General features: G+C 36.9%; 62 protein-coding genes and 1 tRNA gene (2 of these 63 cut by a window edge). 17 read left to right on the top strand and 46 right to left on the bottom strand.

Going from position 1 to position 57671, the window contains the following annotated elements; all coding sequences use genetic code 11:
• From AC3RVF_RS11105 to AC3RVF_RS11080, 6 genes are all read right to left on the bottom strand, one after another.
• Positions 1–407, bottom strand: the beginning of a protein-coding gene (locus tag AC3RVF_RS11105) for a hemolysin family protein (protein WP_489692062.1). The gene continues 847 nt to the left of window position 1, outside the view; 407 of the gene's 1254 nt are visible here — the first part of the coding sequence; its start codon is at positions 405–407; the stop codon falls past the left edge of the window.
• A 67-nt stretch (positions 408–474) separates the two neighbouring features.
• Positions 475–672, bottom strand: coding sequence for a hypothetical protein (locus tag AC3RVF_RS11100; protein ID WP_489692061.1), 198 nt, complete (start codon positions 670–672; stop codon positions 475–477).
• Positions 662–1240, bottom strand: a complete 579-nt coding sequence (gene lptC / locus AC3RVF_RS11095) for an LPS export ABC transporter periplasmic protein LptC (RefSeq protein ID WP_489692060.1) — start codon at positions 1238–1240, stop codon at positions 662–664. Before lptC ends, AC3RVF_RS11100 begins: the two co-directional genes overlap by 11 nt.
• Before the next feature lie 2 nt (positions 1241–1242).
• A complete protein-coding gene (locus AC3RVF_RS11090) occupies positions 1243–2607 on the bottom strand; it encodes a tetratricopeptide repeat protein (protein WP_489692059.1) in 1365 nt (454 codons plus the stop codon).
• Positions 2608–2626: 19 nt separating this feature from the next.
• Positions 2627–3871, bottom strand: coding sequence for a BamG family beta-barrel-assembly machinery protein (gene bamG / locus AC3RVF_RS11085; protein ID WP_489692058.1), 1245 nt, complete (start codon positions 3869–3871; stop codon positions 2627–2629).
• On the bottom strand, positions 3871–4599 hold the full coding sequence (locus tag AC3RVF_RS11080) for a type III pantothenate kinase (RefSeq protein WP_489693390.1): 729 nt from the start codon (positions 4597–4599) through the stop codon (positions 3871–3873). The genes bamG and AC3RVF_RS11080 overlap by 1 nt, the downstream gene beginning before the upstream one ends.
• A 144-nt stretch (positions 4600–4743) precedes the next feature.
• Between AC3RVF_RS11080 and AC3RVF_RS11075 the strand changes: the two genes are divergently transcribed.
• Positions 4744–4816: transfer RNA gene (locus tag AC3RVF_RS11075), tRNA-Phe, on the top strand.
• Positions 4817–4962: 146 nt separating this feature from the next.
• Here the strand turns inward: AC3RVF_RS11075 and AC3RVF_RS11070 are convergent.
• The 12 genes from AC3RVF_RS11070 to AC3RVF_RS11015 form a co-directional block, all read right to left on the bottom strand.
• Entirely contained in the window at positions 4963–5436 is a 474-nt protein-coding gene (locus AC3RVF_RS11070) for a hypothetical protein (protein WP_489692056.1), read from the bottom strand.
• Positions 5433–6338 carry a GYDIA family GHMP kinase gene (locus AC3RVF_RS11065; RefSeq protein WP_489693389.1) on the bottom strand — a complete coding sequence of 302 codons (906 nt, stop codon included), beginning with the start codon at positions 6336–6338 and terminating at the stop codon, positions 5433–5435. The genes AC3RVF_RS11070 and AC3RVF_RS11065 overlap by 4 nt, the downstream gene beginning before the upstream one ends.
• Positions 6339–6356: 18 nt before the next feature.
• On the bottom strand, positions 6357–6596 hold the full coding sequence (locus tag AC3RVF_RS11060; protein WP_489692054.1) for a hypothetical protein: 240 nt from the start codon (positions 6594–6596) through the stop codon (positions 6357–6359).
• 43 nt (positions 6597–6639) lie between these two features.
• Positions 6640–7953, bottom strand: coding sequence for a hydroxymethylglutaryl-CoA reductase, degradative (locus AC3RVF_RS11055; RefSeq protein ID WP_489692053.1), 1314 nt, complete (start codon positions 7951–7953; stop codon positions 6640–6642).
• A gap of 142 nt (positions 7954–8095) precedes the next feature.
• Complete coding sequence (locus tag AC3RVF_RS11050) at positions 8096–8227, bottom strand: 30S ribosomal protein THX (protein WP_489692052.1); 132 nt, start codon at positions 8225–8227, stop codon at positions 8096–8098.
• Positions 8228–8309: 82 nt separating this feature from the next.
• A complete protein-coding gene (trpA, locus tag AC3RVF_RS11045; RefSeq protein WP_489692051.1) occupies positions 8310–9071 on the bottom strand; it encodes a tryptophan synthase subunit alpha in 762 nt (253 codons plus the stop codon).
• A 47-nt stretch (positions 9072–9118) separates the two neighbouring features.
• The gene (gene trpB, locus AC3RVF_RS11040) at positions 9119–10300 is read right to left on the bottom strand and encodes a tryptophan synthase subunit beta (protein WP_489692050.1); all 1182 of its coding nucleotides are present in this window, start codon (positions 10298–10300) and stop codon (positions 9119–9121) included.
• Positions 10290–10919, bottom strand: a complete 630-nt coding sequence (locus tag AC3RVF_RS11035; protein ID WP_489693388.1) for a phosphoribosylanthranilate isomerase — start codon at positions 10917–10919, stop codon at positions 10290–10292. The genes trpB and AC3RVF_RS11035 overlap by 11 nt, the downstream gene beginning before the upstream one ends.
• Positions 10916–11698 (bottom strand): indole-3-glycerol phosphate synthase TrpC, encoded by a 783-nt coding sequence (gene trpC / locus AC3RVF_RS11030; protein WP_489692048.1) that lies wholly within the window; start codon positions 11696–11698, stop codon positions 10916–10918. Before trpC ends, AC3RVF_RS11035 begins: the two co-directional genes overlap by 4 nt.
• Positions 11699–11776: 78 nt before the next feature.
• Complete coding sequence (gene trpD, locus AC3RVF_RS11025) at positions 11777–12775, bottom strand: anthranilate phosphoribosyltransferase (protein ID WP_489692047.1); 999 nt, start codon at positions 12773–12775, stop codon at positions 11777–11779.
• A 71-nt stretch (positions 12776–12846) separates the two neighbouring features.
• On the bottom strand, positions 12847–13416 hold the full coding sequence (locus tag AC3RVF_RS11020; protein ID WP_489692046.1) for an anthranilate synthase component II: 570 nt from the start codon (positions 13414–13416) through the stop codon (positions 12847–12849).
• Positions 13417–13418: 2 nt separating this feature from the next.
• Positions 13419–14816, bottom strand: coding sequence for an anthranilate synthase component I family protein (locus tag AC3RVF_RS11015; protein WP_489692045.1), 1398 nt, complete (start codon positions 14814–14816; stop codon positions 13419–13421).
• A 259-nt stretch (positions 14817–15075) separates the two neighbouring features.
• On the opposite strand from AC3RVF_RS11015, the gene AC3RVF_RS11010 reads away from it, so the two are divergent.
• The 3 genes from AC3RVF_RS11010 to AC3RVF_RS11000 all read left to right on the top strand — a co-directional run bounded on the left by AC3RVF_RS11010 (position 15076) and on the right by AC3RVF_RS11000 (position 16307).
• On the top strand, positions 15076–15387 hold the full coding sequence (locus tag AC3RVF_RS11010) for a rhodanese-like domain-containing protein (RefSeq protein ID WP_489692044.1): 312 nt from the start codon (positions 15076–15078) through the stop codon (positions 15385–15387).
• Positions 15388–15399: 12 nt separating this feature from the next.
• On the top strand, positions 15400–15798 hold the full coding sequence (locus AC3RVF_RS11005) for a rhodanese-like domain-containing protein (RefSeq protein WP_489693387.1): 399 nt from the start codon (positions 15400–15402) through the stop codon (positions 15796–15798).
• A gap of 95 nt (positions 15799–15893) precedes the next feature.
• Entirely contained in the window at positions 15894–16307 is a 414-nt protein-coding gene (locus AC3RVF_RS11000) for a hypothetical protein (RefSeq protein WP_489692042.1), read from the top strand.
• A gap of 1 nt (position 16308) precedes the next feature.
• Here the strand turns inward: AC3RVF_RS11000 and AC3RVF_RS10995 are convergent, their stop codons facing one another.
• The 6 genes from AC3RVF_RS10995 to AC3RVF_RS10970 form a co-directional block, all read right to left on the bottom strand.
• Entirely contained in the window at positions 16309–17544 is a 1236-nt protein-coding gene (locus AC3RVF_RS10995) for a DUF3570 domain-containing protein (protein WP_489693386.1), read from the bottom strand.
• 8 nt (positions 17545–17552) lie between these two features.
• Positions 17553–17768: a DUF4266 domain-containing protein gene (locus AC3RVF_RS10990; protein WP_489692040.1), complete on the bottom strand. Its 216-nt coding sequence runs from the start codon at positions 17766–17768 to the stop codon at positions 17553–17555.
• 34 nt (positions 17769–17802) lie between these two features.
• Complete coding sequence (locus AC3RVF_RS10985) at positions 17803–18792, bottom strand: FAD:protein FMN transferase (RefSeq protein ID WP_489693385.1); 990 nt, start codon at positions 18790–18792, stop codon at positions 17803–17805.
• A 1-nt stretch (position 18793) separates the two neighbouring features.
• Positions 18794–19231 carry a thioredoxin family protein gene (locus tag AC3RVF_RS10980; RefSeq protein ID WP_489693384.1) on the bottom strand — a complete coding sequence of 146 codons (438 nt, stop codon included), beginning with the start codon at positions 19229–19231 and terminating at the stop codon, positions 18794–18796.
• A gap of 81 nt (positions 19232–19312) precedes the next feature.
• Entirely contained in the window at positions 19313–20887 is a 1575-nt protein-coding gene (locus AC3RVF_RS10975) for a T9SS type A sorting domain-containing protein (protein WP_489693383.1), read from the bottom strand.
• Between the two features lie 57 nt (positions 20888–20944).
• Entirely contained in the window at positions 20945–21439 is a 495-nt protein-coding gene (locus AC3RVF_RS10970) for a DinB family protein (protein WP_489693382.1), read from the bottom strand.
• A 185-nt stretch (positions 21440–21624) separates the two neighbouring features.
• On the opposite strand from AC3RVF_RS10970, the gene ctlX reads away from it, so the two are divergent.
• Positions 21625–22536, top strand: coding sequence for a citrulline utilization hydrolase CtlX (gene ctlX / locus AC3RVF_RS10965; protein WP_489693503.1), 912 nt, complete (start codon positions 21625–21627; stop codon positions 22534–22536).
• Here the strand turns inward: ctlX and AC3RVF_RS10960 are convergent.
• Positions 22523–23965: an SDR family oxidoreductase gene (locus tag AC3RVF_RS10960; protein ID WP_489692035.1), complete on the bottom strand. Its 1443-nt coding sequence runs from the start codon at positions 23963–23965 to the stop codon at positions 22523–22525. The genes ctlX and AC3RVF_RS10960 overlap by 14 nt on opposite strands.
• Positions 23966–24090: 125 nt before the next feature.
• Here AC3RVF_RS10960 and AC3RVF_RS10955 point away from each other — a divergent pair, with 125 nt between their 5' ends.
• Complete coding sequence (locus AC3RVF_RS10955; protein ID WP_489692034.1) at positions 24091–24297, top strand: hypothetical protein; 207 nt, start codon at positions 24091–24093, stop codon at positions 24295–24297.
• 3 nt (positions 24298–24300) lie between these two features.
• Here the strand turns inward: AC3RVF_RS10955 and AC3RVF_RS10950 are convergent, their stop codons facing one another.
• Positions 24301–24933: a MarC family protein gene (locus tag AC3RVF_RS10950; RefSeq protein WP_489692033.1), complete on the bottom strand. Its 633-nt coding sequence runs from the start codon at positions 24931–24933 to the stop codon at positions 24301–24303.
• A gap of 212 nt (positions 24934–25145) precedes the next feature.
• On the opposite strand from AC3RVF_RS10950, the gene argS reads away from it, so the two are divergent.
• Positions 25146–26921 (top strand): arginine--tRNA ligase, encoded by a 1776-nt coding sequence (gene argS, locus AC3RVF_RS10945; protein WP_489693381.1) that lies wholly within the window; start codon positions 25146–25148, stop codon positions 26919–26921.
• Positions 26922–26993: 72 nt separating this feature from the next.
• Here the strand turns inward: argS and AC3RVF_RS10940 are convergent, their stop codons facing one another.
• The 3 genes from AC3RVF_RS10940 to AC3RVF_RS10930 all read right to left on the bottom strand — a co-directional run bounded on the left by AC3RVF_RS10940 (position 26994) and on the right by AC3RVF_RS10930 (position 31152).
• Positions 26994–29555: a TonB-dependent receptor gene (locus AC3RVF_RS10940; protein ID WP_489692031.1), complete on the bottom strand. Its 2562-nt coding sequence runs from the start codon at positions 29553–29555 to the stop codon at positions 26994–26996.
• Positions 29536–30462 (bottom strand): FecR family protein, encoded by a 927-nt coding sequence (locus tag AC3RVF_RS10935; protein ID WP_489693380.1) that lies wholly within the window; start codon positions 30460–30462, stop codon positions 29536–29538. The genes AC3RVF_RS10940 and AC3RVF_RS10935 overlap by 20 nt, the downstream gene beginning before the upstream one ends.
• 180 nt (positions 30463–30642) lie before the next feature.
• On the bottom strand, positions 30643–31152 hold the full coding sequence (locus AC3RVF_RS10930; protein WP_489693379.1) for an RNA polymerase sigma factor: 510 nt from the start codon (positions 31150–31152) through the stop codon (positions 30643–30645).
• Positions 31153–31255: 103 nt separating this feature from the next.
• Between AC3RVF_RS10930 and AC3RVF_RS10925 the strand changes: the two genes are divergently transcribed.
• The 8 genes from AC3RVF_RS10925 to AC3RVF_RS10890 all read left to right on the top strand — a co-directional run bounded on the left by AC3RVF_RS10925 (position 31256) and on the right by AC3RVF_RS10890 (position 38223).
• The gene (locus tag AC3RVF_RS10925) at positions 31256–33019 is read left to right on the top strand and encodes a hypothetical protein (protein ID WP_489693378.1); all 1764 of its coding nucleotides are present in this window, start codon (positions 31256–31258) and stop codon (positions 33017–33019) included.
• Between the two features lie 47 nt (positions 33020–33066).
• A complete protein-coding gene (locus AC3RVF_RS10920; RefSeq protein ID WP_489692027.1) occupies positions 33067–33534 on the top strand; it encodes a hypothetical protein in 468 nt (155 codons plus the stop codon).
• 158 nt (positions 33535–33692) lie between these two features.
• Entirely contained in the window at positions 33693–35198 is a 1506-nt protein-coding gene (locus tag AC3RVF_RS10915) for a hypothetical protein (RefSeq protein ID WP_489692026.1), read from the top strand.
• Positions 35199–35361: 163 nt separating this feature from the next.
• The gene (locus tag AC3RVF_RS10910; RefSeq protein WP_489692025.1) at positions 35362–35724 is read left to right on the top strand and encodes a c-type cytochrome; all 363 of its coding nucleotides are present in this window, start codon (positions 35362–35364) and stop codon (positions 35722–35724) included.
• A gap of 5 nt (positions 35725–35729) precedes the next feature.
• Positions 35730–36278, top strand: coding sequence for a YceI family protein (locus tag AC3RVF_RS10905; protein WP_489693377.1), 549 nt, complete (start codon positions 35730–35732; stop codon positions 36276–36278).
• Positions 36279–36289: 11 nt separating this feature from the next.
• On the top strand, positions 36290–36667 hold the full coding sequence (locus AC3RVF_RS10900) for an OB-fold protein (RefSeq protein WP_489692023.1): 378 nt from the start codon (positions 36290–36292) through the stop codon (positions 36665–36667).
• Positions 36668–36672: 5 nt separating this feature from the next.
• Positions 36673–37560, top strand: a complete 888-nt coding sequence (locus AC3RVF_RS10895) for a DUF5777 family beta-barrel protein (RefSeq protein WP_489692022.1) — start codon at positions 36673–36675, stop codon at positions 37558–37560.
• A gap of 84 nt (positions 37561–37644) precedes the next feature.
• Complete coding sequence (locus AC3RVF_RS10890) at positions 37645–38223, top strand: T9SS type A sorting domain-containing protein (protein WP_489692021.1); 579 nt, start codon at positions 37645–37647, stop codon at positions 38221–38223.
• 52 nt (positions 38224–38275) lie between these two features.
• Here AC3RVF_RS10890 and AC3RVF_RS10885 read toward each other — a convergent pair whose 3' ends face one another.
• The 14 genes from AC3RVF_RS10885 to AC3RVF_RS10820 all read right to left on the bottom strand — a co-directional run bounded on the left by AC3RVF_RS10885 (position 38276) and on the right by AC3RVF_RS10820 (position 53328).
• Positions 38276–38923: a carbonic anhydrase gene (locus AC3RVF_RS10885; RefSeq protein ID WP_489693376.1), complete on the bottom strand. Its 648-nt coding sequence runs from the start codon at positions 38921–38923 to the stop codon at positions 38276–38278.
• Between the two features lie 107 nt (positions 38924–39030).
• Complete coding sequence (locus AC3RVF_RS10880) at positions 39031–40551, bottom strand: tetratricopeptide repeat protein (RefSeq protein WP_489692019.1); 1521 nt, start codon at positions 40549–40551, stop codon at positions 39031–39033.
• A 63-nt stretch (positions 40552–40614) separates the two neighbouring features.
• Positions 40615–41916: an APC family permease gene (locus AC3RVF_RS10875; protein WP_489693375.1), complete on the bottom strand. Its 1302-nt coding sequence runs from the start codon at positions 41914–41916 to the stop codon at positions 40615–40617.
• A gap of 15 nt (positions 41917–41931) precedes the next feature.
• On the bottom strand, positions 41932–42978 hold the full coding sequence (locus tag AC3RVF_RS10870; RefSeq protein ID WP_489693374.1) for a proline iminopeptidase-family hydrolase: 1047 nt from the start codon (positions 42976–42978) through the stop codon (positions 41932–41934).
• 16 nt (positions 42979–42994) lie between these two features.
• Complete coding sequence (locus AC3RVF_RS10865; RefSeq protein ID WP_489693373.1) at positions 42995–44176, bottom strand: dipeptidase; 1182 nt, start codon at positions 44174–44176, stop codon at positions 42995–42997.
• Positions 44177–44208: 32 nt separating this feature from the next.
• Positions 44209–45564: an MFS transporter gene (locus tag AC3RVF_RS10860; protein WP_489693372.1), complete on the bottom strand. Its 1356-nt coding sequence runs from the start codon at positions 45562–45564 to the stop codon at positions 44209–44211.
• Between the two features lie 168 nt (positions 45565–45732).
• Positions 45733–46068 carry a hypothetical protein gene (locus AC3RVF_RS10855; RefSeq protein WP_489692014.1) on the bottom strand — a complete coding sequence of 112 codons (336 nt, stop codon included), beginning with the start codon at positions 46066–46068 and terminating at the stop codon, positions 45733–45735.
• Between the two features lie 157 nt (positions 46069–46225).
• Positions 46226–47167, bottom strand: coding sequence for a nuclear transport factor 2-like protein (locus AC3RVF_RS10850; protein ID WP_489693371.1), 942 nt, complete (start codon positions 47165–47167; stop codon positions 46226–46228).
• Between the two features lie 35 nt (positions 47168–47202).
• On the bottom strand, positions 47203–48141 hold the full coding sequence (locus AC3RVF_RS10845; RefSeq protein ID WP_489692012.1) for an NAD-dependent epimerase/dehydratase family protein: 939 nt from the start codon (positions 48139–48141) through the stop codon (positions 47203–47205).
• Between the two features lie 147 nt (positions 48142–48288).
• Positions 48289–49293, bottom strand: a complete 1005-nt coding sequence (gene ahr / locus AC3RVF_RS10840) for an NADPH-dependent aldehyde reductase Ahr (protein WP_489693370.1) — start codon at positions 49291–49293, stop codon at positions 48289–48291.
• Between the two features lie 17 nt (positions 49294–49310).
• Positions 49311–49838, bottom strand: a complete 528-nt coding sequence (locus AC3RVF_RS10835) for a nuclear transport factor 2 family protein (protein ID WP_489693369.1) — start codon at positions 49836–49838, stop codon at positions 49311–49313.
• A gap of 285 nt (positions 49839–50123) precedes the next feature.
• Positions 50124–50894 (bottom strand): LytR/AlgR family response regulator transcription factor, encoded by a 771-nt coding sequence (locus AC3RVF_RS10830; protein WP_489693368.1) that lies wholly within the window; start codon positions 50892–50894, stop codon positions 50124–50126.
• Complete coding sequence (locus AC3RVF_RS10825; RefSeq protein WP_489693367.1) at positions 50894–52780, bottom strand: tetratricopeptide repeat-containing sensor histidine kinase; 1887 nt, start codon at positions 52778–52780, stop codon at positions 50894–50896. The genes AC3RVF_RS10830 and AC3RVF_RS10825 overlap by 1 nt, the downstream gene beginning before the upstream one ends.
• Before the next feature lie 149 nt (positions 52781–52929).
• On the bottom strand, positions 52930–53328 hold the full coding sequence (locus AC3RVF_RS10820) for a hypothetical protein (protein ID WP_489692007.1): 399 nt from the start codon (positions 53326–53328) through the stop codon (positions 52930–52932).
• A 104-nt stretch (positions 53329–53432) separates the two neighbouring features.
• Between AC3RVF_RS10820 and AC3RVF_RS10815 the strand changes: the two genes are divergently transcribed.
• Complete coding sequence (locus tag AC3RVF_RS10815) at positions 53433–54107, top strand: RNA polymerase sigma factor (RefSeq protein WP_489693366.1); 675 nt, start codon at positions 53433–53435, stop codon at positions 54105–54107.
• A 92-nt stretch (positions 54108–54199) separates the two neighbouring features.
• On the opposite strand, the gene AC3RVF_RS10810 is transcribed toward AC3RVF_RS10815, so the two are convergent.
• Entirely contained in the window at positions 54200–54799 is a 600-nt protein-coding gene (locus tag AC3RVF_RS10810; protein WP_489693365.1) for a hypothetical protein, read from the bottom strand.
• A gap of 236 nt (positions 54800–55035) precedes the next feature.
• Here AC3RVF_RS10810 and AC3RVF_RS10805 point away from each other — a divergent pair, with 236 nt between their 5' ends.
• Positions 55036–56310, top strand: coding sequence for a DEAD/DEAH box helicase (locus AC3RVF_RS10805; RefSeq protein ID WP_489692004.1), 1275 nt, complete (start codon positions 55036–55038; stop codon positions 56308–56310).
• 24 nt (positions 56311–56334) lie between these two features.
• On the opposite strand, the gene AC3RVF_RS10800 is transcribed toward AC3RVF_RS10805, so the two are convergent.
• Positions 56335–57261 (bottom strand): DUF5996 family protein, encoded by a 927-nt coding sequence (locus tag AC3RVF_RS10800; protein ID WP_489692003.1) that lies wholly within the window; start codon positions 57259–57261, stop codon positions 56335–56337.
• A gap of 91 nt (positions 57262–57352) precedes the next feature.
• Positions 57353–57671, bottom strand: partial view of a diheme cytochrome c-553 gene (locus AC3RVF_RS10795; protein WP_489692002.1) — the 3' portion only. The gene runs 266 nt beyond the window's last position; 319 of the gene's 585 nt are visible here — the last part of the coding sequence; its start codon lies off the right edge, out of view — the gene reads right to left on this strand; it ends in the stop codon at positions 57353–57355.

Here is a 57671-nt window from a genome sequence, read left to right as displayed (position 1 = left end):
AATACATAAAAGAAATAAGCGGGAACTGCAAAAAACTTTACTAAGCTATTGGCATATATTTGGAAGAAAACTTTTGGCAGAAATTCTGCGGTCATTAAAATTACGAGCGTTGAAATTATGGTTTGCACCAATAAACCGCTAAAACCTGCCAAGGGAATGTAGCGCATTAAAAGATCGCCCATAAAAAAACCATAGATAACCAGCGCAATATTATTACCCACTAACATTGTGGCAATAAATTTTGAGGGGCGTCGGGTTATTTTTTTCAGAATACCGGCTAAAAAGGTATTCTGTTTCTTTTCAATTTCAATGTGGATTTTGTTGGAAGAAACGTATGCAATCTCCATCCCCGAAAAGAAAGCGGAGAGTATGAGCATTATTAGAATAATTATGATGCTGTAATCCAAATTGAATTTTGTTTAAACAGGTAAAAAAATCCCAGCTACTAAAAACAGGGAAGTTGTTTTGTGAAAATTAATCTTTGGAACGATTGTCCATTTTCTTTCTAAAATTTCTTTTGAAGAAAAACATAGAAATTGCAAGAACAACGAAGAATAAAAATAGATATGCTTGATTCGGTTCGGTGTTCCACTTGTTTATCGCTTCATAAGCGAAAAATGCAGCAATTATTAAATATGCGTATTCAAAAAAACGATATACTTTATTTACCATCTTCAATTTTTGTTTTGTCAACTAATTGTACTCCTTGGTTTTTTCTGGATAGAAAGGTAGTGAAATCTTCACTGCTGTCAAACCCAACGGCGCCCTCATTATAAGAGCCATCCTTAAATTTTATCTGATAGGGTTTATCTGTAAAAACCCATTTACTCTTTTGGTCCCAGTAAAGCTGGTTAGCTTTTAAGACCACGCTGTCTGCCGTAACAACTACTACATTATGGCGTAAATCTACCAATCCATTTTCATCAAACTGAATGGCGTAATCTGCGGTTACTGTGCTTCTTTTTCCGTCTTCATTCCAGAATCTGACTTCAATTCCGTTTGGGAATTCTTTATACGGAAACTCTAAATTTGAATAATCTAGTAATTTATTGGCTAGCAGGTTAGTAACTAATTTACCTGAGTCTGTATATTTAAAGTTGATGTTTTTGCCTTCAGCAATGGGTGCGCCATCAGAGAGGCTCAACTTTTTTACATTCTGATAATTGCTTTCACATGCAAAAAGCGTGATGACCAATACCAAGGCCATCACGCTTTTAAACATATTTATTGAGGTGTACATTCTTATAAATTTGGAACTCGAACGCTTCCACCAACCCAACAGTTAAACTTTACAGTTTTACCGGCCATACCTTCTGCGAAGATATCACTTGGTTGTGGTGCGCGGCCTCTGTATGAAGCGGCTGCTGCTCTAGCATTTCCTGCAACGGTACCATCAACACGTGCAGCTTTATCCATCATATCTGCAGCTAACCAGTACATTGCTCTTTTTTCAAAAACTGTTGTTCCACAGCCGTTTGCACTATCTGCGTACATTGCGCCAATTTTGTAATAAGCGATTCCAGCAGATGGCTTTACTTCAAGCATTTTGTTGTAGTAGTTTCTTGCAGTACCGTAGCTTCCTTTCTTACGGAAGTTTTCAGCTATACTGTAATAGATTCTGTATTTTTTTGAATTGTCTTTTTCAAGATCAGCAGCTTGGTTAAAGTATTCCAATGCTTTTGAAGCTTGTCCTTTCGCTTCAGCTTGTTTACCCAATAGGTAAGCAGAAGTTGAACTTGGCTCTAATTCGTGAAGGCGAACAGCTAATTTGCTAGACAATGGAGTTTCACAATCTTTAGCATCAAGTCTGTTACTTGCACCTTTTAACCAATCAACGTTATTTTTGTTTTCTTCAAAGTCTTTTTCGTAAAAAGGCACTAGGTTTTCGCAATCTGCTAATTGACCCAATGTTCCATTTACACTACCTTCAACAGTAGCATAAACTCCCAAGTTGTTTTCATAAACATCTTTTGCGCGTTGTTCCTTATCGGTCATTGCAGTTCCAGCTTCTTCTTTATCCATTAAAGGAGTAAGTTTTGAAGCAAGGCTGTTCTTTTCAGTATCTATTTTACTAGTTACAACATCGTAAAGATTGAAAATTTCCTGAAGGGTTTTCTCACCATTGTTATAAAGCTCTACTGCTAAAGAGAAGTAAGTATATAAACTCTTTCCGCTGGTGAAATCTTCAGGGTGTTTGTTGAAAGCTTCATCAAAAGCTTTAAACTGCTCTGCTTTTGTACCAACGCTGTAATCATACTTTATCTGAGCAATTGTTGAAAGTACATCACCTTCCTTAGTTTTTTCAGGAAAATTCTGCAATCTCAAGTTGTGAGCTTCAATAAGGTCTGTTACTTTGCTTTTGTCTCCTTTTTCTTCAACAAAATATTCAAACATTTTCACGCCATATTGATAAATGGCTAGATTGTAGTCTGGACATTCTTTTATTAATTTTTCGTAATACGGAAGTGCAGCCTCATAATTTTTTATTTTGGCAGGTTCTGTAAAGTACGATAACGAAATTGCACAATCATCAGGAGCTTGGGCAAAAGTTGTTCCTGAGAAGGAAAGAAGTGCAATTGAAAATAATAAAATGAATTTTGTTTTCATGGTATTTGAATTATTGGTATTAATCATATAGTCTTTTTTCGAACCAACGGTCATTTAACGAGAAGCTCAAAAATGTATTAAAAAAGTTTTCTTGAATCAAGCCAGAATCTGTGGTTCCGCGTTTTCCGATTTCTAACCCTAAATTTACATTAGAGAATAAACGTCCAACAGGTAGACCAACTCCAAAAGATATGCCAAACTCGTTAATGTCCTGCCCATTTACGTTTAAACCGGTTTGCTCATACCTTGCTCCAGCTCTGTAAACAACTCTCTGAAAGTAGTTTCCGAAAGAATTATAATTTGGAATATAAAAACCACCTACACGATATTTAGAGGCATTTTCATAAGTAACATTATCTATATTGAAAGAACGATTGGTAAAATTACTAGTTTTTTGGTTTGTATACTCTGCACCAAGTGCCCAATGTTTTGGTTTTCCTATGCCTGCACCAATACTAAATTGCGATGGAAACGTAAAATCTGTATTTTCAACATCAATATCTCTTTCATCAACGGTATATATACCCGTTTGTGTAATGGATACTGTGGAGATCTGTCTATAGTTTTCAGAAGTAAAATTGGTGCCAGGAGTAATTGTTACCGATCCAGTTAATTCTAACTCTTCAGTAATCATTTTTTTATACATCGCCCCGAAGTTAAAACTGAAACCTAAAATATCAGACCTATTAAAGGTTTCCGTGGCATACTGCGCTTCAATTTTTTGTGTGGTTGCGGTATTTTCTATTTTTCCGAAATTATAATTGGCATCAACCCCAACACTAAATTCAGGAGTTACTTGGTATCCCAACGAAAGGTAAGCTTTGTTTAAACCGCCGCTACCAGAATATTCTGTTCGGCCACTTCCATCTGGAACGTCAGAATAAAAATCATATCCAACAGACGTATAAGGTATGATACCGAAGCCCATTCCGAATTTTCCCATCGGAATTCCCATAGAAATATAATCTAGAGAAGTTGTTGAAGTATTTTGACTTTCGGTCTCGTTTTTTTGGTTTGAAACTTTGTGACTTGCTCCAACCGAAAAATTAACCAATCGCAAACTCGAGTAAGAAGCTGGGTTTTGCAGGTTAATATGAATACTATCTGAAAAAATACCTAGCCCCCCCATCGACCTGTTTTCTACAGTTCCTCGGAATTTCAAGGTCCCGATTCCATAATAAGAGTATGGAGATGTGGTGCCTTCTTGGGCCACTGCTACACTTGCAACAAGTATAAATAAGCCGACTACTATTTTTCTAAACATCAATGATTGTTAAATTCTAAAATGTGGTTCAAGCCCTCCAATAAAAAATTTGAGTTGGCAAAGATGTCATTTTTTATACTATCTCGCAAAAAATGTGTGTCTCCTCCTGTTAAAATAACTGTTAAATTCCTAAATTTTCTTTTGTAAGCTTCAATATATCCATCAATTTCAAATAACACGCCGTTCACTACCCCAGAATGTATGGAGTCTGTCGTGTTATTTCCAATTAATATTTGGGTGTTATCTGCCTCCAATAACGGTAATTTTGCCGTGAACGTATGTAACGCTTTATAACGAGTAGAAATTCCTGGCGAAATAGCTCCACCCAAATATTCGTTATTTGTATTTATAAAATCATAAGTAATACAAGTTCCGGCATCGATCACTAAAACGTTCTCTTCTTTATATTGATGGGTTGCTGCACTAACCAAGGCAATACGATCAATTCCCAGGGTTTTTGGGGTGCCATAACAATTTGTGAAAGGCACTTTAGTTTCGTGATTTAAAATTAAAACACTGTAAAGTTGCTGCAATTTTGAAAGTTGGTGTTCAGAAAGATTAGAAACTGAAGACACAATGCAATTTGAAATAGTAGGGAAACTCTCAGAAATTTCTACAAGGGTGATTAAAAAGTCTGTCTTAACACAGGTTTTTTTATGTTTAAGTGTTTTAGTATCAAACACTCCGAGCTTTACCAGCGTATTTCCGACATCAATTACAAGATTCATTTTTTTGAATAAGGCAGTAAAAATACAATTCTCTAACGAGGTAATTGTTAAGACACTATAAAATTGAGTCGAAATATATTATTTATTTTTTTAAATAATGTTTTGCGAAAACGAAAATAGCTTTATATTTGCCGTCTCAATAATGGTGCCTTAGCTCAGTTGGTAGAGCAATGGACTGAAAATCCATGTGTCCCTAGTTCGATTCTTGGAGGCACCACTTAAAAACCCGAAACATTTGTTTCGGGTTTTTTGTTTTAAGTAGTATGTCTGAATCCGCGAGGCTAATGGATTGAATCTGCAAAACGAATAACTTTAAGTCGTTACTTTATAAGGTTTCCGAGAGTGTGAAAAAACCAAATTCTTTTAATATACGTATTTGAAAGCATGATAAATTGCGACGAATTCTTCAAGTGAAACCAAGCCATCAATCGTGAAAAGAACGTCTCCGCTGTAATTCGAATTTCCAGAATAAACCTTTCCATCCTTTATATTCATCAATACATCTCCAGAATATTTTGAATTTCCCTCATAAACTTTACCGTTTTCAATGTTCATTAAAACATCTCCGGAGTAACTTGAATTGCCTTTATAGATCTTTTTTTTTGAAATAGTATATAGTATATCGCCTGAATAGCTTGAATTTTGGTTGTATATTTTATTCTCTACAATTCTGCAAATTATATCTCCAGTATAGTTTGAGTTCTTTTTATAAACTTTACCATCTTTAATATTGCAAAAAACATCTCCGCTATAACTTGAATTCCCAGAATATATTTTTACTTGTGATATTGAAAGGTTGCTATTAAAGAGAAATATGAATAGTAGTAAATATTTCATATTAGTATCATTTTGTCAAAAGGAATAACTGTCTCAAAGCCTTTATTTTTGAAATAATCCATTGCCAAATCATTTCCAGTCACCAGAACAAAATCGCCACCCCAAGCTCCCAAACTCTTTATTGTTCCCGGATAATCACTAAAAAGTTGCTGTTTAATTGTGGGTAGTTTTACTATTTCTGAAATAATTTGCTCGTGTGCATTGATTAATCTTTCGAAGTCTGAAAGTGAATAACAAACCAATAATTTGTTGCTGATATCTGAGATTCTTTGAATTGTTTTTTCGTCAACCGTTGATTTTCTGTAATGCGCAATCCCTTTTTTACTGTCTTGTTTATTGTTTAAGTGAACAAAAAACAATTTATCAGTAAAATCCCACGAAAGGTGAATTTGTTTAAATTCTGGCCTTCCGTTCTTCAATTTATAAAGAATTGGAGAATTATTTTGTGCTGCGGCAATGTCGTATCCACTCCCTCCGAAGCTGGTTTTTAAAAGTTCAAATGCGTTTACATTTGCCCATTGAGCAATATTATTAATTAAAGTAGAAGAGGTGCCCAAACCCCAGTTTCGTGGGAAATCTAATTTGGTAGAAATCGAAATTCCTTTGGAATCTGTAAGAAATAAAGGATTTAAAATCCTTGCCTGTTTAAGAATTTCTGATAACGTTTTTGAAGTACTATTTTCAGGTTTTGAATATTTAAAGTCGCTTAGGTCAAAAATATCTTCAAACCAAATAGCACCTTTTTCATCATAACTTTTCCAGTGAATCCCCTCTTTTTCTGAAACCTGAACGTCTAAAGATTGCCCATATTTTGTAGGAATAGCCAAAGCCGTTGCGCCGTCAAGCACTACGTATTCGCCTGTAAGCAATAATTTTCCGTTGCTGTGAAAAGTTTTGGACAATAATTTAAGTTTTGAAATTCATTTCAAAAAGGGGGATTCTGATTTGATACGCGTTGTAGCCTCTTCGAGGGTGCTAAACTTACCTTCAGTATAATCTTTTAAACCTCGTTCAATACCAAGTTTTTCTTCTTCTGAAAGCTCTGGATGCAAATTTTCTTTTGAAATCTTCTTAAAATTATATAGCTCCTCAATGACTGTTTCATCTGTTAAATGAACCAACCACTCTATTAAATCCAATTTTTTTGTCTTTACGTCCATGCTTATAAAATTACGACATTTTTTCAATTTACATTTTAACTCATCAATCTCTCAACTTTTTCAAAAGATCAACAACCGAACTATGCGAAACTGCATTCTCCTTAAAATATTCCAAGGCTACATTTTTTTCATCTTGCGAAGCATCTAGCTGATTTAGAATATTCATTAAATGCATTTTCATATGCCCTTTTTGAATACCTGTTGTAACTAAAGATCGAACTGCGCCAAAGTTTTGTGCAAGTCCGGCTACAGCCAGAATTTTCATTAATTCTTTAGCATTGGGTTTTTGAAGTATTTCAAAAGCGAGTTTTGTTAACGGATGCAGCGATGTTAAACCGCCCACGGTGCCCACTGCCAAAGGCAATTCAATCCAAAAGGTGAAAACATCATCTTCAACTTTAGCGTGTGTAAGACTTCCGTAATAGCTGTTTCTTGCAGCATATGCGTGCACGCCAGCTTCAACGGCACGAAAATCATTTCCAGTGGCTAAAACTACTGCGTCTACACCGTTCATAATCCCTTTGTTGTGGGTTACAGCGCGGCGCGTTTCTGTTTTGGCAATTTCAATTGCACGGACAAATTTTTCGGCAAATTGCTTTCCGTCGTGTTGTTTCGTGGTTAGTTCTTCCACTTTACAGCTTACTTCAGCACGCACCAAACATTCGGGAACGTAGTTAGAAAGTATACTCATTACTACCTCTGGGTAGTTATTCTTTTTTTGAAAAGGTTCATGATTTTTTGCTTCCTCTAAAAAAGTATGTGCCATTTCTTCCAAACAACTATTGATAAAATTAGCACCCATTGCATCCAGCGTTTCAAAAGTTGCGTGGATGTAGAAGTAACCATCTAAAATATGCGATTTGTCAACTAGCGAAAGCTCTAAAAGTCCGCCGCCACGCGCTTTCATGTTTTTTTCAATAGATTGAATGCTGTCGCGAAGTTTTGGTTTTACTTCATCAAAGAAGTTTTCAATATCTTTTTCGTCTCCGAAGAAATTTAAATGTATTTGGCCGTTTTTTTCGGTGGAAATCACTTCAGCTTTAAATCCGCCGCGTTCCAACCAAAACTTAGCTGAATTACTTGCAGCGGCAACCACAGAACTTTCTTCGGTAACCATTGGCAAAGCGTATAGCTTTTCATTGATTAAAAAGTTAGGGGCAATACCAAAAGGCAAGTAGTAATTAGAAAGTGTGTTTTCAATAAAATCGTCGTGAAGTTGCTGTAACGACGGGTCGTCATTCCAGTAATTTTTTAAAGTTTGAATGGAAGTTGGGTTGTTTTGCAGATAATTTTCTGCAATCCAATCAATTTTTTCGGCTTTGGTTTTCTTTGAAAATCCAGAAACAGGTTGCGTCATTTACTTAAATATCATTTAGCTGCAAAGATAGTGTTTCGGTGTAGTTTCTTCAGAACCATTTAAAAAAGAAAAGGTTTTTTAGAACAATAAGTCGTTCTTAAAAACCTTTTCCATTCAACTTAAAACAAAAAGCAAGGGTGTTTTAAGCCTCTTTTTTCTGAGCGTCTTTTGTTGGGGTTGGTTTGATTCTGAATTTTTTCCGTTTCGGCCTTAATTTTCCATGAGAGCCAATATTTATTTTTCCGCGTTTTGTTTTCTTATCTCCTTTTCCCATCCTAATTCGTTTATAATGAATGGGTAAGTTAATCATTCAAAAATTATAAAGCGGCTAAAACAGTATTAAAGTATGGCTAAAACTATCTAATTGATTTTAAAAATGAAGAAATGCCTGCCAATCCTTTTGCCGAAAGCATTTTTATAAAAGCGCTGCCAATAATGGCACCATTTGTATGTTTTGTGGCTTGTTGAAAAGATTTTGAATCGCTTATTCCGAAACCAACTATTAGTGGATTTTTAAGTTGAAGTGATGCAATTCTTTGAAAATACCTTTCCTGTTCTTTTCCAAAACCTGCTGAACTCCCGGTAACGTTGGCGCTGCTCACCATATAAATAAATCCATTTGAAGCAGCATCAATCTTGCGAATGCGCGCATCGGAAGTTTGCGGGGTGATTAAGAAAATATTAATCAAACCGTATTTTTCGAAGATTTCGGCATAATGTTCTTCATATTCCGCCAATGGAAGATCTGGAAGAATCAATCCGTCAATTCCAACTTCTTTACATTTTTCACAGAAATTTTCGACCCCAAACTGTAATATAGGATTGAAATAACCCATAATAATTAACGGAATGGAAACTGATTTCCGAATGTCTTTTAACTGTTGAAAAAGTAATTCAGTGGTCATTCCATTTTCCAACGCATTTTGCGAACTCGCTTGAATAGTGGGGCCATCAGCAAGCGGATCGCTGAAAGGCAAACCAATTTCCACCATATCTACGCCGTTTTTTTCCAATTGCTGAAGTATTTCTACCGTGTTTTCACGCTTTGGATAACCTGCGGTAAAATATATAGAGAGCAGTTTTTTATTTTCTGAAAGTTTATTTTGAATTCTATTCATAGCTAAAGATTAGACCTCAAAGGTCTCAAAGACCTTTGAGGTCTGGTTTATAAATTAAAGTGTTTAATATAGGTGTCCAAATCTTTATCGCCGCGACCACTTAAATTCACCACTACCACATCGTCTTTTTTAAATTTTCGATTTTCAAAAATTGCGAGCGCATGGCTGGTTTCAATAGCGGGAATAATGCCTTCCAGTTTACAAAGTTCTAAACCGGCTTGCATTGCTTCATCATCGGTAATTGAAATAAACTCACCTCTTCCGCTAACAAATAGATTGGCGTGCATAGGGCCAACCCCGGGATAATCCAGCCCTGCGGAAATTGAGTAAGGTTCAGTTATTTGCCCGTCGGGAGTTTGCATTAAAAGCGTTTTACTTCCGTGAATAATTCCAATTTTGCCCAAAGCCGAAGTTGCCGCACTTTCGCCACTATCTATGCCTTTTCCAGCAGCTTCTACAGCTATAATTCCAACTTCTGGCTTGTCTAAATAATGATAAAATGCGCCAGCCGCATTGCTGCCACCGCCTACACAGGCCACCACAAAATCAGGGTTTTCGCGACCTTCTTTTTCGCTAAGCTGACTTTTTATTTCTTCAGAAACCACACTTTGAAAACGAGCAACCATATCGGGGTAGGGATGTGGACCAACCACGCTACCTATAATATAATGTGTATCCAAAGGATTATTTATCCAATCGCGAATGGCTTCATTTGTGGCATCTTTTAAGGTTTTACTGCCGCTTATTGCTGGAACCACTTTTGCGCCAAGCATTTTCATTCTAGCCACATTTGGAGCTTGACGTTTTATATCAATTTCGCCCATAAAAACGATGCATTCCAAACCCATCAAAGCGCAAACGGTTGCTGTTGCAACACCGTGCTGCCCTGCGCCAGTTTCGGCAATGATTCGGGTTTTTCCCAATCGTTTTGCCATCAATATCTGGCCAATGGTATTGTTTACTTTGTGCGCCCCTGTGTGACAAAGATCTTCGCGTTTTAAATATATTTTAGTGTTGTATTTCTCCGAAAGTCTTTTCGCAAAATAAAGCGGAGTTGGGCGGCCAACATAATCTTTCAGCAACTCGCGGAATTCTTTCTGAAAAGATTCTTCTGCCATAACTTTTAGATAATTCTGTCGAAGCTCCTCTACATTTGGGTAGAGCATTTCGGGAATGTACGCGCCACCAAAGTCGCCGTAATATCCTTTTTCGTTTACGTTATAATTCATTTTTGAATTTTTTTAAAGTGTCAATATTTTTCATTCCCGGCTTAATTTCAAACTTGCTATTTACGTCTATCGCATGGATTGGCAAATCTGTTTTTAGCAGCTCTTTTAAGGAGTCAATTTCTTCCAAACCAATGCCGCCACTTAAAATGAAAGGTTTTTTCAGCGAGTAATTTTTCAGAATTTCCCAATTGAAAGTGTAACCATTTCCGCCTTTTTCTTTTCCTTTTGTATCAAATAGAAAAGCATCCACTTTATTTTCAAAAATTGAGAGCTGGCTGAAATCAAAATCATCGTCCATGCTAAAAGCTTTCCACACTAAAACGTTAGGGTAATACAGCACAAGACAGGCCTGCAAATCGAGTACATATTCATTGCTTTCATTGCCATGAAGTTGAATTACATCGAGTGAATGCTTTATTGACAATGCAATTACTTTTGAAATATCTTCGTCCACAAAAACACCAACCTTTTTAATTCCGGCTGGAAGCTGAGGAATTTCTTCGCTATCAAAATACCTCGGACTTTTTTCATAAAAGATGAAACCTAGATAATCTGGCTGAAGTGCTGCAACTTCAGATATATTGTGTTTCATTCCGCAGATTTTCAGCAATGTTTTCATCTCAAATTTTTTATAAATTGTTTTGCTGTTTCGCCCGGGTTTTCGGTTTTCATGAAATTTTCACCAATTAAAAATCCTTCATAACCGTAAGTTTTCAATTCCTGAATAGTTGCAATATCGCTGATTCCGCTTTCGGAAATCTTTACAAAATCGGCTGGTATTTCTTTCGAAAGCTTTTTGCTGATATCAATATTTACTTTGAAATTTTTCAGATTTCTATTATTTACACCAATCATATCTACGTTCGGCAAAAGTGATTTTTGAAGTTCTTCTAAATCGTGAACTTCCAGCAAAACATCGAGTTTTAACCTTTTTGCCAAATGTGAAAGTTGCTTGAGTTCTTCCGCAGAAAGACAAGCAGCAATCAGTAATATGGCATCTGCGCCGTAGGCTTTTGCTTCGTAAATTTGATACGGGTCTACTATAAATTCTTTCCGAAGAATAGGAATGGAAACCGACTTTTCAGCCAACAAAAGATCATCTAGCGAACCGCCAAAAAAATTGGAATCCGTTAAAACCGAAATCCCACTAGCTCCGGCTTTTTCGTAACCCGAAACTACTTCGTGTAGCAAAACATTATCATTTATTACAGATTTACTGGGCGACCGACGTTTGTGTTCGGCAATAATTCCAGTGTTTGAAATGCGTAATGCGGCTGCCAACGACTTGGTTTCCTTTGAAAACAACGGAAACTTTTCAAGCAATCGCACAGGAATTGCGTCTTTTTTTGCGGCAACTTCTTTGCGTTTGTAATCGGTTATCTTATCTAAAATTGTCATTTCGTATTTCGTAATTTATTTTGTCCGGTCGAGTACAGTCGAGACCTTTCTAGTTCTCGACTGCGCTCGAATAGACATTTATTTATTTATTGATAAGTCCTGCAATTTCTTCAATGAATTTAATGCTTTTTTGGATTGTAAAGATTCCTTTGCTTTTTCAAAACCTTGCATAATTGTGCAATTTTCAACTACTGAAATAGCCATTCCAGCATTTGCACAAACTACATTGTTTTGTGCTTCAGTGCCTTTTCCGTTTAAAATACTCAGAAAAATTTCGGCAGATTCCTTTACGGTTTCACCGCCAAATATTTCAGATTCTTCAATCTGTTTCACTCCGAAATCTTCTGCGTTTAAAATATATTCCGACGCTTTTGAAATTACTTTTGTGTTGCCTGTTAATGAAATTTCATCATAGCCATCCATCGCGTGCAGTACAGCATAATTCTTTTCGCTTTTTTGATAGAGATAGCCGTACATTCTTGCCAATTCTAAATCGAAAACTCCCACTAATTGGTTTTTCGGAAATGCTGGATTTACCATCGGTCCAAGCATATTGAAGAATGTTTTAACACCCAAATCTCTTCTAATTGGTCCCACATTTTTCATTGCGGGATGGAATAGGGGAGCGTGTAAAATGCAAATTCCAGCTTCGTCCAAGCTGCGTTTTAAAAAAGCCTCTTCGTTACTAAACTTTATGCCCAAAGCCTCCATCACATTACTACTTCCGCTAATAGAGGAAACGCCGTAATTGCCGTGTTTGGTAACTTTTACGCCTGCTCCAGCCGTAACGAAAGATGCTAAAGTTGAGATATTAAAAGTGTTTTTACCATCGCCGCCAGTCCCACATAAATCAATGGTGTTGTATTCGTCAACATTAACCGCTAAACACAGGTCTAGCAGTGCATCACGAAAACCTTCCAACTCTTGCAAACTTACATTTCGCATCATATAAACCGTCAAAAAAGCTGCAATTTGGCTTTGGTTGTATTTCCCTTCGGAAATATTTACCAAAACTGTTCGAGCTTCGTCTTTGGTTAGTTGTTCGTGATTTATTAATCTGTTTAAAATATGTTTCATTTTTTCTCTCGCAAAGACGCAAAGGCGCCAAGTTTTCTTATTTTACTGAACATTAATTCCCCCTTTGGGGACTAGGGGGCCTCCACCCAATTTTTAATAATCTGTTTCCCCATAGGCGTAAGAACACTTTCGGGATGAAATTGTACCCCGCAAACATCGTAATCTTTATGGCGTAGTGACATAATTTGGCCATTTTCATCTACGGAAGTAATCTCCAAAACTTCTGGAAATCCTTCTTTCGAAACCACCCAACTGTGATAGCGACCTATTTCAATTTCTTTTTCAAGTCCTTTAAAAAGTGGTTCGGCATCCGAAATAATCGTTGCTTTTGTGGCAACACCGTGAAAAACCTGACTCAAATTTTCAAGTTTTCCACCAAAAACTTCGCCAATTGCTTGTTGTCCCAAACACACCCCAAAAATAGGTTTTGAAGCTGCGTAACGTTTAATCACTTCTTTCAATAAACCTGCTTCATCGGGAATTCCTGGGCCCGGCGATAGGAGGATTTTGTCGTAATCTTCGGCTTCTTCCAAATAAAATTTATCGTTTCGTCTTACGGTTACCTCGCAATCCAATTCCTCTAAATAGTGAACTAGATTGTACACAAAACTGTCGTAATTATCTATTACTAATATTTTCATATTTATATGGTTTCAGCTAATTCCAGCGCCTTTGTAAGTGCGCCCAATTTGTTATAAACTTCTTGTAATTCGTTATCTTCATTGCTTTCCGAAACTACTCCGGCACCAGCTTGATAATGAAGCGTATGATTTTTACTCACGAAGGAGCGAATAATAATGGCGTGGTTAAAATTGCCGCTAAAATCCATAAAACCGATAGCGCCACCGTAAAATTCGCGACTTCTATTTTCATATTTTTCGAGCAATTGCAAGGCTTTGTGTTTTGGGGCGCCACTTAAAGTACCTGCTGGAAATGTGTCTGCAACAATCTGCATGGTAGAAGTAGACGGATTTTTTGTTGCTGTAACTTTGCTCACCAAATGAATTACGTGCGAGAAAAACTGAACTTCTCGATACGTTTCTACTTTCACATTTGTTCCGTGACGGCTTAAATCGTTTCGAGCCAAATCTACAAGCATTACGTGTTCGCTGTTTTCTTTTTTGTCTTCCGAAAGTTTTTTGGCTAACTCGGCATCTTGTTCGTCATTTCCGGTGCGTTTAAATGTTCCCGCGATTGGATGGATTTCGGCACGGCTTCCTTTTACAATTAATTGTGCTTCGGGAGAACTTCCGAAGATTTTGAAATTTCCATAATCAAAATAGAAAAGATAGGGCGATGGATTTACACTTCGCAAGGCTCTATAAACGTTGAATTCATCTCCGGTAAATTTCTGCGAAAAACGCTTGCTTGGCACAATTTGAAACACATCGCCGCGCTGGCAGTGTTCCTTGCATTTTCGAACCAAAGCTTTAAAATCTTCGTCGTTTAAATTTGTTGTTCGATCGCCATCTCTTTTAAAAGAATATTCTGCAAAACTCTTAGATTTTAAAATCTGCTCAATCTGCGGAATGTTGTTCTCGTTTTCGTAACAGTGCGCAAAAATGTAAGCTTCATTGTTGAAATGATTTATTGCAATTATATTTTGATAAACGGCATAATACAAATCTGGCATTCCAAGGTTTTCTTCTTTTTTTTGAAGATCAATATCTTCAAAATATCGCACCGCATCAAAAGCCATATAACCGAAAAGACCGTTGTTTATAAATTTGAAATTATTTTCTTCCGATGAAAAAGAAGATGCAAATTCATCTAAAATTTTCGGGACGTTCGTGCTCTCCGTAATTGCTGTTTCAACAATTTTTCCATCAGGAAACTGCTGCAAAATAGTTTCATTTTCAACTTTTATGGAAGCTATTGGGTTAAAACATATGTAGCTGAAACTGTTGTCGTTGGCGTGATAGTCACTGCTTTCTAGCAATAAGCTATTTGGAAATTTATCACGAAACCGTAGGTATACAGAAACAGGCGTAAGTGTATCTGCCAACAGTTTTTTTGAATATGTTTTTAAATTGTATTTCATTCTATTTCTTAAAATTATGCATAAAAAAAAGGCTTGTCGTGATTGACAAGCCTTTTCGTATATAGTTTATACCATAGGTGTTTATCTCACGACGTTTTCCGTAAGTTTTTCCACCACCAAGTATTTGTTGTAAATGTGTTCATAGTTTGAAGGTTCAAATATAAAAAGGTTTTTTTTGAAAAATCATAATATGATAATAATTTTTAAATTTTTATTGCGCCTCATTTCGATTCCTTATTTTTACAGAAAAATTTACGATATGGCAGATTTAACACAACAACAGTGGACTGAACAACTTGAAAAAGATGAGAAGGGAGTAATTATAGATGTTCGCACAGACGCCGAATTTGAGGAAGGTTACATTCCGGGTGCAATGCAAATTGATATTTTTAATGGTGCTGAATTTCTGGATCGAGCAAAAAAATTAGACCCAGAAAAGAACTACTACGTATACTGTCGTTCTGGTGGCAGAAGTGGGCAAGCTTGTATGTTACTGAATTCTGTGGGAGTAAAAAACGCTTATAACCTTAAAGGCGGAATAATGGAATGGAAAGGCGAGATTAATAATTAAATTCATTTTAGTATGCAAAGAATAGTTTTCGTTTTTGGATTGACAATGCTTCTTTTTTTTACAGCTTGTAAAGAAAATAGTACCGCTCAAGAAATTAGAGTAATATCTCCAAAAGAGGTTTACGACGCAGTTAGTAATAGTAAAAATCTTCAATTGATAGACGTGCGTACGCAAGATGAATACGGCGAAGACCATCTTGGAAATGCCCAGAATATCTGTGTAACTGACGATGACTTTAAAGAAAAAGTAGCCAAACTAGATAAAGAAGAACCTGTGTATTTGTACTGTAGAAGCGGCAAAAGAAGCGCGCGAGCGGCACAAATTATGAAAGAAATGGGTTTCAAAGAAATCTACGATATGGAAGGTGGTTTTCTTAATTGGGACAGACAGGGACTTCAAAAGAAGAACTAAATATTTTTGAAGCTTCTTTCCTAATTTCTTTAACGCATCCCTGTTTTTTCAGTTAAACTAGCGCTAAAGTGCGGTTTCAAAAAATCTTGTAAACCATGTTTTGTCTATCTTCAGTAGAGATAGAGCGAATTATGGATACTAAGGATAAAATTTTACAAATGCGAATGCGAAACCTAGTTGGCGTTAGTTGCCAGTTTAAAATTCGCCCGCATAAGGATTTTAAAGAATTCCATAAATCGCTGTTGCTATTCTATTTTAATGCGGTAGACGTCGATATTAATTATGAGGCAAAACTTATTTCTATTTGGAATTCTAAGCCTTTAACTACAAATCCAGTTAGGCTTTATGATTTAAATAATGCAATTTCAGATACGGTTGGTTATTCAGATTTGGAAGAAACACTAAACGGTTGTTTGGAAAGCGGCCATCTTCAAAATAGCGTTTACATAAAATTTCTTTCTGAATACGGAGACTATCTTGATAATGACGACGATTTTTTAAGTGCTTAGATTAATTCCCAATAAATTTAAATCCTGCCGAGATAAGACTGTAGTTTAAACCGCTATCACGTTTGTAATAATCGTACTTAACATCTATACTTTTTAACCCAAAGCTGAATAATTTAAACTTTGTGAATATATCTGTATAGCCTATTCCGAACCCGTATTGGTTAGCAGAGAATTCAGAAAGGTCGTAATCTGCGGTGTAAAAATCATATGTAGAAAGCGCCATTTCGTAGGGATAAAAATAATCTGCTGCAGTTTGATTATAATAACGATAACTTGGATACAACGTAAATTTATCTGAGATTTTTATAGGAACTTCAACACTTGCCGTGTGCGAATTTATTCCCCAATCATCAAAATAATAGCGATAGTAGGTGCGAAGGACAAACATTTCATTTATATAATAATTTAACCTTCCCCCGATAGCCGTTTTAAAACGTGTGTCTGGCAAACGTTCAATATCATCAGCTAACTGAAAATTTTCTGCGAAGCGATCGGGAAGATCACTAAAATACACCCTTTGGAATGGAGTGGAAAGCAAGCCTTGCTGTTGAACCAAATCTAACGAGAGAGAGCCTTGAAGGCTTTTTGAAAGTATTTGTGAAAACCCAAAACCAACTGAATACGAATTTCGGTTTTTCTTATCTAATTCATTAAAAGTGGAAGATCCGCGCAGTTCTATTGGGTACAATAATTTCCAAGTATCTAAATATACATTTGCGTGAACGCTTAATTCAGTGTTCTTTTCATTAAAAAGCCTGGTGTAACTTCCGCCAACACCCAGAGAGAAATAATCGTACTCCGATGAAACAGAAACCTTGGCGCTTACTATATTATTTCGGTCATCACTACTATGTGTGTAGCTGAAATTTGCACCCGCCCAAAGATCACTCGCCGAGGCGCCCGAAGATGCTACATAAGGGTCAGCAGGGCTATCACTATCAAAAGGATCTACATTACTTGAAGATGCTGACGTATAAGCCGAAACGCCAGCGTCGATCGTTAAAACGTCATCTGCATTTAAAGGGATTGCAACAACTATTGTGGGCGTGAAATCTGTTAGTTTTTCTGTTCCAATACCTCCACTTACGGCGGCATTGTCGCCATCTTGGCTATAATAACTTGTAAGAAAATCTACTTCGGTGGCTTCAAGTACGCGTTTTTTATAGGTAGAAGTAGAATCCTGCGCAAATACTGTTGCTGAAAACAGTATGATAAATGTGCTAATTAAGAATTTCATAAAATGTTTTAATTACAGCCGCATCCGCCACCAGTTTTTCCTCCGTTAGCGCCAGAAGCCGCTTCGCGATAAGCCTGTGCATTAACCTCAAACCGATCAACAGCTTTATCGCCCAAAACCATATCTGGGTCGTTAAGTTTTACTTTTTCGTATTCCTTTACAACCGTACAGGAACTTAAAGAACCCAAAATTATAATACTGAAAAGGATTATTGTTTTTTTCATAGTTATTTATAATGCCACTGAAAACTGTGACTGTTTACTTTTTAAGCGTTTCTATTTCAATATTCTTTGAAGTGAAAATGTCGCCATTTTCATCTATTACAATACATTCTATTTTTGGTAATTGATTTATAAAATCGATTCCAACATCTTTTCCCATTACAAAAATTGAAGTTGCCAAAGCATCGGCTATTTCGGCTTTAGGAGCAAATACGGTAGCGCTGATAATTCCCGTGGCGGGATACCCAGTTCGGGGATCAATAATGTGTGTGTAGCGAACGCCATTAAATGAAACGTATTTTTCGTAATTGCCCGAGGTAACCACAGCATTATCTTTTAAAGGTAATAACGCAAAAGCTTTGTCTTTGTTCATCGGGTTGGTGATGGCCACTTTCCAAAACTCACCATCGGGTTGTCTTCCCCAGGTATTCATATCGCCTGCAGCGTTTATTATTCCTGCACTAACGCCTTTTTCCATTAAAAGTTTTTTGGCTTTATCGGCCGCATATCCTTTTCCGATGGCGCCGAAACCTATTTTCATACCTTCTAATTTCAGAAAAACAGTAAAGTTTTCAGGGTCGAGTATTATATTTTGAAATCCAACTTTTGCCACAGATTGCGCTATAGCTTCTTCCGAAGGCATCTCGGTCATGCTGCCGTCGAACTTCCAGATTTTATCCATCGACGCAAAACTAATATCGAAAGCGCCGTCTGTTAATTTTGAAATCTCAACAGAACGACCAATCAAATTATAAAGTTCTTCGTCAACCTTTACTTGTTTTATGCCTGCGTTTCTGTTAATTTCTGAGGTTTGCGAGGCTGGATCCCAAGAAGAAATTAGTTTTTCTATTCGTGTTATTTCACCAACGGCTAGATCAATATAATTATTAGCCGCTACGGAATCGTTAGCAACTACTGTAATTTCAAAACGGCTACCCATTAATTTTAGGGTGCGTTTATAAATATCTTGTGCAAATATTGAATTCACACTAAGTAGTGCGATTGCGATTAAGATTGTGTTTTTCAAACTATTTTATAAACGATTCAAGTTTTTCTATATATGCGGTAGGTTGCGTTTTTTCATAACCCGCTTCTCCCAGCACATTGCCTTCTTTGTCAAGAACTACTACGAAAGGGAAATAGCCTTGTTGGTTATACTTCTCGGCAAGTTGATTGTTTTTTTGCTGTTGTTCGTCGGGAAGGGTATTTATTTTTTTCCGCGGAAAATCAGCTTGCAACATTACAAAATGATCTTTTGCGTATTCTTTAAATGTATCAGTACTCCAAATTTCACGATCTAATTTTATACACGGTGCGCACCAATCGCTACCTTGAAAAACCAAGATAATTGGGTGATTTTCTTTAGAAGAAATTTGTTTTGCAGTTTCAAAATCGGTTTGCCATTCTTGGGCTGTTAGTGTTATGGAGAAGAGAATACTAACGAATAATAAAATTATGGTCTTCATTGGAATATTTAATATAGATTAAAACGCTAGGGTTTCAATTTTAGTGCCGAAGGTTGATAAAAGTGTTTGAAGGAAACTTTTTTAGGTTTTTATTATTTTTTTTGAAACAGTGCGTTCATCCTCAGAAAAAATCAAAACAGTATAAACTCCATTTTGGAATTTGCTTACATCATATTCTATTTCAAGACAATTATTACCGTATAGTTTAGATGCTACAAGTTGTCCCAAAAGATTATAGAATTCCAATTTTTGGATTGGGTTTTTACTTTTTATTTTCACATTACCATTGGATGGGTTTGGATATATCTGAATATCATTTTCGGCAAATAAATCTTGTACTTCTAAAATTTCATTTTCTAGACGGCATACTATTGCATTTCTATATTCATTGTTCGCATCTGTGGTGACGCCAAAAGCTAAAACTTTATTATCTGTTTGCAATACTAAATCGGTAATATAATTTGTCTCTGAACCGCCAAAATCGGTTACAAAAATTCCATTATCTCCAAAATCTGAATAGATACTTCCGTTACTATTCAACTTAATTACGAAAAAAAACGAATGTACAATCGGAAATGGAGAAGAAGCTCCACCGCCCAATATTATTTTTCCATCTCGTTGAACGGCGATACTTCTAAGACGGTCATTGGCATCTAAATAAGTATCCATAACTACTTTTCCTCCTTGGCCGAAGGTTTGGTCCAGTGTGCCGTCATTATTGAATTTTGCAACTGCTGGTTTAATTCCACCAAAGCCTCCAGTTCCACCGTGATACTGGTAATTTCCACCGAGAATTATTTTATCTTCCAAAACAGCAATATCAGCTACTTCTCCCAAGTTCGATCCAGGTCCGAAAGTAGTAATCACCGTGCCGTTGTTTCCAAATGAAGTGTCCAAAGTTCCATTTTCGTAGAACCGAGTTATTACAGGATGATAGTCATCGCCATTATTATAGGAAGGGCCTCCAGCAAGAATTCTGTCTTCCGCATCTATTTTAATTGCGAAACAAAGATCAAAACGATAATTGGTAACATCTGTAATTTGGATGCCATTATCTCCGAATGTTGTATCTAAAGATCCATCTGTATTTCGCCTTGAAAAACTATACATATTATTATAGCCATCAAAGTATTGACTTTGAACAATTATTTTACCCGTGGATTGTTGCGCAATTCTATAACCGCTACCAATACCTTGAATTCCGTCAATTCCGAATGTTGGGTCAAAAGTGCCATTTTGGGTTATCATAATTAATTTTGACTCATCCTCTATTGTACCCATTATTAAAATTTTTCCATCGAATTGTAATAGCATTGAAAAGAAATAGGATTTCTCAAGATTATTATTTGGAAAATATAAACTTCCATTATTTCCAAAACTGTCATCAATTTCTCCATTATGGGTTAACTTATAAATGTAAAACCCACGATTATATGTAGCCCCATTTTGTCTAAATTCGCTATTTACCGCTAAAATTATTGAATTGTCCTCCAAAAGAAGTAAGTCCATGGCTCTTGCACCTTTGTCTGTATAAGCAAATCTTGTAGTTCCTTGGTCGCCAAAATCTAAATCCAATACTCCTTCTTGTGCAAAAGAAAATTGAAAGCTTAGAAGTACAAATAAACCCAATATTGATTTTGTGTTGATTTTTAACATTATTCGGATTTTTGTTTTGAAGGCGAAAATTTTGAGATTGTTTCTAAAGATAAAAATTTACTCCATTTGGTCGTCTGCCGAAGGCCCATAACTTCCCGGCACAGCAATATTCAATAATCTATAATACACTCCCAACTGCGCCCGGTGATGGGTTATTTGATTTAGGCTGTGCCGTATGGCGCCGTATTTGGTCCATTCCATTATTTTTTGACCGTTCATTCTAATGCTCCAAGTGGGGTTTAAATCTTCTTCCCGGGCACCTTCTAAGGCTTTCATACCAGCTATATGCTGGTTTTCCAGCTGCTGCAACAATTCTTTTTTATTGGCCATTTTTTCGGGCGCGTAATCATCTGCAAAATCTAGAAACTCTGTGCTCAATATTACTTGTGGCCAGCCAAAAATATCGGTAATGTGGGTGGCTAAATCTATAAGCTTCATGCTCTTTTCGTGGGGTGCATATTCATTTTTGTCCTTCGGAAAATTATTTAGGAATTTTTGTGTAATCTGGTATTCATGGGTTAATTCTTCCTTTAAATTTTTTAAGGTATCCATAATTTTGAAATTTAAGTTTGTAGTAAAACTCACGATCCAATAAGACCATAAATTTTCTTTAATTCATTTATAGTTTTCTGAAACTAATTTACCCATTTAAAAGCATTTTTCCCAGCGGAAATTCCTTTAAATTTGCATCTTAAAATTCCTTCAATTTGACAAAGCAAATCACAAATACAATCGTAATGATACGCCCAGTTGCGTTTCGTATGAACGAGCAAACGGCAGTTAACAATTTTTTTCAGGAAGACATTGCGCTTCAAAATGCCGAAATTAATTTAAAGGCGCAGAACGAGTTTGATGCCTTTGTTGACAAATTGCGGAATGTGGGTGTAAATGTTATTGTTGAAAATGATGAGTTGCGAATGGATACGCCAGATTCTATTTTTCCGAATAACTGGATTAGTTTTCACGAAAATGGAGATATAGGACTATACCCGATGTTTGCTGAAAACCGCCGTCGCGAAAGACGCGAGGAGATTTTAATCCGTTTAGAAAAAGAAGGATTTGTAATTAACAATATCTACGATTATACCTCTGCCGAAGATGAAGGTCTTTTTCTGGAAGGCACGGGAAGTTTATTGCTAGACCGAGTAAATTATAAGGCTTATTGCGCACTTTCTGCGCGTGCCGATGAAGAATTGCTTATTGAATTTTGTGAAGATTTTGAATATTCACCCGTAGTTTTTACTGCAAATCAAACGGTTGACGGGAAACGCGTGCCAATTTACCACACCAATGTAATGATGTGTCTGGCAGAAAAATTCTGTGTTATTTGCTTAGACACTATTGATGATGCAAAAGAGAAGAAAAACGTTGTTCAGCATCTAAAAAAGGACGGAAAAGAAATTATTCCGATTACTGAAGCGCAAATGCACCATTTTGCAGGCAATATGCTTCAACTTCAAGGAAAGGACAAAAAATATTTGATAATGAGCTCTGCTGCTCACAATAGCCTAAATAAACAGCAAGTGAATGCAATTGAAAAACATTGCGAAATTTTAAGCAGCGATCTTACAACTATTGAAACCTGCGGCGGTGGAAGTGCCCGCTGTATGATGGCTGAAGTGTTTTTGCCAAAACTTAGTTTGGTTTAGAAACGTAATTTCCTTTAGCGATATTCTTTATCATCCCTCCAAAAATAAAATAGTGGAATGGCAGCATTAAATACCAATACAAGCGTCCCCACAATCCTTTTGGCCTAAATGTGGCGGTCTGTATTAATTCGTTTTTTTCATTAATACAGAATTCTAACCAAGCTTCTCCCGGAAGTTTCATTTCGGCAAATAGTAGTAATCGTTTGTTTTCTCTGTCGGCATAAAGTACGCGCCAAAAATCTAAAACATCGCCGGTGTAAATTTTATCGGGATGGGTGCGTCCACGTCTCAGGCCAACACCGCCAAAGAGTTTATCGATAAAGCCACGAATTCTCCAAAGCGAGTTAGCATAGTACCAACCCTGTGTGCCGCCAATGGCCCAAATGTTGTTCAACGCTTTTTCGGGATCAGCTACTTTTATAACTTGCTCATCCTTTAAACAGCCGTATTTTGGCACTTGTATGTATTCTTTTAAATTCGAAATCCTACCTGCCGTCAAAGAATCTTTCCAACTTGAAATAACAAGGTTTTGTTCAATTTTGATAAAAGCTTTTTTAATGGCTTCTTCGTATGAAATGGGTTGAATATTTAGAATTTTTTGAAGTTTGTTATCGCGGGCAACTACCTCCATTTTCATACTGTCCACAAGGTTTACAGCAAGTTTATATGAAGTTGATGTAACAAAATAAAGCCAATACGAAGATAATCGCGGTGACATAATTGGCACGGGAATTATCCAAAGTTTCAAACCGCGAATTTTAGAATATTTCTCTAACATTTCTCGGTACGTTAAAACATCGGGGCCACCGACATCAAACGACTGATCGAAACATTTTTCGTTATCTAAAACTCCGTACAGAAAAGCAATTACATCGCGAATAGCAATGGGTTGAATTTTAGTTTTTAACCATTTGGGCGCAACCATTATTGGTAGTTTTTCGCACAAATCTCTAATTATTTCAAAGGAAGAACTTCCGCTACCAACTACAATTCCGGCACGTAAGACCGTGAGGTGGTAATCGCCATCGTATAAAATTTCTTCAACTTTTTTTCGGGAAGAAAGATGTTTTGAAAGCTCGTCTTGGTTAATAATTCCACTTAAATAGATAACCTGTTTCACCGAAGTAGTGGCCATATATTTATTGAAATTTTCAGCTGAACGCGCTTCTATTTCATCAAAATTTGTGGTGGAACCGCTCATTGAGTGTATTAAATAATACGCTGCATCAATGTCTTTGGGAAAGGATTCGGCATTAACTTCTTCTGCGAAATCTACTTCAACTACGCTTACCCTTTCAGTAGTTTTTGGGTCTATTGGCAGTCTATTTTTATCGCGCACTGCACAGATTACTTCGTGTCCGTTTTCGAGTAATTCGGGAAGCAATCTCATGCCTATATATCCGTTAGCGCCAGTAAGTAGAATTTTCAATTTCTGAGTTTTGTTTAAAGATAACTCATTATTAGTAAACAACAGTTAAATACCCGTTAACATATAGTCGCCTATATTTTACAAAACGGTATCTTTAAAACTTCAACCAATCAAAATTAAATTCCATGAAAATTTTAAAAGTTGTATTGCTTATAGTAGGGGTCGTCTTAATTGTATTCGGACTTTACAATGCATTTGTGCCTCAGCAAGTTTTAGATATTGGCCCTTTGGAAGTCAATGCCAAAGAGGGATTGACAAATCAAACTTTGGGGATGATTGGCATTGGCGTTTTAGCTTTGATAGCGGGCGCACTGCTTAAAAATCGTCGCTAAATTTTAAGCGTTTATCGTTTTAAGAATAGAAATAACGGCTACGCTAATATATTCTACTCCTATCGATATTACAATAAATCCAACAATTCGCGAAATAGCATTAATGCCCGAAGCTCCCAAAAACTTACTGATATAATGCGAGCATCGTAAAATTATGAACGTGGCTAAACCAACCGCCAATACTGCTAAAATCACAACTATAATTTCGTTTGTTGCTTGGTATTTCTGATTAAAAGTAATCAATAGTGAAATAGATCCCGGCCCTGCTAGCATTGGGATTGCCAATGGTGTTAACGAGAATTTTTCGCGTTTGTCCAAATCTTTTTGCACCCGCTTGTTCTTCATTCCTTTATGTTTAGAAAAACTTCCCGTGAGCAACGCAAAGCCCGAAGTAACAATTATCATCCCACCAGCAATGCGCAATGCATTCAAACTTATTCCGAAAAAGTCTAGCAAATAAGTTCCCGCGAAAAAGGAAATAATTAAAATCACAATTACATTTGTCGTGGTTAAAAGTGACGTTTTATTTCGTTCCTGCGGTGTTTCATCACTTGTTAATCCTACAAAAACAGGGACGGTTCCCAGGGGATTTATTACTGAAAATAGCGCCGCAAATACGTATAAAAATATATCCATAGTTTTTTTCGCAAAGGACGTGCGGTTTTCGGTTTCGAAGTTTACCAAAACATTAAATGAAGGTTATTAATATTCGTTTGAAGCAGGATTTAAACTGTTCCTTTTCTGAAATTAGATGCGACTATTTTTTTTACTGGCTCGCTTCAAAAAAGTATCTTTGCCCTCAAACTCTGAAGCTTCAGCCATGGAGTATATTTTTTTAAAATTTTATTATGACATTTCAACAAAACCTGGAAACCCAAATTAAAGCTGCAGTTGAAAAACTGTACGGCGCCAAACTTGAATCGGTAGAATTGCAGCCAACCCGCAAAGATTTTGAGGGCGATATTACTGCAGTAGTTTTCCCGATGCTCCGCGTTGTAAAAGGAAATCCAGTGCAAATTGGTGAAGCAATCGGCAACTATTTGGTTGAAAATGTTTCGGAAATTGAAAAATTCAACGTTGTTCAAGGTTTTTTGAATATCGTTTTGAGCAATTCGTATTATTTGAATTTCTTCAATTCCGTGACTGATTTCTCTTCCTTTGGAACAGTTCCGCAAGGAAAGGAAGCGTTGATGGTTGAATATTCTTCGCCAAACACAAACAAACCACTGCATTTAGGGCACGTTCGAAATGTTTTGCTTGGCTATTCAGTTGCTGAAATTGAAAAAGCTGCCGGAAAAAAAGTGTATAAAACCCAGATTATTAACGATCGTGGGATTCATATTTGTAAAAGTATGCTGGCTTGGGAAAAGTTTGGAAACGGTGAAACACCCGATGCCGCAGATTTAAAAGGCGACAAGCTTGTTGGTAATTATTATGTAAAATTTGACCAAGAATACAAAAAAGAAATAGAGCTTTTAAAAGCTGAAGGAAAAACCGAAGAAGAAGCAAAAGCAAAAGCGCCATTAATTCTCGAAGCGCAAAAAATGCTAATAAAATGGGAGGCTGGCGATGAAGAAACTGTTGCACTTTGGAAGAAAATGAACGGTTGGGTTTACAGTGGTTTTGAGGAAACTTATAAATCTATCGGCGTAGATTTCGACTTTTATTATTATGAAAGCGATACGTACCTTTTAGGAAAAGATATTATAGAAGAAGGCATAAAAAACGATGTTTTCTTTATGAAAGATGACGGCTCAGTTTGGTGCGATTTAACCGAAGATGGCCTTGATGAAAAACTAGTTTTACGAAGCGATGGCACGGCGGTTTATATGACGCAGGACCTTGGTACTGCCGTACAGCGTGTAAAAGATCACCCAGATGTTGGCGGAATGATTTACACCGTTGGAAACGAGCAAGATTATCACTTTAAAGTCTTGTTTTTAATTCTGAAAAAGCTGGGATATACTTGGGCTAAAAACTTATTTCACTTAAGTTACGGAATGGTAGATCTTCCTTCGGGAAAAATGAAAAGCCGGGAAGGAACCGTTGTAGACGCCGATGATTTAATTGCGCAAATGACTTCAACTGCGCGCGATATTTCTGAAGAGCTTGGAAAGATTGATGATTTTTCGGAAGAAGAAAAAGAAGCACTTTACCGAATGATTGGCTTGGGAGCTTTGAAATATTATATTTTAAAAGTTGATCCAAAAAAACGAATCCTTTTCAATCCCGAAGAAAGTGTAGATTTCCAAGGAAACACGGGACCGTTTATTCAATATACGTATGCACGGATTCAGTCTATTTTGAGAAAAGCGGGGGAGGTCTCGACTGCGCTCGACCTGACATCGTTGACTATGCATCCCAAAGAAAAAGAACTGATAAAAATTATTCAGCAATATCCTGAGGCTATTCAATTGGCGGCTGCTAATTACAGCCCGGCTTTGATTGCAAATTATACGTATGATTTGGTAAAGGAATTCAACAGTTTTTATCAAAACGTGCCAATTTTGGCAACGGATAATGATGCTGAAAAAGCTTTCCGTGTACAGCTTTCTGCAGCAGTTGCTGAGGTTATAAAAAGTGCGTTTGCGCTATTGGGAATTGAGGTTCCGGAGCGAATGTAGATTTCTTCTTTGCGACTTGGCGCCTTTGCGAGAGAAATTTGCACGCAAAGCCGCAAAGTTTTTTATGCTCTTCTAAAACAAAACCTGAAACGAAAAATTGGGTGTAATTCCCAAGGAGATTTCTTCAACTTTATTTATTGAAACTTCATTGTTTTCGTCCCGTATCAAAGCATAACGAATATTCAGAGTGTTTTCGGTATTTAAAAGATTTAAAAGCGCAATATTTATTTTAGCATCGATGGTTGGGGAGAGTTTCCAAAGATATTCTGCAGAGAAATCCGTTCGGAAATAATCTGGCAACCTTTCGCTATTCGGAATATCATATTGTATGGTCGAAAATCCGCCTTCTATTGTGGTTTCGGTATCTTTTAGAGGAATGGTATAAGGTTTTCCGCTGTGCCAATTTAAGCCCAAAGCAAGTTTTAAAGTATTCCACGAATAGCTTCCCGCGAGCGTTGCAGCGTGTTGCATGTCTAAATTATTCGGAAACGTTGGAGGGACGAGGGTTTCAAACTCATAATCGTTTTTACTGAACACATAACTGGCCCAAGTGCTGAAAGATTTCGTTTTATGGTTGATTACGAATTCGGCACCTTTTACAGTGTAATTGCCAATTGCTTTTGAAAATCTAAACTGGTTTTGAAAACCTTGGTTTGCACTATTAATATCTTCCACGATTTTATAAAATCCTTCCACATTCATAAAAAGTCCATTCTTGCTGTAAACAAACCCCGCAGAGGCTTGTTTGCTTTTTAAAATTGGCGTGTTTTCTTCATCGGCTAAAATCCAACGTCTTTTTTCGATACCAAGAAAATCACTTTCAAAATCGACTCTTTGTGTTGCACTTTGACTTTTGAATTCGCCCAAAATCTCAACCGCAAAACCATTACCGAATTTTTGATGCAGACTCAACCGTGGTTCAATTAAAATTTTTTCAAACTTGTCGAAATAATTTCCTCGTAAACCTGCAGCAATAAAGGTTTTTTGATTATTCGAGAGATAATTCAATCCAGCAAAAAGAGCATGCGTTTGCAGCACATCTTTTTCATAGCTACGAAATCGCGGTAGGTTAATATCTTGTGTATTTGCAATGCCAATTTCTGAAAAATGATAGCCAGTTTGAAGCTTTAGGTTTTCTGAAAGCATAACGTTTGCGTCAAGTTTAACGCCAGTTTCCAATACTTCGTTTTTTTGAATTTGTTCCTGGGTAGTGAATATATCGCGATTGATTGCATCCAGCAAATAGTAGGTGCCATAACCTAAAACAGTGGTTTCAATTTTATCATTCCACGAGCGATTCCAAGATACGCCGCCAAGCAAACTGCGTTGCTCCAATTTGCTGGTTTTCGATTGCGAATTGATTGTTAAAGTTTCAGTAAAATCTAAGGAATTATCGATGGTTAAAAAGTTGACGCGTATTTTGTCTTTTTCTGAAATATCCCACAGTAATTTGGTGCCGAAATCATAAAAGCTAAAATTTTCGTCCGTGCTTATACCAATATTATTTTGGTTGTTTTCTTCATTGTTGATTTCACTATCCTGAAAAATTCGTTGGGTATAATTTTTATAAATAGGCGATTCCCAAAGTTGGTTGATGGATTTTCTTCCAGCTACTTGAATGCTTGCTTTTTCAGAAATTGAAACGTCCACAAAACCACTTCCGTTTATTAGATTGAAGCCGATTCCCGCTTCGGTTTTTGATGAAACTGTATTTTTTGAACGCATATCCAGCACACCCGAAACCCCTTCGCCATAACGAATGTTGGTTCCGTTTTTATATATTGTTACTTTTTTTGTTATGTCTGGATTGAAGGCAGAAATAAGACCGAAGAAATGACCGCTTTGATACATTTTTATATCGTCCCAAAGCAGCAGGTTTTCATCGTGCATTCCTCCGCGAATGTTGATGTTAGAGATGGTTTCATCCACACTTTCCACGCCCGGAAGCGCTTGTGCAATCTGCAACACATCGTTTTCTACTTGACCGGGCAACAAACCAAAATGTTCCGTTGAAAGCAAAATAGAACCGTCCATGTTTTTGTCGATTCCCTTTGTGAAAATGTTTTGTAGTAAAACGGGCTCAAGTGTAGAAATTGAAGGCAACATCAGCAAGGCACTACATGCAGTTGAGAGTTCGGAAGTGTTTTTTGTAAGTCGCAAATAACCTACAAAAGAGATGGTGAAGTTTGTGTTTTTAAATTGTGGTGGAACATAAAAAAAACCTTCGGCATTCGAGATTGTATTGAAAGAATTATCTTCAGAAATAACGGTTGCTCCTTCCAGCGGTAACTGGGTTTCAAAGTCGATTATCCTGCCACAAAGAAGGCCAGTATTTTCTTTTGAAGTAATTGTTATATAACGTTCATTTATGCGGTTGTAAAGGAAAGGCGTGTTTTCGCGAAGGTATAAAAGTATGTTCTCTATTGAAGCCACATCCTTTGGAGGTTGCTTCAGTTTAATTCCTTCAACTTCTTCGTGAACGTAGGAAAAACGAACATTATTTTCCTTTTCTAAGGTTTCCAAATAGGTCAAAAGTGTAGTTTCTTCGGTTTCCTGCGCAATGGTTTTTGCTCCAAAGGCACAGAATACCAAAAGGAATACAATGACTCTGTAGCTACTTGCTATGTTTGGCATCAATGGTTACTGCTCCGTTATTATTTATTTTATAGTCCAACTGCAGGGGCTCACAAATTGATTTTAATGCAAGTTCAAGATTTTTGTGGGTAAATGTGCCAGTAAATCTTTTTTCTAAATTTACGTTTTTTAATGATACTTTGACCGTGAATTGTCTTTCAAGTTCTTTTATAACTATTTGCAGTGGAGCATTTTCAAAACTGCTTTCATTTTGAAGCCATATTGGCGAAGTGTCTTCGTTAGCTTCATTAACCACCAATTTACCATTTTCTATTTGCACTTTCTTTCCAGCGGGCAGTTTTAACGAATTATCGTTAAAGGCTACACTAACTAAACCTTCGTAACAAGCAACGGTAAAAAGCCCGTCTCGTGCAGAAACATTGAACTGTGTGCCCAAAACGCTTACAGTTCCTTCGGCAGTTTTTACGCTGAATTTACTTCCTTTAGTTACTTTAAAATACGCTTCGCCATCCAACGAAAGTTCGCGGGAATCATCCCAATTCTTTTTGTTGTACGTAATTTTTGAATCCGAATTTAATGCTACTTCCGAGCCATCGGGTAGCGAAAAGTTTTCAGTTTGAGCAACTTCAGTTTTAACTGAAGTATCGAGCGTTGTAGTGTAATAATATCCAGCAAACAGCAATGCGAATACCGCAGCCACCTTCCAAACAACTGAAAAAATATTCGGTTTTTGTAATTCGCGAACGGGTTTTATATGGTTTGAAATAGCTTCAAAATTTGCTTCGGAATTCATTTCGGCAACCTCAAAACCAGAGCTGGCAGCGGCAATTTGAATATATGAAGCATATTCCGGATCGGCTTTTAACTGTTCCAGTTCTTCTGGAGAGGCTTCATTATTGAGCCATTTGTGCAATAAGTAATCTTTGTCCATTTGTATTGTGTTCATAGGTGAAACAGTTATACTGAGCGATACCCTACCATTATTTATTTTATTATTCCTAAACAAGCCTCTTTACAACTCCGACATAGCACTAAAAAATTTGAAATATATTTTTGTCACCATAATACTTCGTCTTATGTTCTATGTCATCCAGTGTTAAGGCTTTCAATAACACAATATAAAATTTTAAACGTTCCCAATTTCTTTCCGAAGCACTGCCAAAGCTTGACTCATTCTTTTCTCAACTGCTTTTACTGAAATATTCAGCATTTCGGCTATTTCAGCATATTTTTTCCCTTCAATACGGTTTAAAAGAAAAGCGGTGCGTTGTGCTTCGGTAAGATTTTCGATGGATTTTTTTAGCTTTTCGTGAAACTCATTTTCTTCCATCACAAATTCTGGAGACTGATAATTGGTTTTATCGGGCTGTCTTTTAGCGTGTTTTAAAACTACTTTTTTGTGAGCTATTTCATTCAAAAAAGCATTGTTGCAAACGGTGTATAAAAACGATTTCGCCTTCTCTTTAGTAACTTTCGCGCAGTTTTGCCACAGTTTTATGAAAGCTTCCTGTACCAAATCGTCTGCCTGCGCTGTGTCGCCACATTTAAAATAGATAAACCGCCAAACTGGTTTTCCATGAGATTCATACAGTTGGTTAAACGTATTTTCGTTACAGACGTTTTCGGGTTGTTTCATAAAAGGGATTGATCTATTTCAAATATATTTAAAAGTTATTCAACTTGTAGGGTAGGGTTTATTTTTATTAATTTGTTATTAATGTATAGCAAAAGTTTAAAATTTGAAAAAAATACACTTTTTCCGTTTTTTCGTTTTGTTTCTATTAAGTGTTTCTCTTTTTTCTTGCCAGAAAGAAGAAGAGGAATATATTGATGAAACCGAAGAAAACACCATTACCGCCAACTCTCCATTGACGGGATTGTTGTTGCGCACATCACAAAGTCCGGGTGTTTATGACGATATTATCGACGGAAATAGCTGCGCTTCAATAATTTTGCCCGTAACAGTAATTGCCAACGGCCAGCAAGTGACGGTGAATACTCCCGAAGACATAAATATTATTAAGGATATTTTTAACCTGTTTCCAAACGATACAGATACTTTAGAAATTATGTTTCCAATTTCGTTGGAGTTGTTTGATTATACCCAAGTAACGATAAACAATCAAACCGATTTGGATGCTCTTGCTGCAACTTGTGATATAGCCGATGCTGAAATTGGCTGCTTGGATATTGTATATCCTATTTCTTTTTTCACCTATAATACAGATCAACAGCAGACGGGAACGGTTACTATCTCTAATGATTGGGAACTTTTCGATTTTCTGCAAAGTTTAGGGCCAGATGTTTTTATCAGTCTAGATTTTCCTATTTCGGTACTATTGGCAGATGGTTCAACTGTGCAAGTGAACAACAACCAAGAACTGCAAACATTGATTTTAGATTGTGTGGCGAATACCAACGGAGACCCGATAGATATTTCGCAATTTGAAGAAGATTTAACCACTGGCACTTGGTATGTAGATTACTTTTTTGACGACTATGACGAAACCGACAATTATGCTGGATATGAATTTACTTTTGCTTTAGACGGAACGGCGCAGACTGTAAAGTCGGGAGTAGTTGTAAATGGAACTTGGGCACTTGTTGATGATTTTAAATTCGATCTTTTCTTTGGAACAAATGCACCGCTGGACGAACTAGACGAAGAATGGGAAATACTTGAAGCCAACGCAGATTTTATTAAACTGAAACACATTAGCGGCAGCGACGGAAGCATAGATTACTTGACTTTTGGCCGCGAACCGAACACTGGCGGGACAAATACTGAACTCAATCTTTTTATTGAAAATTTGATTACCGGAAGTTGGTACGTAAACTTGCTTGAGGAGAACGGAACAAACCACACAGTAAATTTCAATGATTATGAATTTACTTTCTTCGGAAATGGTTCTGCCACAGCAGTAAGCAATAGTAATACAATTAATGGGTATTGGACTGCGCAAGTAGATAGTGGCAATTTAGATTTTATCTTAAATTTTGAAACAACAACTAACGGTGATTTCGGAGATCTGAACGATGATTGGGATGTGCTGGAAGCAACTCAAACCATTATTAGACTTTCCGATGTAAGTGGCGGTGGTGGCGGAACAGACTATCTTACTTTTGGTCGTGAACCAAATGGTGGCGGTGGTGGCGGTCCCGACCCACAAGAGCTGCGAGATATTCTTGAATCTGGAACTTGGTATGTTGAAAAGTTTTTAGATGATGGCGACGATGAAACTGCAGATTTTAATGGGTTCGATTTCAACTTTTACAACAATCAGACTGTTTATGCTACCAACGGTACAGAGAACGTTTACGGAATATGGATTGTAACTGTAACTGGCCAAGAACTCAATTTTGAACTTGATATGGACAGCCCAATTAATGGTGCAGATAGCCAGGAATATAAAGCTTTGCAGTATTCACCAACTTCAGTAACATTTATTACCCGTAACAGTCAAGGGCAGATTGAAGATACTTTAATTTTCAAAAAGAATTAAATAACCCCAATTTTTTCACACCATTATTAAAACTAAAAAAATAAATTATGAAATTCACGTTAAAAGCAATTCTCTTTATTTTTATATTCACAGGTTTGGCAATGTCCTGTAATAAAGATGACGATAACAATTCAAACCAAGACACATCAGTTGCCGATGCTATAAATACTGCACAAAGCGGGAGTTGGAAAATCACTTACTTTTTTGATTCCGATCAAGTAGAAACAGACCATTTTACTGGTTATATTTTTAAGTTTAATGAAAATGGTTCTTTAGAAGCGGTAAATGGAAGCACAACAATTACTGGAACATGGTCTATAACAGACAGCAATTCTAGCGATGACGACGGAGGTTCAAGCGACATTGATTTCAATATTTTCTTTGCTTCGCCACCAGACTTTGAAGACCTTTCAGACGATTGGGATATAATCTCTATTAGTAATTCAAAAATTGAATTAACCGATGTAAGCGGCGGTAATGGCGGCACAGATTTTTTAACTTTCGAAAAAATATAAAACCTTTTTATTTTCAAATGAAACCATCCTATTTACGGATGGTTTTTTTTGTCAAATTATTTAGGGAAGATTTCATCTTTTCTTCAAAATAATAAATTTCAGGGTAGGGTTTTCTTTGCGTTGGCTGTCTTAATTATATAAAACATAAAAAAAATAAAATGAATAGATTCATCAAATTATCAGTATTTGTTTGCCTGCTAATTTTCGCGGCAAACTCTTGTTCCGAAGACGACTCAACGCCTTCTGAAAATCCAGATTCAAACATAATAGCGGTAGATTCCGAATTGGGGAATTTATTGCTTCGCACCACAGACGGTAATAATACGTCTTCAATAGATTGTATAGATCTTGTTTATCCTGTTACTTTCTTCATTTATAATTCAAATCAGCAGCAAACCGGATCACAAACGGTTGGTAGTGATAGTGAACTTCTAGCCTTATTACTTTCCTTAGAAACTGGAACTTATATAGCCTTGCAGTTTCCTATTAGCGTTGTTTTGCAGGATGGCACTATAATGGAAGTTAATAGCAATGCCGAATTAATAACATTAATTTCTGGCTGTTCCTCGAATGGGGGAGGTGTGCCTTCAGATTTTGAAGCCATATTAACTTCTGGCTCTTGGTTTGTTACTTATTTTTTCGATGATGTAGATGAAACTAGTGATTTTGCTGGTTATGAATTTACATTCGCAACAAACAATACGGCCCAAGCGGTAAGTACTACAAATACTGTAGATGGCACTTGGAGCTTGACAAATAGCAATACGCCAGATTTAAATCTTTTCTTTGGAATAAATGATCCATTTGATGAGCTTGATGAGGATTGGGATATAATTGAAGCTACCCAAGATATTATTAAGTTAAAACACATTAGCGGTGGCGACGGTAGTGTAGACTTTTTAACTTACGAACGCACCCCGAATGGTGGTGGCGGAGGTGGAAATACTTCAGATTTTGTTGATAATCTTACAACCAGCGTTTGGTATGTGAATCTATTAGATGACGATGGTATTGACGAAACTTGTGATTATGTAGATTACCAATTCACTTTTAATGCAAATGAAACAGTTACAGCTACAAGTACTAACAATACTGTTAACGGTACCTGGGCAGTTACGAGTAGTAGCAGCGGAATAGATCTTACCTTAAACTTCGAAATAATAGGTGGCGATGATCCTTTTGATGACTTAAATGATGATTGGGATGTAATAAGTTTTGATGCTCAAATCATTAAATTAATTGATGTTAGCGGCGGAAACGGCGGTACAGATTATCTCGATTTTGGAAGAAATCCGCACCAAGGTTGCAGCGGAGGTGGAAACACTACAGAGCTAACAAATATCTTAATTGATAGTCAATGGTTTGTAGAAAGCTACATAGACGATGGCGATGATCAAACAAATGACTACAACGGTTATGCGCTTACATTTAACGCTGATGGAAGTGTGCAGGCGGTAAACAGCAATAATACCATAAACGGCACTTGGAGTGTGGTAACCAGCGGTAGCGGTCTAGATGTAATACTAGATTTTGGAACTGCAATTCCTTTTGATGAATTTAACGACGATTGGGATGTTGTTACCTACACAAACACTAGAGTCGAACTCTTTGATGTAAGCGGCGGTAATGGCGGCACAGATTACTTAACTTTTCAGAAGCTATAATTTTCTTTTTTTCCCCCACTTTAAAGCCATGGTTCGCCATGGCTTTATTGTTTTCTATATTTTGAATTTCAACACGTTATGGAAATATTTTTTTGGAAAAGAAGTAGGGTTTTTCTTTTTTGAAATGTTATATTAATAGTTAAAGCAAAATAACTAACGCATTATGAAACGATACGCTCTGATTCTTTTTTCTTTTTTAATAGTGAGTTGCAGCACTAGTACCTACGATGATATTGAAGAAATTCAAGAGGAAACTCAAGGCGAGCTGGTAACCTATCAAGAAATAGCTTCAATTTTTGAAAACAATTGTACGGTATGCCACAGCAATCCTCCGCAAAACGGGGCGCCTATGGCATTGACTAACTTTTCTGAAGTAAAAGATGCGGTGGAAGATAGAGGGCTTTTAGACCGAATAAGTAGAGAAGAAGGCGCACAGGGATTGATGCCTTTGGGCGGACCGCGCCTGCCACAACAACAAATAGATTTAATAATGCAGTGGAACATAGACGGACTACTGGAAAATTAATAATTATGAAAACTACAACCACTTTATTAATCATCTGCTTCGCATTTATTGCTACAACCGTAGGGCAGGAAAAATTTGCCACTAAAACTGGGCAAATAAATTTTGAAGCTTCTGTTCCTTCTTTTGAAGAAGTAAAGGCAGAAAACACCAATGTTAGCGCTGTTTTAGATGCAGCCTCAGGAAATTTTGCAGCACTCGCACTAACGAAAGGATTTCGGTTTAAAGTGGCTTTAATGGAAGAGCATTTTAATGAAAATTATATAGAATCTTCAAAATATCCAAAGGCAACTTTTAAAGGAACTATTCAAGATTTTGATATTTCTGAAATTTCTGGAAAGCGTGAATATTTAATTAAAGGAACTTTCAACCTACACGGTGTAGACAAAAATATGGAGGTGCCCGCAGTCATTTCTGTTAAGGGAGATGTAGTAATGCTCAGCGCTCAATTTGTAATGCAACCAGAAGATTTCAACATTAAAATCCCATCAATTGTAAGTAATAAAATTGCCGAAGACGTTAACGTTTTTGTGGAATTCAGCTTACAAAAACAATAAAAATAGAACCGATGAGCAAGCAAAGAAAATTTTTATACCTGATTTTGATTCTAGGATTGGTGGGCTATTTTGGCTATAACTACATATACCAAGATCACAGAGATATAAAGACTGAAACCTCGCAGCTTGAGATTACAGCTCCGTACTTATTAGAACGTTTTAAAACAGATGACGCCGAAGACTTGCTGAATAAAACTATAACTGTTACTGGTGTAATTACGAGTATAGAAAAAGGCGCAATTACCCTTGACGAAAGTGTTTACGCAAGTTTCGATGAAAATAATACAGATGTTAATGAAAACGAAAAAGTAAAGATTAAAGGCAGATGCATAGGTTATGACGAGTTATTTGAAATTGTAAAACTGGATCAAAGTACACTGATAAAATAGGACCAATGATGAAAAAAATAGCATTCTTAATATTCTTTCTTCCGCTGGGGCTTTTAGCTCAGGATGATTTACTGGACGGTCTTGAAAGTGAAGCGGTGGTAGATAAAACCGTAACATCTGCCTTTAAAGGCCTGAAAGTTGTTAACTTTGAAACTACCAAACTTGCAGATAAAAACGACTTTTATTTTGTAGTGGCGCATCGCTTCGGTTCAGTAAAAAACGGTGTCAAAGATTTCTTTGGGCTTGACAATGCGGTTACCCAGTTAAAATTTATTTACGGTTTTACCGATTGGTTGAACGTAGGTATAGCGCGTAGTTCTCTTCTACAAAAATACGGAGCTCAAATTAAATATCGTTTAATTCCGCAGGAGAGAGACGGCTTTCCAGTGACCTTAGTTGGTTATAACTTGGTTACAATAAATACTTCTTTGGAAAAGGACCAATATGCAAATCTGGAATTTGAAGACAGACTTACCTACACTTCACAATTATTAGTGTCGAAAAAATTTAGCGAATCATTTTCGCTATTGCTGGCTCCTACTTATATTCATGAGAATTTAGCAACTCGCAGTCGTGAAGTTTTAGCAGACGGAACTACAGTAAATTACGATGAACAATCTAATCAATACGCGCTTGGTTTGGGCGGGCGATATAAAATATCTAAGCGAGTGAGTATTAATGCAGACTATGGTCTTCATTTAAATAGAAACGATAATTCAAATTTCAGAAACCCGTTGTCGGTGGGTGTAGATATTGAAACTGGTGGTCACGTATTCCAAATGCATTTTACAAATGCGCAAGCCATGTTTGAAGAAGGATATATTGTACAAGGGCAGGGAGATTGGACCGATGGCAATTTCTTTTTCGGCTTTAATATTAGCCGCGTTTTTTAAAAAGCACGAATAAAAGAAACAGTAGAATTTTAAAAGAAAAATATAAAAGCAATTCGAATAATTATTAATCTAAAATCAAATATTATGAAAAAAATTAAACTATTTCTTTTGATGGCACTTACAGCCTCAATGGCAAGTGCACAAACAACCTTTGACCTAGACTGGTTTGTTGGAGTAACAAATCAGAACGCGAGTATAACCATAGAACCGGGCGATACTGTAAGATGGACTTGGACAGATGATGTTCCTCATTCCGTTACCAGCGAATCCGGAAGTCAAGAAGATTTTGACAGCGGCATAGAAACTGGAAACGGCTTTCAATATTCTTATACATTTACGCAAATTGGCGTAAATGAATATGACTGTGATGTGCATTCAAATATGACCGGTACAATTACTGTAGACAATCTTGCTTCTATTGAAGATAAATTTAGAATGAATATTTCATTTTATCCTAATCCTGTTAGTAACAAGTTAACGGTGGCTTCTCTTTATAAGCTGGATAGTTACAAAATTCACAACATTTTAGGTAAACTTGTTGCACAAGGTGCGGCAAGCGGAAATATTACCGAAATAGATATGTCTAATTTAGAATCTGGAATGTATTTTATAAATGCAACATCTGGAGAAATGCAGTCAACTTTTAAAGTTGTAAAGCGATAAAAAATTCTACATTTTAAAAAGAGGCTGTCCAATAAGGCAGCCTCTTTATTTTTTATTTGGACTCTATTTCATCTTTATCCAAATGATAGATTTCCATAATTCCTTCGAGGACTTTTTCGAAATCAATCTTTAAATCTATCAGTTTTCCTGTTGCAACATCCATCACCCAACCATGAACCGTTAAACGACCTTGCCTTACTGCAATCTGTACATCGGCGGTTTTTATAACGTTTACACACTGTTCCTGTACATTCAGTTCTACCAACCGCTTGTATTTCTGTTCTTCGTCTGTAATGGAATTTAATTCATCCCGATGTAGGCGATACACATCTCGAATATTTCGCAACCACGGATTTAGAATTCCTAAGTCTTTAGATTGCATGGCGGCTTTAACGCCTCCACAACCGTAATGTCCACAAATAACTATATGTTTTACTTTTAAAACGCTTACTGCGTAGTCAATAACACTCATGGCGCTCAAATCTAGATTTGACACCATGTTCGAAATATTTCGCATTACGAAAACATCCCCAGGTTTTACGCCCATAATTTCTTCTGCAGTAACGCGACTGTCGCTGCAGCCAATATATAGTATATCGGGGTTTTGGCCATCGGCAAGATTTTTGAAGTAATCCGGATCAACGCCTAATTTTTCGTTTACCCAGACTTCATTATTTTTGAAAATTTGATCTATATTCATGGTTCTTCTGAAGATTTTTTTCAGAATTTAAAGATAAGGAAAAGCATTTGTGCTCGCAATGTAGAAAGTGAAAATTAGAAACCTATGCCCTCTTTTGGATATAAAGCTTATAGTACTGGTTTTGCTTTTTCTATCCCTTTTAAAACTTGCATTCTGCCGGGTCCATTTTTTAGCGCAAGCTCATACTGTTTTGTGGCGTCTGCATTTCTAGTTTGAACGAGCAGCCAATCTGCATAAAGTTCGTGGGTAGGTTTTTGGATGAATGGTGGCCCGTAACTGTAACTTATAGTATTTTCAATAGCTATGGATTTCTTTAAATATTCTTCCGCAGATTTTAGATCATTATTCAAGTCAGCACGAAGTGCCAATAGTTGGTTTTGCCTAATTTCAGTTTCTTTTAAATCCATTTCCGTGGCTTCATCGCGGCTAACACTGGAGCATAGTTTAGAACTTCCTGTCGCAATAACGAACGATTCCCTTTTCTGGTCCTGACTCATAATATTGATGGTGCTGTCTAGCTTCTTAATATTGCCCGTTTTAAACGCTTTCATCCCTTCCATAAAGTGATATTGGGAGCGAACAGAAATATTTAAATCGGCTATGTCTACTGGAATGTTTGCTATTTCACTTTCCCAGTCATCTGTCTCAGAAAGATAAGTTCCTTTTAAGAATACTAAATGAACCCTTGCTTTTTTCGATGGATTTTCGGAAGCATACTTCTTCATATCGAGTACCATTTTCTTAGCTTCTTCGTAATTTCCTTTCTGAAGATAGCCGTATTCTAACCAATGAAAAGCGTGATATCCACGCGCATCATTGTCCAGTTTTTTCTGCTGCATCCTTGTAATACTTGCTTGATATGAAGCAATATTTGACGAAATTACCTCATCCCACATACCCATTGCTACATAAATGTGCGATGGCATATGTAAAGCGTGGCTGGCATCGGGAGCTACTTTTGAATATGCATTGGCGGCATCCAATGCAAGTGCAGCGTGATCCGGATCGTCATAAGAATGTATTAAATAATGCAGCGCGCCGGGATGATTTGGATTTTCTTTTAAAACACCTTTAGCAATTTTGGCGCCTTTTCCATAAAGATCGTCATCTCTTCCTTCGGGCACGGAACCTAAAAGGGAAAGCGCGTAAAAGGCAGCTACTTCTTGATTGGCGGGATATTTTTTGTACAAACCTTCCATAAAATCGGCGTAGGCGATATCACGTTGTGTTTTTTCGGTTTTTGGTTGGTAGAGTATTTGTGCGGCTTTAATTAAATCCTGTTCAAGTTCTACGGTTTTTTCATCTAAATTAATTTCGTCAAGTTTTTCTAATGCAGCTGTGGCAGCTTCATAATCTTGGTTTTGCCATAAGCTGTGATTGTGCGTCATTGCTTCGCCCCAATAAGCCATTGCCATTTCGGGATCTTCCTTTTGTGCTTTTTGAAATGCTTCGCGGGCATCTTCATATTCAAAGGAATGAAGCAGTAGCAATCCTTTTTCAAAGTGTGGCTGTGCACTCTCCTTTCCGCTGACTGAAATGTCTACAACACCCAAAAAATCCTTTGCAGGTTTCTGTTGTTTACATGAAATTATAAAAAGTAATATAAAAAAAGAGGTTAGAAATCTCATAGAAAATAATTTAGAAAGTTTTTAAAGATAGCGATTTCTGCACAATGTGTCTGGAGCGCTATATCACAGTACTTTCTTTTTTAAAACTTTAATAGCGAAAAAGATAATGGTTAATATGCCAATGAAAATACCTGTTCCCAGCATTTCTTTTGAGGTTAGTGATGATAGAAAATAGAAAATGATAAATATGGAAATGATCGGAACCGTTAATCCGCCTGGGATTTTAAACTCGTCTGGTTTCGACTTTTGAGTGTAACGTAATTTGATTACAGACAAGACAACGCCCATATAAATAAGTAATATTGAACTGGTCGCAATTACTACCAATTGTTCAAAACTTGCTGTTGCGGCAATAATGAAAGCAATGGTAGCATATGTGATGATTGCCAAGTAGGGCGTCTTAAACTTTTTATGGATTTTCGCCAAAAAAGGTAGCGGTATTACTTTATCTCTTGCCAAAGCATATGGAATTCGGGGTGCATTCAAGATTTCCCCACTTAAAAATCCAAACATGGAAATGGCAGCACCAACGATTAATACAACGAATCCTATTGGTCCAAATGCTACTTTAGCAGTTTCGGCTAGTGGTGAGGCTGTATAATTTGGCAACTCGCTGCCCAGAACACCTTGGGATACCATTTGTATCAAAATATAAATAACTACGACCGATGTAATGCCTATAAAAATACCTCTTGGAATCGTACGTTTTGGATTTTTAATTTCACCACCTACAATCAATCCGTTTTCGCCGCCAACAAAGGCAAAAAACAAGATGAGCGATGTCTTTCCAACTAATTCTATACTGGGCATGGCTTCAATAGATAAATTATCTGCAGATACAGCTATCCATCCAAAAAGTATAAGTAGGAGTAATGGAATTAGTTTCGCGATAACAAAGAATTTCACCAAGCCAATCCCTTGTTTTATTCCAATAACGTTGATAATTGCCAATCCGAAAAAGATGACGAACAGAAACCCTAATCGTACCCCTTCATTTGCAAAAATAGGATAGGAGGAAGCCAGTACATTCACTAAAGCATTGGATACCGCAGCATCAGACATTAGGGAAGAGCCCATATAAAAAATACCGCCCAAAAATCCGGCATAGTCACCAAAAGCAGTTTCAATAAAAGTGTATGCACCACCAGTATTGGTTACTTTGCTTCCTGCTTCGGCAAAACAGAGCATAATTAAAGCTAGCAGAATACCGCAAATAACATAAGCAATAATGCTTGATGAGCCCATGTTCGCGGCAATAATGGCAGGTAAAGCAAAAATACCCGCACCAATTATGATGTTCATAATATTGGCGGATAAGCCTAAAACACCAACAGTTCTGATTAATTCTTCGTCTGGTTGTTTCATTGAATTACTGCCAAGTTAGAATGAGCCGTTATCCACATCTTTAATAAACTTAATCAATCCAGTGAAATAATTTTCTGGGTCGTCATATTGTGAAACGTGGCCTGCATTTACGGTTAAACTTCTTCCGTGTTGCACTTGGGTGCTCATCCATTCCATATATTTTGGATCCATAGTATCGTATTTCCCCCCAATCATTAGTGTTGGTGTTTTAATCTCTTTCAACCTTTCGGAAACATCCCAACCTTTTAAAGTTGCATTTCCGGTAACGCCAAATTCACTATGACCTTGCATATAGATATAAATATTTGGGTTGAGGTGGCCAAAGCCGCGATTGATAAATTCTGGCCATTCATCCAAAGGTTTGCGAAGAATGTGTTCTGTATAATAATTGTTCATAACCAATTCGGCATATCTGGGATTTGAGAAATCTTCCTTCGCCTCCAAATCTTTAATTTCTTTATAAATTTCTGGAGGAAGTTGGGCTCCCAATACTTCAGCATACTTTTCGTATTCCGGAATGCTCGCCATCATATTTGAAATTATTAAACCTTTTAAATTGTCTTGATATTTCAGTGCGTATTCCATTGCCAAGATTCCGCCCCACGACTGGCCGAGCAAGTAAAAATTGTCTTTATCTAGATTTAAAGTTTTGCGAACTTGTTCTACTTCTTCCACAAAATGTTCGGTGGTCCAAAGGGTAGAATCGTTTGGCTTATCGCTGTAATAACTGTCCAGTTGATCGTAATAGATATATTCAATTTCTTCATTTGGAAGATAGCCGTCAAAATTCTCGAAAAACTCGTGAGTTCCGCCGGGACCTCCGTGAAGCAACAAAACCTTCATTTTTGGATTGTTACCCATGCGTTTTGTCCAAACATTGAAAGTTCCTTTTGGAGTTTTAATAGGAATCATTTTGATACCACCTGTTATTTGGTCGTCGCTGTTCGAATAATCCATGTAGCTGGATTTGCTATCGGTTTCGGTTTTTGTAGATTCCTTTTTTTCGGCACAGCTTAAAAGAACACTTGCTGAAATGATTAAAAAGTAAAGTGTGGTTTTCATGAAGGTCAGTTTTACATTAGTTAGTTTCATTCGCTTTTAAAACCCTTAGCAGATTTCCGCCGAGAATCTTATTAATATCCTTTTCACTGTAGCCTTTTTCAACCAAAGCCTTTGTGATTAAATGATAAGTAGTAACGTCATCCAATTGTTTTGGTGGCTGATAAATGCCATCAAAATCGGAACCAATGCCTACATAATCTACACCCACTAATTTAATAATATATTCTATATGTTGAATAACAAAATTAAAAGGTGCGCGTAGGTCATAAGATTCATCAGTATATTTTCTGTACATAGCTTCTTCAGCGTGATATTGAAACATTCCCGTATTTACGAGAGAGTCAATTTCGATTTTGTGATTTTCCAGAAATGCGGTCTCTCGTGGCTCAACAGAAGGATCTATAAACCCTGAATTAAAGTTTATTTGAATTACACCACCGTTTTTAGCAATAGCTTTTATTTGCTCATCTTTTAAATTTCGACGATGTGGACAAATGCTGTAAACCGAACTATGCGAAGCGATTATTGGTTTTGACGTAGTTGCAATTACATCGTAAAACGTTTGCTCGCCAACATGCGAAATATCTACCATCATCCCCAAACTATTCATTTTTTGAACTACTTGTTTTCCAAAAGCGCTAAGCCCATTTTTTCCCTCGGAATTTTTCGCGCCTTCGGGATTGGTTTCATCTGCAGCACTTGTTGCCCACGGAGTAGAGTTGTTCCAAGTTAAGGTTATATAGCGCGTGCCGCGATTGTAAAGCGCTTCAAGATTGCCTAAATCGTTTTCGAATTGATGGCCGCCTTCCACGCCAATCAAGGCTGCGATTTTGTTATGTTTTACAGCTTTTAAAAGTTCTTTTGAATTGCCGACTTTCACGATTTTATCAGGGTTTCGTTGTATAACGGCATCCAAACTATCTATTTGTCTATTTGCAAAAGCATACGGATTAGGCTGGTCGCCATCACTAAAAACTGAAAAGAATTGTACATCTACGCCGCCTTCCTTCATCCTATTGAGGTCGCTGTGGGTTTTGCCCTTTAAGTCGGTGTCGAAAACAAAATTCTTCTCCATTGTTTGAGTAAGAAAATCATTGTGAGTATCAATTAGTAATGCTTTGTTGTGAATTTTTTGATAGTTTTGGGCGCTTAGTTGAAGCGTTACAAATAAGCTGAAGAGAAGTATTTTGGTTTTCATTGGTTTGGTTCATTTCTAGATTAAATTATTCTTTATACTCCTATTGCCTTTACTAGCATGCTTTCATTCTCAATGTCTTTATTCTCTAAATGTACAACGTTTTTTACTTGATGTTCTATATTTAAAAATTGCAATAAAATCCAGGCCAGTACTACAAAAGTTGCAAAGGCCAACAAGGTAATTTCCCAACTAAAATGATCTTTAATTGGGGGGATTAATGCTGCAAATGCAATACGGCCAATATTCGAAATAGTCATATATAATGTAAATTGGCTGGCAGAAACTTTTTTCCAACAACATTGCATGGCAATAGCAAAAAAACCGATCTGGCAAAAAACACCTAGAGTGGAGTAAGCAAACATATATGCATTAATAAAAAAAGTGTCAACCCAAAAAGTTTTCATAAACACTAAGGCAACCGTTGAAGCTATCCAAGCGAAGAAGTAAAAATTCAACATTCGCTTTTTGCCGAATTTATCTACCAAAAAACCACCAATGAGCATGCCACTAATTCCTCCAATTACAGAAGTGGTTGCAAATACTTGCGAATAGGCAAGGTCTGTCCAACCTAATTCCTTTACGGTAAAAATGGGTAATAAAATATCCATATAATTGATGCAGCCAGCGATAATGAAACCAATAACCGCAAGTAGTAACGAATTCTTTAATTTAAAAACGCTATATAATGATTTGAAAATTTTACTCCATTTTTTCGCCTGCAGTTTTTGGTTTTGTGGAGAAGCTTTTCCTTTAGTCCAAGGCAGTATCTTTTCATTGGGTCTCTCTCTTAAAAAAATAGGTACAAGCATTATTAAACCTACCAAGACAGAAAGTGTTGCAATAGAAACCGAAAAGCTGTAGTTGTTTAAAAGCCAACTTCCCAATGCCAAGGAAGCCGATATTCCGATTATTTTTGAACCCCACATAAACCCATTTGCACGAGCCTGTTCATTTACAGGAATAATATCTACTGCCATTCCATCTGTGGCGACATCCTGAAAAGACCCAAAAAAAGAAATTATAAAACCTGCCAACATTAAAAGGTTTAAGTTGTTTAATGGATCGGGTAAAAATGCCATCATAATAAAACTGGTCATCAATCCCAACTGGCCAAAAATTACCCACGGCCTTTTTCTTCCCATAGCTAATATAGTATAGCGATCCATCAAGGGTGCTACTATAAATTTGAAGCTCCAGGGTAAGCCACAGGCTATCGCAAAACTGGCGATTTCTCCAGCAGATTTTCCGTTCATCGCCATCCAAGCTGGAATTCCAAAGAATAACATTCCTTCTGGTACGCCTTGGGCAAAATATAGTGCAATGAAATTAAAATACCTTAAGGTTGTATTTTCGGAAAGTGCCGGTAAGTTGGTTTTAATGGGTTTCATAATCGCTGTTTCTAATTTGCTTGAATTCCTATTAAAGAATTTTTTTCTTACTGTTTTCCTAAACCTAAGTATTGCTGAAATGCGGTTATATTTCCGTTTGCTCCTGAAATATGTATTGTTTTCATTTTTAAAGTATTTATAGGTTAATATTAAAAGGCGTATTGATTATTAATAAATTAAATTCTCCAAAATACGGCCCAGGTTGCTTTCAGACATTGGTATTTTGCGATCTACTGCGAAGAGTTGTTGAATTTCGTTCTTCAATTGGCAAAGTTCTAATTCCGAATATTGGTGTCTTTCTAAGGTATCCTGAATTTTATCTAAGCTTGAATCTTCGTGATCATTTTGAAACTCTCGATTCATTTTATCGAAAATATCTTTGGAAGTTTTCGCCTTTATTAGCGTTATTTCATCCTCACTTTCTATTTGATCTGCTTTGGAGCAGAGTAGCAAAATGTATGTTTTCAGTTCTTCCTTGCTCCATTGGGTATGTTCTTGTTTCATAACTATGATTTTATGATTCAAATTAAAAATGTGCGATACGGCTTAATCATACCGCACATTTACTTCTTATTTTACCTCATTATAGCAACTTTTACTTCGCTGTTGTGGTATTTCAATTTGGATTCTGTTTTTAAAAACTTGCAATTTTAAGGCTGGCCTAATCTAACAGCTTTGCATTGTAGTAAGCTGTTTCGGCTGTTATCTTGCCTTCTTTGTTAAAATCCATTTGATAGTGAATGGGTAGGACGATCACTTTTTTATCGGCCTTGCGAACAAGGTTGACGTTCCACCATGATAGCACAACATGGCTATCGCCCATTTCATAATGCAGGTCGTCTGGGTAGCCAACCATGTCTATGCTTGTAATGTCGTATGTATCGTTAATCTTTTTGTCAATTACTTTTTGATCTGCAAATGAAGTGCTCTCAAATGTGGGGGAGCTGGAATTCAAAAACCTTGCATTTTCATCGTAATAAGTATATGCCTTGTCCAAATCCTTATTTTCAAAAGCATAAATTACGTTGCGAACGGAGTTTATATTTTCGTGATGGTTATAGATGGTGCCGTTCTTTCTATCGCTAAAACTTTGACCGATTTCTGAATTAACAAGATCGTTACCATAACTTATAATAGTTTGAATCTTGTTATTTTTATTTACCACAAATAATCGGTGGATAGGTTGGTTTATTTTAACGCCTGTTTTTTTGTGAACACCTTTTAAGTCTTCCCAAGTCTGCACCCACATCACATCTTTTTGATTGTCATCCTTATATTCCAATGCATCGGGATAGGCTCCCGGGGTACGGCTTATTGAAAAATAATCAAGAGCGCCATGCCATCCTTTTGCAGAATTTGAAAATGATGCTTTGTCTTGTCCCTTGTCATTTGCATTGGCGCTTGTGCCGTTAAAGGCCCTAAAATCATCTGCCAGATAACTCGCCACCTTGTCTGAGTCTCCACTAACAAAGGCCTGAGTCATAGCCTCCACTGTGGTAATGGCTGGATGGTCTACGTAAATAGTTCCGTTCTTTTTTTGTGCTGTCGAAATGAATGCTATAAGCATCACTACCGATAAAATCGTTGTTTTAATGGTTTTCATTATTGATATATTTAATTGATTAATATTCTGTTTTTTTACTTTGAATAGTTATTTAAGGTTTCTTGAACTGGTCTGAAGTTCACTCCCAAATCGTTCATTGCCAGTGTATTTTTATAAATCACACTTCCTTTATTTTTAGGGGTTTGGTGGTTCAGCATCAAGCTCATATCGCTAACAGGATAGCTTTCACTAGTCAACAAATAGTTTTTACCGTGCAATCCAGAAGTTGTAGCGGCTTTGAAAACGGCTTCCGCTACATCTTTAACATCTACCGTAGCCATTTCCGCATCGGTGTCATAAAGCATTTGTACAAATGGATTGGGTGCAATTTTGTTTTTAAAGAGAAATTGCAACCCAGTTGAAGTGGAATCTTCTCTATTAGAAAGTGATTTCCCCATAACGCCTACAGGCGAAACCGAAGTGATTTCATAAGAAAGATTTGGGTGTGCTGATATGAATTTTTCTACAGTTTGGTTGGCAATAAATTTAGCCTGTGCATACGGATGACTTTCCTCGCTCATAAAAGGTTCGTCGGCTTCACTAAAGGTATCGTGAGGTGTTTTTCCGCCAGCCGGCATTGGGAAATTTGTGTTATACGCCGCCACCGAAGCAATTAAAACAATCTTTTCAATTAAAGGGGTTTCACTTACCGCTTCCAAGAAATTCTCCGTTCCTTTTATGGTTGGGTCGAATAACTCCGTTTGCGGGTCTTTCACATCAAGCTGAAACGGTGTTCCGCCGTGGACTACAATTTCGCAATCGCTGATAAAATCTTTTAAATCGTTTAAATTTTCAACCATAAGTGGGCTGATATTCAGATTGTCTGAATTTTTTAGATCGAAAAGATGTTGATACTTTTCACTCTTTTTTATGTCTGTAACAGATACTTTCACATTGAAACCTTCTGTTAAGAATTTCTTGGTTATGAAGCTTCCTATAAAGCCAGAACCGCCTATAATGCCTACTGTTTTCATATTCTCGTATTTTAGGGATTGAATTGGGGCTAAATGGTTTTATAAATAGAGCCAACAGGTTGACTGCTTCTTCACTTGCAATACCAGTCCGGCCTTGGGATTTTTGATTCCAAAACTGCTATTTTGTCGGGAAGGCTTTGATAGAGATTAATTTTTCAATACTATCCTAAATCGAGCTTTACCGTTATCTAAGTGTTCAATTGCTTCATTTACTTTTGCCATCGGGAATTCTTCAACGTCTGGATAAATATTGTGCCTTACACAAAAATCGAGCATAGTTTTCGTTAATGCAGGACTGCCTATTGGGCTTCCTCCAACCGTTTTTTCACCCATAATTAAACTGAATGCGGGAATTGCCATTGGCTCCAAAACAGCGCCTACTGTATGGAATTTTCCTTTCGGTGCCAAGGCGGTTAAATATGAATTCCAATCCAATGTTACATTAGTGGTATTCAAAATAAAATTTAGTTTTCCAGCAATACTTTCTAATTCTTCCGGAACTGTTGAATTAATAACCTTGCTGGCTCCCATATTCAAAATTTCCTTCTTTTTATTCGGGTTTGAGCTAAAAGCAATCACTTCGCATCCCCAATGTTTTAAGAATTTAACGGCCATATGTCCTAATCCTCCAATTCCTATTACGCCAACCTTATCCGTTGGTTTTACTCCAGCTAATATTATTGGATTGAAAACTGTAATTCCGCCACAAAGCAAAGGGCCTGCTTTACTCATATCTATACCCTCCGGAAGCGGTATTGCCCACGACCAATGTCCACGAACATAATCTGCAAATCCACCGTTTCTACCTACAATAGTACCTTCGCTTTTAGCGCAGAGATGGTGGTGCCCGTCCATACATTGCTCACAACTCATGCAGGAAGAAGACATCCATCCCAATCCTACTTTATCCCCAACTTTCACATTTTTAACCGCATTACCCGCAGCTATTACTTCTCCAATTATTTCGTGACCAGGAACAATTGGATATTGCGTCATTCCCCAATCATTGTTTATCATACTTATATCTGAATGACAAAGACCACAATAGGAAACTTTAATATCAACTTGTTCAGAACCTATCGCTCCTAATTCATACGAATAAGGCGTTAGTTTTGCTTTAGGGGCAATGGCTGCATATCCATGAACTTTCATCGGTTTAAGTATTTAATTTATAAGTTGGTTGAATCTTTCACAACAGCTGCTTCTGCATGCTGCATTGCTTGCACATCCATCATGATTTTTGAGATGTCCCAATAGCCAAATTCTTTTACAACTTTTCCGTCCATAAATTGGGCTGTGATGTGAGCGGGAATGGTGTATGTTTTGTTATTGGCAGCAAGCGTGCCCTTCCAAGTACCCCAAAAGTTTACCCAAGTTTGGCCTTTGTCAGTAACAACCATTTCATATTCAGATTCCCCATCCACATAGTTCCAACCGGAAAAAAGTGAAGCATCCTCTTTGCCCATTGCTACCTCTTCGGCTATGGACCTGCCTTCTGCCTCAATAACATTGTTCATTATTTTGGCTGTATCGGCATAGTGGCTGGCAAGAGCTTCCCAGTCTTGCTTTTCGTAGGCATCAATTATTTTTTTGTAGGTGTCAATTTCGGGCGATTGTTGGGTGTAGCGCTTTTCTTGTTGTTGACAAGCGGTTAGCAAAAGGACTATTGCAAGTCCTAAAAAGAGTAATCTTTTCATAATTTTTAATGATTTAAATGGTTAGTTAGTTGAAAATAATTTTGCGAGGAGAGAACTAAGTAACTGAATATCAATAATTATAAAAAGCAATCTAGGACGAAGAGCCTTTAAATTTGTCCGAAATAAGGGTTTTACTTGCCGAAGAGAATTTTATTGAAAAGTGAAGTTTGGACTCACGACGTTTAGACTCACGACAGATTATCTATAATGAATATCGTTTTTTTTAAAAACAATAATCCTTAAAAGTCGTGGCTCAAATCCTCCTGATTCAAAAAGTCAATAAATTTAAATGGTTTGCAATCGTTTAAGAAGTTCGGTGCGCATTGCTTTGCTCATCGGGATTGCTTTTCTTGATATCACTACGTGCGTACCCGCTACTTCATCTATTTGTGAAAGATTGATAATATAAGAGCGGTGTATTCTTAGGAAGTGATTTTGCGGAAGTTTTTCGTCAATATCTTTCAAAGTCATTACCAAAAGATATTCGCGGCCTTGCGAAAAGATGCGGCAATAGTTGCGGTCTGCTTCAATATAGTAGATGTCTTTAATATTTATTTTCAGCATTTTATCGTTGTGACGAACAAAAATGCGATCGTTCAAAATGAAATCAGTAGCATTTCCATTTGGTGGCGTTATGCCATTTCCACTGCCGTTTTTTTGGTTTTCTGAAGTGTTTTCTACTGAAATTCTATCAATAGTCAATTCAATTGCACGCTGTAAATCTAGCTTTTTAAAGGGTTTCGAAATAAAAGCGTAGGGATGTGTTTCCTTAGCGCGCGTAAAATGTGCATCATCTGTATTTGCTGTTAAATAGATAATAGGAATATGGTATTGTTTTTCAATTTCCTTGGCGGTTTCAATGCCGTCCATTTCGCCTTTTAACTGAATATCCATCAATACTATGTCTGGTTTTTCAATTTTTATTTGTGATAGCGCTTCTTCGCCGCGAGGCAAAATACCGGTAACTTCATAACCAAGATCGCTTAGCTGCAGGGAGATGTTGGCTGCAATTACCATTTCGTCTTCAACAATTAATATTTTTACGGCTCTATCCATCAAGCGATTTTAAAGTTTTTGAAATTAAAAAAAACGGTAGTTCCATTGTTGTGTTCTTCGGTTAGCGTACCATTAAGTTGTTGGGTAAGTAGTTGTATTAATTGTGTTCCAAAACCCGTGCCTTGTGGTTTTAAACCTTCTGTTTTACCGATGCCGTTGTCTGAAACTTTTAATAATAAGACATCATTTTCCTTTTTTAGGCTAATGTTTATCAGTCCCTTTTCTCCCGTTGGGAAAGCGTATTTTAACGCATTGGTCAATAATTCATTCACAATTAAACCGATGGGAACGGCAGTGTCCACATCCAGATTTAGGTTGTCCATTGCGCATTCAATTTTTACTTTGTCTTCGGCATTAAAAGTGTCTAGCACGCCTTCGCTTAAATTTATAAAGTAATCTTTCATTTCAATACTGCCCAAGTTTTCACCTTGATACAATTTTTGGTGAATAATTCCCATACTCTGCACGCGGTTTTGGCTGGCAAGCATCGCCTCTTTGCTGGCGCCGTCTTCCAGTTTTGCCGATTGCAGGGCGATGAGGCTTTTTACCATTTCCAGGTTGTTCTTTACGCGATGGTGAATTTCTTTTAGTAGTAATACGTTTTGCTTGTTTTTGGCGTCCAGGTCTGTATTTAGTGTTACTAAAGCTTTTCGTTTTTTGCGAATGTTCTTCAACGTAAAATACATTCCGAAGAGAATAATGGCCAACAATCCTGCAATACCAATATAAAGAATTTGCGTTTTTCGTTGTTGCGAAATCTTAGCCTCTTGGTTTAAAATCTCCATATCCTTTTGTGCCGTTTCGTACTTTACTTGCAGCTCGCTATCCTGTCGAGCAATAATGGTGTTGAGGTATTCCGAATGACCTTGTTCATATAACTCATGATACTCCAAAGCATTTTTATAATCGCCCAGCTGGCTATAAATGTTTGAAACATGCATATAGTTTTCCCAAAGATTTTTGGTGTTGCCAATGCGTTTCATAATTTCTATCGCTCTCAGGTTATAAGGCAGCGCTTGAGCATATTTTCCCTGTAAAATATATACGTGACCAATATTTGCAGTGGGTGGCATCGTGTAGCGAAGGAGGCCTATTTTTTTTGCTCCTTCGTAACAAGCGGTATAATCTGCAATGGCTTCGTCGTAGCGTTCCATGTATTTGAAGATATTACCGCGGCCATTGTAGCAAGCTAAAAGAGGCGCATCTGTAATTCCCACTTTTTTGTATAACTCGATGGCGCGATTCATATTTGCTAAACTTTTTTCTAAATCGCCAAGAAACAATTGATTTTCTGCAAGCCGCCGGAAGGAGAGCGCCATATCTTCCTCGTAGCCGTATTTTTCTTGAATAACGATTGCTTTTTTGCAATATTCGGCACCCTCCGCATAACTGTCAGAATAATAAAGTAGGTCGCTTATTTTTGTATAGCATTGTGCAATTCCGCGCTGATCGTCTATCTTTTCAAAGAGTGCCAATGCTTTATAAACTGCTTCAGAACCTTTATCATATTCTGCTGTACCGCTGTAGTTGGTTGCTAATAATAGGTAGGTGTTTGCCAACGTTTTTGTCATTTCCTCTTTTTTATAAAGTGAAATGGCCTTATTTAAATAAACGATGGAAGAATCCAGCACGGTGTGGTCTTCGTGCCATTTTGCCATACCGATATAGGCATTGCCGAGGGTTTTAAAATCCTTGTTTTTTTCGGAAATCTGAATTGTTTTTTTGAAATTGTTGTATTTGGAAAGCGTGTCTTTGTTCTTCGGAATTATTTTTTCCGAATCTAAATACGCTCTTTTAAGCGTGTCTTCTTGTGTTTGAGAAGGAGTTTGAGGGAGGCTGCTCCACGAAACGCAAGCTAATACTAGTGCTAGTAATAGTCGTTTCATTGGTTTATTGATTGATTGTTAGTTACTTCTAAAGATAGGAAGATTTTCTTTACCAAATAGGGGGTTGAAAATTTCGACTAAAATAAAATATCTTCCCTGCCACATTTTGAAGTGACAGAGAAGATATTGAAATACAATGAATAACAGAATTAACGGGTTGAATTTGTAATTTCAGGAATGCTCAACTTGGCCAAAACGTAGGCGGCAATTGCCATCACAATATCGCGTACAGCAACGTCTGGGTGATGCCAAGTAAAAAGCAAGCTCAAGGCAATAAGTAAAAGCCAAAGCGATACAATATAAGCTCCTAATCGTGTTTTGGTGAATACGAGTATGCCCGCAATAATTTCGATTACGCCTACAATCATCATAAATGTTGCCCCACTAAATGGTAACATATCTAATAAAGAAGGTGCGAGATAACCAACCCATTGGACTAAAATATTCAAAAATTTGTCGGCTCCCGCGGCAATTGGCACTATTGCAAATGTGTATTTTAAAAGGGTTTGTAATTTGCTGATTTCGGCATTGATTGCTAATGTTTTCATAGTTTTTTGATTTTATGTTCTATCGGTTAGATGAAATCTACAGAACACGGTTACAAAATTTGTAACTTTAGAACAGCTGCGGCATCTAAATAGAAAAAGAAAGCATGAATGCGACTCAACCAGACAGATTTACTTTAACAAAATTGACTGATTCAAAAGTGGTGCAACGAATATTGGAGGGCGAAAAGGAGCTTTTCGAGATTTTGATGCGAAGGTATAACCAGCGACTTTTTAGGGTAATACGGAGTTATATTTATTCTGAAGACGATGTGCAAGATATAATGCAGGATGCTTATGTGAAAGCTTATACTAAACTACATCAATTCAATAACCAATCTGCTTTTTCTACTTGGCTTATCAGGATTGCAATAAATGAAGCGCTTCAAGAAATACGAAAACATAAAAGACAATTAACTAATTACGGAAAAACCGAAAGCTTAGAAAACATTTTTCAATTGCCAGACACAAACCAAATGAATCCCGAAAAACAAGCCATAAAGACTGAAACCAAAGCCTTGGTAGAAAAAGCGGTGGATGCGCTTCCCGAAAAATATAAAGTAGTGTTTGTGCTGCATCAAATTGAAGGCCTCTCAAATCCTGAAATAGCAGATTGCTTAAAACTCACAGAGAGCAACGTAAAAGTGCGACTGCATCGTGCAAAAAATTTACTGAAAGACGAACTTTTCAAAACAACCCACGATGCTTCAATTTTTCAATTCGGCAATCATAAATGCGATGCGGTGGTTGAAGAAGTTATGATGCGAATTCAGAATTTTTAAAATTGAATTACTGAAATTTATAATTCAGCCATTCGGTATTTAGTTGTTCTCTTTTCTGAAGAATTTAACCGATTATAAAGCGAGTTTAGACACTATGCGCCCCAATGAACAAAAATGGCTTTCACGTCTTTAACATCCTTATTGTTTGGAAATTGTTCCTCCAACTTATCGATTAATATTTTGCCTATTTCACAATCTTCAAATTCATATTGGCAGCGATAGCTGTATGCTAGTGCAAGTCTGTAATTGGCATCAAAATCACCCGGATATAGTTTTAATGCACGTTTGAATTGAAAAATGGCATTGTAGTACGCTCTTTTTTTTAACCAAGAATCACCGTCATTTATATAAAAAAGATACTTTTCTTCCTTTTTCTTTTCAATAACATTTGGATCAGAATTCTCCATTTTCGGAAACCCGAAACTATAATTATTGAAGGTAATATAGAGAGTACAGCCAATTAAAGGCAAACCAATAAATAGTAGAAGCATTAAATTTCGAGCCTCTTTTTTTCGCTTATTTATAATTTTATTTCTAATAGCTTGCAACTGTAGCGGACTGGCTTTTTTTATATTAAAGGCAGTTCCAACAGCATTGTAATATTCGTTTTTGATAGTGCCGTAGTCTTTTCGCTTAAAAAAGGATCTTTTTGCAGGAAGCAGGTTTTTGTTGTTACGAAGTGTAACAATCATATGATTTATACTACCAAAACCACCCATCATAGAAATAATTTAATTATCAATTATACTATTTTTCTCCCAATTTCCGCCAATTTCCTTCATAAATTCCCCACGCAGAAAAATAGACGTACCTTCGCCGCTTATTAAAACCGTCTTCTTAGTTTTAATGGTTTTTCAAAGGACCGAATTCTAAAAGCGCCGCGATATACTATCTCCAAGCGCAGCGGTCTTACAACTTAAATAAATTTATGTCATTTAAATCTCTTGGGCTGTCCGATGCCCTGCTGAAAGCAATCAGCAAAAAAGGATATGAAACGCCTTCGGCAATTCAACAAAAAGCAATTCCATTAATTTTAGAACGTAAAGATGTACTTGCCTCCGCACAAACCGGAAGTGGTAAAACAGCAGGTTTTGCATTGCCAATGTTACATATATTGAGCAGTGAACCAACCTTGCGTCAGCGCCCCGTTCGCGCATTAATACTTACCCCAACCCGCGAACTCGCAGCACAAGTGCAAGATGAGTTTAGGGAATATAGCGAATTTACAGATCTACGTTCCACCGTAATTTTTGGTGGTGTAGGTGCAAATCCACAAATACGTGCTTTGCGAAATGGAGTAGATGTATTGGTAGCAACTCCTGGTAGATTGTTAGATTTGGAAAACCAAAACGCACTAACTCTTTCAAAAGTTGAAATTCTTGTTTTGGACGAAGCGGACAGAATGCTCGATATGGGCTTTCTTCGCGATATTAAAAAGATATTAGCATTACTGCCCAATAAAAGACAGAATTTGCTTTTCTCTGCAACCTTTTCAAAGGAAATTAAAAAATTGGCGAATGAGTTTCTACACAATCCTGTTTTAGTAGAAGCAACGCCAGAAAACACAACGGTTGAAAAAATCGATCAAACTGTTTATAGAGTAGATAAAGCCTTAAAAACAGACTTAATCATAAAACTTATTTCTGAAGGAAATTGGCAGCAAGTTTTGGTTTTTACCAGAACCAAGCACGGCGCCAATCGTTTGAGTGAAAAGCTTGAAAAAGCAAAAATTACTTCGGCGGCAATTCATGGTAATAAAAGTCAGGGTGCACGTACAAGAGCACTTTCTGGTTTTAAGGAAGGAAAAGTTCGCGTTTTAGTTGCGACTGATATTGCAGCACGTGGCCTAGATATTCCATTATTGCCACACGTTATTAATTTTGAATTGCCTAATATTTCCGAAGATTACGTTCACCGAATAGGCCGTACAGGAAGAGCAGGAGCAAGCGGTGAAGCACTTTCACTGGTAAGTTTAGATGAAGTTGGTTATTTAAAAGATATTGAAAAACTAATTGGCGAACGCTTACAGCCTAAAACAGTTACAGATTTTCAACCTACTGAAACTATGGCCGATGTAAAAGCTGCCGAGGAAGAAAAGAAACAGCAAAAGGCACAGCGCCATAGCCGAGGACGAAATACTGGGTCTAAAGTAAATACACACTCAAAAAGCAATAATAGCAATAGAGGAAGAGGCAGAAGATAATTTATCTGTTTTAAGTTGGTGAACTTATAGTTTATCCAAATCGGGTACTGTAAGTTCATCAATTTTCCAATTTGCACGTTTTGCACCAGCTTGGTAAGCACTTTCTAAAAAATCTAAAACTGCCTGTCTCGGATTGCTAGCGTTTTTCACCATTTCATAACTCAATAGTGCCATGGGGCTTCCATTGCTATATTGCCATCTTGCATCATCTGGTTTCAAAATTTCTTCATCAATACCTTCAGGCGCTGGGAATATGTATGAATAATACATGGGTTCGCGCATATTATCGTCGCCCACCCAAAACCCAAAACTAATCTGCTCGTGCGAGTAGCTATCTTTTTCTAAAACCCTTGCAGAGGCATCCATTGGCGGTAATTTCTTTCCAGAGAAGCGCGTTAACACAAGATCTAAATGGTGCCAATAAATATGAACGGGGCATGATTTTCCATAAAATCTACCACTAAATTCCTGAAAAATGCCGTTATTCCATTGCATAATTCTCCAGAATTCTTCAATATATTTCCAGTCATAATGATGGTATTCTGTAATTTTCGTGAAGGGTTTGTCAATATTCACATCAAAAGGCTTTTCCACATATTTTGTGCTTAACCCAGTTCCTTTTATTTTAGAAGTATATTTCTTATAAAATGCAGCGATAGTAGGGTTTTCCTTGAGAGAAATTACAAATTTCTCCCCTGCACTTTGCGTGATTATTATTGCTTTTCTTGCAATATTAAACGTTATTTCAACACTTTCTAATCCTTCATTTACAGAAATACTATTTGTTGTAAACCCCTGAGGCGAAACGAAAAGCGTTAAATTCCACCAATGATTTTTTCGCGGATTAGAGGCAAGTCTAGTTTTACCAATTATTTGAAGGATGAGGTGTACAGTAACGCGCGTATTGTTCCAGTTTTCAAAAGGCAAAACGGGTAGTTTTTCTGAATTCATAAGAGTAATTTTTAATTTTTTATCGGTTATGCTTTCACTATCAACGTACTAAGTTACTTCTAAAAACTAAAATAATCAATAAACAACGTTATTATACCTTTGGCGGAATAGGAGCCGGCACATTGTTTTCCACTGGTTTTATGGTTTTTAAATATGCGAAAATTGCCTTTAAATCTTCATCGGGAAAAAACGAAATTGATTGCCACGGCATAGGTGGAAGTAGATCTCGGCTATTTTCCATTCCTTTATATTTTCCTTTTTTAAGGGCGTAAAGAAATTGAGCTTCGGTCCAATCGCCAATTCCGGTATCGTCAGGTGTTAAGTTCGCCGCAAAGGTCGTGCCCCAGGGGCCAATGGAAGCTGTAAGTCCGGGTGAAAATAAAACATAAGATTTCGCTGTTTTTTCATCA

The sequence above is a fragment of the Aequorivita sp. IT1183 genome, from assembly GCF_058068265.1.
The sequence above is the reverse complement of the archived record's forward strand: the minus strand, read 5'-3'. Positions and strand labels throughout refer to the sequence as shown.

Bases quoted from the DNA above. Each gene is read 5' to 3' on its own strand.
- AC3RVF_RS10835 (WP_489693369.1), bottom strand. From the start codon at position 49,838: ATGAAAAGATTACTCTTTTTAGGACTTGCAATAGTCCTTTTGCTAACC.
- trpD (WP_489692047.1), bottom strand. From the start codon at position 12,775: ATGAAACATATTTTAAACAGATTAATAAATCACGAACAACTAACCAAA.
- AC3RVF_RS10970 (WP_489693382.1), bottom strand. From the start codon at position 21,439: ATGGATACCTTAAAAAATTTAAAGGAAGAATTAACCCATGAATACCAG.
- AC3RVF_RS11050 (WP_489692052.1), bottom strand. From the start codon at position 8,227: ATGGGAAAAGGAGATAAGAAAACAAAACGCGGAAAAATAAATATTGGC.
- AC3RVF_RS10900 (WP_489692023.1), top strand. From the start codon at position 36,290: ATGAGCAAGCAAAGAAAATTTTTATACCTGATTTTGATTCTAGGATTG.
- AC3RVF_RS10865 (WP_489693373.1), bottom strand. From the start codon at position 44,176: ATGAAAACCAAAATACTTCTCTTCAGCTTATTTGTAACGCTTCAACTA.
- AC3RVF_RS10880 (WP_489692019.1), bottom strand. From the start codon at position 40,551: ATGAGATTTCTAACCTCTTTTTTTATATTACTTTTTATAATTTCATGT.
- AC3RVF_RS10890 (WP_489692021.1), top strand. From the start codon at position 37,645: ATGAAAAAAATTAAACTATTTCTTTTGATGGCACTTACAGCCTCAATG.
- AC3RVF_RS10885 (WP_489693376.1), bottom strand. From the start codon at position 38,923: ATGAATATAGATCAAATTTTCAAAAATAATGAAGTCTGGGTAAACGAA.
- AC3RVF_RS10905 (WP_489693377.1), top strand. From the start codon at position 35,730: ATGAAAACTACAACCACTTTATTAATCATCTGCTTCGCATTTATTGCT.
- AC3RVF_RS10800 (WP_489692003.1), bottom strand. From the start codon at position 57,261: ATGAATTCAGAAAAACTACCCGTTTTGCCTTTTGAAAACTGGAACAAT.
- AC3RVF_RS10850 (WP_489693371.1), bottom strand. From the start codon at position 47,167: ATGAAAACCATTAAAACAACGATTTTATCGGTAGTGATGCTTATAGCA.
- AC3RVF_RS11090 (WP_489692059.1), bottom strand. From the start codon at position 2,607: ATGAAAACAAAATTCATTTTATTATTTTCAATTGCACTTCTTTCCTTC.
- AC3RVF_RS10935 (WP_489693380.1), bottom strand. From the start codon at position 30,462: ATGAACACAATACAAATGGACAAAGATTACTTATTGCACAAATGGCTC.
- argS (WP_489693381.1), top strand. From the start codon at position 25,146: ATGACATTTCAACAAAACCTGGAAACCCAAATTAAAGCTGCAGTTGAA.
- trpC (WP_489692048.1), bottom strand. From the start codon at position 11,698: ATGACAATTTTAGATAAGATAACCGATTACAAACGCAAAGAAGTTGCC.
- AC3RVF_RS10915 (WP_489692026.1), top strand. From the start codon at position 33,693: ATGAATAGATTCATCAAATTATCAGTATTTGTTTGCCTGCTAATTTTC.
- AC3RVF_RS10920 (WP_489692027.1), top strand. From the start codon at position 33,067: ATGAAATTCACGTTAAAAGCAATTCTCTTTATTTTTATATTCACAGGT.
- AC3RVF_RS10980 (WP_489693384.1), bottom strand. From the start codon at position 19,231: ATGAAGACCATAATTTTATTATTCGTTAGTATTCTCTTCTCCATAACA.
- trpA (WP_489692051.1), bottom strand. From the start codon at position 9,071: ATGAATAGAATTCAAAATAAACTTTCAGAAAATAAAAAACTGCTCTCT.
- AC3RVF_RS10805 (WP_489692004.1), top strand. From the start codon at position 55,036: ATGTCATTTAAATCTCTTGGGCTGTCCGATGCCCTGCTGAAAGCAATC.
- AC3RVF_RS11020 (WP_489692046.1), bottom strand. From the start codon at position 13,416: ATGAAAATATTAGTAATAGATAATTACGACAGTTTTGTGTACAATCTA.
- AC3RVF_RS10855 (WP_489692014.1), bottom strand. From the start codon at position 46,068: ATGAAACAAGAACATACCCAATGGAGCAAGGAAGAACTGAAAACATAC.
- AC3RVF_RS10830 (WP_489693368.1), bottom strand. From the start codon at position 50,894: ATGGATAGAGCCGTAAAAATATTAATTGTTGAAGACGAAATGGTAATT.
- bamG (WP_489692058.1), bottom strand. From the start codon at position 3,871: ATGTTTAGAAAAATAGTAGTCGGCTTATTTATACTTGTTGCAAGTGTA.
- ahr (WP_489693370.1), bottom strand. From the start codon at position 49,293: ATGAAAGTTCATGGATATGCAGCCATTGCCCCTAAAGCAAAACTAACG.
- AC3RVF_RS11005 (WP_489693387.1), top strand. From the start codon at position 15,400: ATGCAAAGAATAGTTTTCGTTTTTGGATTGACAATGCTTCTTTTTTTT.
- AC3RVF_RS10950 (WP_489692033.1), bottom strand. From the start codon at position 24,933: ATGGATATATTTTTATACGTATTTGCGGCGCTATTTTCAGTAATAAAT.
- AC3RVF_RS10895 (WP_489692022.1), top strand. From the start codon at position 36,673: ATGATGAAAAAAATAGCATTCTTAATATTCTTTCTTCCGCTGGGGCTT.
- AC3RVF_RS11015 (WP_489692045.1), bottom strand. From the start codon at position 14,816: ATGAAATACAATTTAAAAACATATTCAAAAAAACTGTTGGCAGATACA.
- AC3RVF_RS11080 (WP_489693390.1), bottom strand. From the start codon at position 4,599: ATGAATCTTGTAATTGATGTCGGAAATACGCTGGTAAAGCTCGGAGTG.
- AC3RVF_RS11035 (WP_489693388.1), bottom strand. From the start codon at position 10,919: ATGAAAACATTGCTGAAAATCTGCGGAATGAAACACAATATATCTGAA.
- AC3RVF_RS10845 (WP_489692012.1), bottom strand. From the start codon at position 48,141: ATGAAAACAGTAGGCATTATAGGCGGTTCTGGCTTTATAGGAAGCTTC.
- AC3RVF_RS10825 (WP_489693367.1), bottom strand. From the start codon at position 52,780: ATGAAACGACTATTACTAGCACTAGTATTAGCTTGCGTTTCGTGGAGC.
- AC3RVF_RS10910 (WP_489692025.1), top strand. From the start codon at position 35,362: ATGAAACGATACGCTCTGATTCTTTTTTCTTTTTTAATAGTGAGTTGC.
- AC3RVF_RS10990 (WP_489692040.1), bottom strand. From the start codon at position 17,768: ATGAAAAAAACAATAATCCTTTTCAGTATTATAATTTTGGGTTCTTTA.
- AC3RVF_RS11000 (WP_489692042.1), top strand. From the start codon at position 15,894: ATGTTTTGTCTATCTTCAGTAGAGATAGAGCGAATTATGGATACTAAG.
- AC3RVF_RS10995 (WP_489693386.1), bottom strand. From the start codon at position 17,544: ATGAAATTCTTAATTAGCACATTTATCATACTGTTTTCAGCAACAGTA.
- AC3RVF_RS10975 (WP_489693383.1), bottom strand. From the start codon at position 20,887: ATGTTAAAAATCAACACAAAATCAATATTGGGTTTATTTGTACTTCTA.
- AC3RVF_RS11100 (WP_489692061.1), bottom strand. From the start codon at position 672: ATGGTAAATAAAGTATATCGTTTTTTTGAATACGCATATTTAATAATT.
- AC3RVF_RS10940 (WP_489692031.1), bottom strand. From the start codon at position 29,555: ATGCCAAACATAGCAAGTAGCTACAGAGTCATTGTATTCCTTTTGGTA.
- AC3RVF_RS11070 (WP_489692056.1), bottom strand. From the start codon at position 5,436: ATGAAATATTTACTACTATTCATATTTCTCTTTAATAGCAACCTTTCA.
- trpB (WP_489692050.1), bottom strand. From the start codon at position 10,300: ATGAATTATAACGTAAACGAAAAAGGATATTACGGCGACTTTGGTGGC.
- AC3RVF_RS11010 (WP_489692044.1), top strand. From the start codon at position 15,076: ATGGCAGATTTAACACAACAACAGTGGACTGAACAACTTGAAAAAGAT.
- AC3RVF_RS11060 (WP_489692054.1), bottom strand. From the start codon at position 6,596: ATGGACGTAAAGACAAAAAAATTGGATTTAATAGAGTGGTTGGTTCAT.
- AC3RVF_RS10870 (WP_489693374.1), bottom strand. From the start codon at position 42,978: ATGAAAACCACACTTTACTTTTTAATCATTTCAGCAAGTGTTCTTTTA.
- AC3RVF_RS10815 (WP_489693366.1), top strand. From the start codon at position 53,433: ATGAATGCGACTCAACCAGACAGATTTACTTTAACAAAATTGACTGAT.
- AC3RVF_RS10930 (WP_489693379.1), bottom strand. From the start codon at position 31,152: ATGAAACAACCCGAAAACGTCTGTAACGAAAATACGTTTAACCAACTG.
- AC3RVF_RS11055 (WP_489692053.1), bottom strand. From the start codon at position 7,953: ATGACGCAACCTGTTTCTGGATTTTCAAAGAAAACCAAAGCCGAAAAA.
- AC3RVF_RS10875 (WP_489693375.1), bottom strand. From the start codon at position 41,916: ATGAAACAACCAGACGAAGAATTAATCAGAACTGTTGGTGTTTTAGGC.
- ctlX (WP_489693503.1), top strand. From the start codon at position 21,625: ATGATACGCCCAGTTGCGTTTCGTATGAACGAGCAAACGGCAGTTAAC.
- AC3RVF_RS10860 (WP_489693372.1), bottom strand. From the start codon at position 45,564: ATGAAACCCATTAAAACCAACTTACCGGCACTTTCCGAAAATACAACC.
- AC3RVF_RS10820 (WP_489692007.1), bottom strand. From the start codon at position 53,328: ATGAAAACATTAGCAATCAATGCCGAAATCAGCAAATTACAAACCCTT.
- AC3RVF_RS10955 (WP_489692034.1), top strand. From the start codon at position 24,091: ATGAAAATTTTAAAAGTTGTATTGCTTATAGTAGGGGTCGTCTTAATT.
- AC3RVF_RS10810 (WP_489693365.1), bottom strand. From the start codon at position 54,799: ATGATTGTTACACTTCGTAACAACAAAAACCTGCTTCCTGCAAAAAGA.
- lptC (WP_489692060.1), bottom strand. From the start codon at position 1,240: ATGTACACCTCAATAAATATGTTTAAAAGCGTGATGGCCTTGGTATTG.